This is a genomic window from Micromonospora sp. C41 (assembly GCF_018070485.1).
GTDB lineage: Bacteria > Actinomycetota > Actinomycetes > Mycobacteriales > Micromonosporaceae > Micromonospora > Micromonospora chalcea.
Genome location: NZ_JAGPXP010000013.1, coordinates 56,937 through 110,818 on the forward strand (window position 1 = coordinate 56,937; position 53,882 = coordinate 110,818).

Genomic DNA, 53,882 nt, shown 5'->3' on the forward strand with positions numbered 1-53,882 from the left:
CCGACCCGACCCTCGTCCGCCGCGCCCCCGGTCACCGCCGGTGGGGCGCTCCGCTGACCGTCCCGCCACACCGGCGGGGCGGGGCGACCGCCCGCACAGGAGGCTCCCATGTCCGTCGTCGCCCTCACCACCCGTCCGGCCCGATCGGGCCGCCCCGACCGGGCAGTGCCGCCCCGGCCGCGTACCGCGCCGACCGTGACCATCACCCTCGACCTGGGCGCCGGCCCACTGACGCCGGGCCTGGCCCGCCTGGCCGAGCTGCTGGACGAGCTCGCCGCCTCCGGAGAGGCGCTGGTGAGCCCGGACGAGCACCGGGTCGCCCGTACCGTGCTCGACCTGCGCCGCGCCGCCGCCGCGCCACCGCCACCGGCCGGCGGCGGCGTGCGCATCCTCACCGGCACCCGCCGGGTCCGGCTCGGCGACACCGAGATCACGCTCACCCGCATCGAGTACGACCTGCTGCTCTTCCTCGCCGAGCACCCGCGCCGGGTGTTCACCCGGCTGCAACTGCTCGCCAACGTCTGGGGCTACGAGCACGCGGTGGCCCGCACCGTCGACGTCCACGTCCGCCGACTGCGGGCCAAGTTCGGGCCGGACACGCCGCTGGTCACCACCGTCTACGGCGTCGGCTACCGCCTCGCCGACGACGCCGCGATCACCGTGGACCGCGACGCCTGACCCGCCCTTCCCGCACGCGGCGCACCCGGAGAACCGGGTGCGCCGCGTTCACGTTCAGGACGCATCCGCCATTGTGAACCGCCGGGGAGACCCCCCGTACCAGCCCGAAACGGCGCTCTGCTGTAATCAACGGGCCTCGCACGCAGAGCGAGCGCACGGCTCCGATGTGTTCGTCAAATGTCACATTCATGCAACGCAGCCGCCTCTTGACCCTCGCAGAGACGCCGGGAAGCATCGATGAGGCGGCGTCCCGGGCCGTGGGGAGATACCCGGACCAGCCCAAGGAGGACCATGTCGGTCAGCCCCGCCTCGTCGCGCGCCGGATGGCATACGTCCCAACCCGCGGTCCCCGGTCGTCCCCCCGGCGGCCAGCGTCGTCCCGCCAACACCGCCGCGCCCATGCTCACCGTCACCCTGAACATCCCACTGGCCTGTGAGGAGTCGCTCACCCCGGCCGCGCGCCGGCTGCTCGACGCCGCCCGCGAGATGCTCGAACGCGGCGACGCGGTGGTCAGCGCCGCGGTTCCGGCCGAGCGCCGGCCCGACGCCGTCCCGGCCGGCCGCGCGCCGTCCCGGCCGCTCGCCCCGACCATCCCGACCCTGCACATCCTGGCCTCGTCCCGGTCGGTGCTGCGCGACGGCGAGCCGCTGCCGCTGACCCGGCTGGAGTTCGACCTGCTGCTGCACCTGGTCGCCCACCCCCGCCGGGTGTTCACCCGCCTGCAACTGCTCAACGCGGTCTGGGGGTACGAGCACGCCGGCGTCCGCACCGTCGACGTGCACGTCCGCCGGCTGCGCGGCAAGGTCGGCGTGGACGTCCCGCTGGTCACCACCGTCTACGGCGTCGGCTACCGGCTCGCCGACGACGCCCGCGTCACCATCGACCGCACCGGCTGACCGGGACACCCACGCGCCGATCGCCGCCGGACGGAGCCCCGACCGCCCGGAGGTATCAGGTGGTGACCCGCCCGCCCGCGCGGCACGATGGTCCGATGCGTGTGCGCCCGATCAGCCCCGACCGGCTCGTCACCGAGCTGGCCGGGCGTCTCGCCCGCACCGGGACGCCCGGCCGGCTGCGGGTCGCCGTGGACGGCCCGCCCGCCGCCGCACCGGACACGCTCGCCGAAGCCCTCGTCGACCCGCTGCGCGCCGCCGGCCGGCCGGTGCTGCACGTACGCGCCGACGACTTCCTCCGCCCCGCCTCGGTCCGCCTGGAGCACGGCCGCACCAACCCCGACGCGTACTACGAGGGCTGGCTCGACGAACCCGGACTGCGCCGCGAGGTGCTCGACCCGGCCGGCCCGGACGGCTCGGGCCGGCTGCTGCCGTCGCTCTGGGACGCCGCCGCCGATCGGGCCAGCCGGGCCGCGTACGTGGATCTGCCGCCCGGCGGGGTGGTAGTGGTCAGCGGCGCGCTGCTGCTCGGCGGCGCGTTGCCGTTCGACGTCACGGTCCACCTCGTGCTGTCCCCGGCGGCGCTGGACCGGCGTACCGACCCGGCGCTGCGCTGGACGCTGCCCGCCTTCGCCCGCTACGCCGACGAGGTCGACCCCGCGTCCTTCGCCGACGTGGTGGTCCGGGCCGACGACCCGCGCCGCCCCGCGCTGGTCGAGGCGGCCTGACCAGCGGCTACGGACTCACCGGAAACACTCAGGAAACAGCCGGTTTGGCCCGCCGTGGGCGGGGGTAATCGCCCGGCTCACAGAGCACGGGTGATCTCGTCGCCCGCGCATCCACAGTCGGACCGGGGTCCGGGGCGCTGGCCGCCCCGGTCCGGTATGAGGACGTAGGAAGGCAGGCAGCGATGCTCGTCCACGACACGACAGCCACCGGCCGCTCCCAGGCGGAGGTCGACCAGATCCGGCAGTCCCTGCGGTCGCGGTACGACGAGCTGACCGCCGAGTACGAGCAGACGCTGGCGCAGAGCCACGTGCTGCGGCTGGTCGAGGTCGGCGACACCGCCGGCGACGACCAGGCCGACAGCGGCACCAAGACCGCCGAGCGGGACACCGCGCAGTCGCTGCTGCGCACCATCCTGGACCGGCGGGCGCAGTTCGAGCACGCGCTGACCCGCCTGGACGAGGGCACCTACGGCTTCTGCGAGGGCTGCACCGCCCCGATCCCGGTGGAGCGGCTGGAGATCTTCCCGTCCGCCACCTCCTGCGTGGCCTGCAAGCAGACCCGGGAGCGGCGGGCGGCCTGACGCCGATGCGGTTGCCGGTCGGTCCGCCGACGCGATGAACTCCCACCATGGGTGAGATCAAGGTGGGCACCGCCTCGTGGACCGACCGGACCCTGCTCGACTCCGGCTGGTATCCGGACAGCGCCGACACGCCGGAGCGCCGGCTTTCCTACTACGCCCGGCAGTTCCCGCTGGTCGAGGTGGACGCCACCTACTACTCGCCGCCGGCCGAGCGCACCGCCCGGCTGTGGGCCGAACGCACCCCGGCCGGGTTCACGTTCAACGTCAAGGCGTTCAGCCTGCTGACCGGCCACCCCACCCGCGTCTCCGCGCTCTACAAGGACCTGCGCCCGGACACGGACAAGCGCAACGTCTACCCGGACGACCTGCCCGCGCAGGCGTACGAGGAGGTGTGGACGCGGTTCCTGTCCGCCCTGGACCCGCTCGTCGAGGCGGGCAAGCTGGGCGCGCTGCTGTTCCAGTTCCCGCCCTGGTTCACCATCAAGCGGGACAACAAGCAGTACCTGCTGGAGGTGGCCCGCCGGTGCGCGCCGTTGCGCCCGGTCTTCGAGTTCCGGCACGCCTCCTGGTTCGACGGCGACAACGCCGAGGAGACGCTCGGGTTCCTGCGTGAGCACGCGCTGCCGTTCGTCTGCGTGGACATGCCGCAGGGACACAAGTCGTCCGTCCCGCCGGTGCTGGCCGCCACCGCGGACCTCGCGATGGTCCGCTTCCACGGGCACAGCGACAAGTGGACCAGCAAGGACATCCACGAGAAGTTCGGCTACGACTACTCGAAGCGGGAGCTGCGCGACTGGGCGCCGAAACTGCGCGAGCTGGCCGGCGAGGCCGAACAGACACACGTCCTGATGAACAACTGCTACCGCGACTACGCGCAGCGCAACGCCACCACACTCGCCGGCCTGCTGGACGCCTGATCGGCTCACCCGGTACGGGTGAGGCCCGCTCACCCGCCCCCGCCGCAGCATGGACCGTGGGCGCCGGCTCGGGCGCCGCGACGAGGAGGTGGGTCATGACGGTACGGGTGGTGGCGGATCGGCGCCGCGGTGGCGTACTGCACGTGGTCGGCAGCTCCGAGGCGCCTCGGCGGGCCGAACGGGCCGGCCGGTTCCGTCCGACCCGGCTGTGGCGGGGGCCCAGCGGACCGCCGCGCCGCGCCGAAGACCGACGCTGGGAGACCGACGCACGGGGGTGATCCCGATGGCCGAACAGATGTTGTCCGCGTTCGAGTCCTCGCTGGACAAGACGAACGTGATCCTCAAGGAGATCGAGTCCGCGTACGGCTGGCCCAAGGAGCAGCGCAACCAGTCCTACGCCGCGTTGCGTACGGTGCTGCATCTGCTGCGGGACCGGATGCCGGTGCAGGAGAGCGTCGAGTTCGCCCAGCAGTTGCCGGTGCTGGTGCGGGGCGTCTACTTCGACGGCTGGCAGCCGGAGAACGTGCCGATCAAGCTGAACCGCGACGACTTCCTGTACGAGGTGCGCCAGGGTTTCCCGTACGACGTCGAGGGCGGCGCGCAGCGGGTGGTGCAGGTCGTGCTGGACACGTTGCGCCGGCACGTCACCCAGGGCGAGTGGCAGGACGTGAAGTCCACCATGCCGAAGGATCTGCGTCAGCTCATTCCCTGACCCGGCGCCGGCCCGGCCCGTCCCGCCCCCTCGGTGGGGCGGGCCGACGGCGTCCCGACCGTCGCCGCGCCCTACTGAAGGTTGATCTGGAACACCTCGAACGTGGCGCCGAACCGCGCGCCGAGCCGGCGTCCGGCCGGCCGGGCCATGCCCTCCAGGAACTCCTCGGCGTCGAAACCGCCGTCGCCGAGTCCGGTCAGGTACGCCCCGTGCGCCCGCAGCGACGCCACGCCCTTGTCGAACGTGTCGGTCACGTCCACCCCGTGCCGGGCGGCCGGCGACCCGGCCGCCCACACCTCGCGGACCCGCGACCACGGCTGGATGCCGTCGGTGAGCTGCTCCGGGAAGATCCACCGGTTGCCGGCGTCGCGGACCGCGTCCAGCGTGGCCCGGCCGCAGGCGATGTGGTCGGCCTGGTTCAGCGCGTACGCCCCGTCCCAGGTCTCCCGGAAGTTGTTCGTCAGCACCACGTCCGGCCGGTGCCGGCGCACCACGGCGGCGATGGCCCGGCGCAGCGGCACGCCGTACTCCAGCAGCCCGTCGGGCAGGCCGAGGAACTCGACCACTGACACCCCGACCACGGCGGCGGAGGCGCGCTGCTCCTCCTCGCGTACCACCCGGGCGCGCTCCGGCGTCATCCCGTCGATGCCCGCCTCGCCGCTGGTCAGCAGGCAGTAGACGACCTCCTTGCCCTGGGCGGTCCAGCGCGCCACCGCGGCGGCGGCGCCGAACTCCAGGTCGTCGGGGTGCGCCACCACTGCGAGCGCCCGCTGCCAGTCCTCGGCAAGTGGGGTGAGCGGCTCCGGCTGCGTCACGTGGACCTCCTCGCACGTCGTCCTCCCGTCATCCTGGCATCCGCCGGTCCCGGACGCTTGCCCCGCGAACCGTCCGTACGACGGTGTCCGGGCGTCTACGGTGTGGTTAGAGAAGATCGGGCGTGGGGTACCACCCGCTGCACACGGACCCCGGCACCACGCGGGGCGGCACACCGAGGGAGCACCCATGGCATTGAACGACGACGACATCCAGAGCAGCGGCGGCAGCGGCCTGGAGGGCCCCGCTGACGGCGGTGCCACCCCGGGGCAGCACGACGGTGGCGCGGACGGCGGCGCGGAGGGCCCGGCCGACGGCGGCGCGACTCCGGGTCAGCACGACGGTGGCGCGGACGGCGGCGCCGAGGGTCCCGCCGACGGTGGCGCGACTCCGGGTCAGCACGACGGTGGCGCGGACGGCAGCGCGGAGGGCCCGGCCGACGGTGGCGCGACTCCGGGTCAGCACGACGGCGGCGCCGACGGCAGCGCCTGACACATGAGCACGCACGTCGACCCGCCGGGTGGCCACGGCCGCCCGGCGGTTCCGCTTTCCGCCGCCGAGGCGCTTGCCCGGTGCGTCGCGGTGGAGCCGGCCAAGTTCGCCGCCGACCACTGGGGGCGAAGCCCGCTGCTGTCCCGCGCCGCGGAGCTGCCCAGCCCGGACGGCTTCACCGACCTGCTCAGCCCCGCCGACGCCGACGAACTGCTCAGCCGCCGCGGCCTGCGTACCCCGTTCCTGCGGGTCGCCAAGGACGGCCGGCTCGTGCCGGCGGCGCGGTACACCGGCGGCGGTGGCGCGGGCGCCGAGATCGGCGACCAGGTCCTCGACGAGAAGGTGCTGGCGCTCTACGCCGACGGCGCGACGCTGGTGTTGCAGGGCCTGCACCGCACCTGGCCGGCGATCGTCGACTTCGCCCGCGACCTGGGCATCGCGCTGGCCCAGCCGTTACAGGTGAACGCCTACCTGACCCCGGCCGGCAGCCAGGGCTTCGCCACCCACTACGACACCCACGACGTGTTCGTGCTCCAGGTCGACGGACGCAAGCACTGGCGCATCCACCCGCCGGTGCTGGCCGACCCGCTGGAGCGCCAGCCCTGGGGCGGCCGGGCCGACGAGGTCTCCGCGACCGCCGAAGGACGCCCCGAGCTGGACGTGGTGCTCTCTCCGGGCGACGCGCTCTACCTGCCGCGCGGCTGGCTGCACAGCGCCCAGGCGCAGGAGTCCAGCTCGCTGCACCTGACCGTGGGCATCCGGGCGCTGACCCGGTACGCGGTGGTCGAGGAACTGCTCGCGCTGGCCGCAGAGGACGCGCGGCTGCGCGCGAGCCTGCCGTTCGGGCTGGACCTGGCCGACCCGGACGCGATCGAGCCGGAGCTGACCGAGACCGTCGAGGCGCTGCGCGACTGGCTGCTGCGGGCCGACCCGGCGGCGGTCGCCGGCCGGCTGCGTGCCCGGGTCTGGCCGGCCGCCCGCCCGGCGCCGATCCGGCCGCTGGCCCAAGCCGAGGCGCTGGCCCGGCTGAACGCGGACAGCGAGGTCGCGGTGCGCGGCGGCCTACGCTGGCAGCTCACCCCGGCCGCCGACGGACGGGTCACGCTGCGCGTGCCCGACCGCACGCTCACCCTGCCCGGCACCTGCGAGGCGGCGCTGCGCGCGCTGCTCACCGGCGAGGTGACGAGGGTCGGCGACCTGCCCGGCCTCGACGACGACGCCGACCGCCTGGTGCTGGCCCGCCGGCTGCTAAAGGAGGCAGTCCTGGTTCCCGCCTGACCCGATGATCATGAGGTTGACCGGCGGCGCGACGGCGTGTCGCGCCGCCAACCTCATGATCGGCGGCGGGTGAGGGGCGGCGGTCAGCGGGTGTAGGTCACCGTCAGCAGGAGCAGGGTCGTCGCCAGGCCGGAGACGGCCACCAGGATCATCGGGCGTGGGGTCAGCACGGCGTGGCGGCGGTCGGCCAGCAGCCGTGCGGGCGCCAGCCCGATCACCGGGCCGAGCAGCGTCACCACCAGCGCCAGCACCGGCAGACCCACCGCCAGGTCACCGCTGGCGCCGGCCGCCAGCACTCGCGCCGCCACCCCCAGCGCGTACGCCACCAGCGCCCCGCCGATGCCGCAGGCGATCAGCAGCGGATTCACCGAGCCGGGCAGCTCACCCGGGGCGCCGGTGCGCTCCAGCAGGTCCCGGACCGCGCGCAGCAGCGGCACCGGGTCACCGGCGGCCCCGCGTACCGGGCCGGGCGGGTCACCCAGCCGCCGGGCGCCCACACCGAGCCGGGCCCGCAACTGCGTCCACAGGTGAGTGACCTCGCCGTCGACCCGCTCCACCATCCGGGACGCCTCGGCCACCTCCGTCTCGGCCTGCCGCATCTGCTCGGCGGCCTCGGCGACCGCCCGGTCCGCGGCGGCCACCTGCTGGTCGTACCAGGTGTGCGCCTCGGCCCGCTGGGCGGCCACCCGGGCGGTCAGCTCGGCGAGCCGGCGGATCTGCGCGCTGTACGTCTCACTGGTAACCGGTTCGTTCATCGGGACGGACCATAAGGGATGATCACCTGTCCGGTGCGGTGCACCGCCCGGTCGAAGTAGAGACCGCGCCACGGCCGGGGATACCAGTCCGGCCCTCCGCTGCCCGGATACAGCGAGGAGCCCAGCTCACCGCCCTGCACGTCGAGCGCCACCCAGGCGCCGATCTGATCCGTGCGCGCGCCCGCGCCGCCCAGGTCGGCCCGCATCCGGGCCACGCCCCGCCACCAGGCCAGCACGTGCGTACGCCGTTCCGGCCCGTCGTGCAGGATCCGGCGCAGCTGCTCCAGCCCGGTGCGCGTACCGGCCTTGCCGGCGAGCGCCGCCGCGGCCGCGTCCACCGCGTACAGCAGCAGGAAGTGCGGGGTACGCGACGCTCCCGGCGCGCCCAGCCCGTCACCTGCCTCGGCCATCAGCTCCGGCACCGTCTCCTCGTCGTACCAGGAGGCGTCCCCGGCCAGGTCCTCGTAGAGCGCGCGGGCGGCCGGGTCGGCGTCCGGGTCCAGGCAGGCGATGGAGAAGCGGGCCGCGCCGGGCGGGTACTGCCGGGCCAGCGAGCGGGCGGCGGCGTCGAGCACCGCGCACGCCTCGTCCACCCGGGTGCCCAGCACCGCCAGGTTGCGGCCCGGGGCGCGGGGCAGCCGCAGCGCCGCCGAGCGGGCCTGCACGTCGATGATCTCGCCGAGCAGCGCCACCGGGTTGCGCGGGACGCCCTGCTCCGGCGCGGTCAGCGCGCGGAAGTCCGGCGCGTCGGCCAGCTTCGGGATCGCGTCGCCGTCGAACAGCCGGGCCGGCGCGGCGTCCTGCGGGCGCATCCGCCACAGCCGGTGCTGAAGCTCGCTCCACGTCTCCCAGTCGCTGGCCGACGGGATGCGGGCCACCTCGTTCCCCTCGGCCAGGCCCGACTCGGCGTTGATGACCGCGTGGTGGCGGGGCAGCGACTGCGCCGCGTCGTTGCGCTCGGCCAGGATGCGCAGCGCCTTCGGCAGCGCGATCCGCAGCGTGAACTGGGCGACCAGCGCGGGCCGCCCCCACAGCGCCTCGATGCCGCGTACGTCCTGCGAGGCGAGCACCAGGTGGATGCCCTGCGACCGGCCCCGCCGGGCCAGGTCCTCCAGCAGGTCGGCGGCCTCCCGGGCGACCACGTCCCGGCCGGCGAGCAGCGCCTGGAACTCGTCCACCACGGCCACGATGCGCGGCCAGTGCCCGTCCGGGTCCACCGCGCGCAGCTCGGCGAGCTTGGTGACCTCGTGCTTCTTCGCCGCGTCGGCGCGGCGGCGCAGCTCCTCGGCGAGGAAGCGCAGCAGCGCCAGGCCGAACTCCCGGTCGGTGTTGACGTTGATGCCGACCAGCCGCATGTGCGGCAGCCAGCTGGGGTCGCGCCGGCCCTGCGCGAACCGGGCGAAGGACACGCCCTCCTTGAAGTCCAGCAGATAGAACTCCAGCTCGGCGGGGGAGTAGCGGGCGGCGAGCGCGCCGATCCAGGCGAAGATCAGATTGGTCTTGCCGGTGCCGGACGGGCCGCCGATCAGCGCGTGCGGCGGGTAGTCGCCGAGCGTGAGCAGCACCTGCCGCCCGTGCGGGCCCTCGCCGACCGGCGCGCTGAGCCCGTGCGACGAGTCCTCCCGCCAGTACTCGTCCGGCGGCGGGAGCAGGTCGGTGAACGGCGTCGGGGGAGGGCCGGCGGCGACCCGGGAGGCAACCGTGCGGCAGGTCTCGGTGACCAGCGCGGGTGGCGGCGGCGCGTCGAGCCGCACCGGCAGCCCGGCCACCCGGGCGTCGTCCGGCTCGACCACGATCCGGGTGACGGTCGGGTCGTCGGGCAGCTCGATGCCGCGGACCACCAGGTGCACGCCGCACGCGGCGCCGGTGCGTACCACCCGGTCGAGCTGGCCGCGCTCGTGCCGGGACAGCTCGTCACCGCCGAGCAGCACCGCCACCCGCCACGGCTCCGGGCGGCGTCCGGTGGCGGCGGCCAGGTCGCGCAGCGAGGCGTACTCACCGGCCAGCACCGTGGCGTTGATCCGGCGGATCTGCTCCACCAGGTCGTCCAGCAGCCGGCCCAGGCCACCCGGTCCGACGAACGTGAGCAGCCCGGCGGTGCCGAGCGGGGCGAACCCGGCCAGCCCGCCGCCCAGGTGCTCCGGGTCGTAGCCGTACAGCCGCACCGCGCCCGGGTCGGCGCGGCCGACCGAGCGCAGCAGCAGCGCCGGCACCACCGCCGCCAGGCCGTCCCGGTCGCCGCCGGCCAGGTGCGCGTGCCCGGCGTCGAGCAGCGGCACGAGCGCGGGCACCGGTTCGGCGCCGTCGAGGCGTACCGTGCCGACCCGCAACGCACCGGGCGGCTCGGACCGGCCGGCGGGGGTGGCCTGCCAGCGGTCCCAGGGCGCGGACGCCGCGCCCGGCGCCTCCCGCTGCGCCGCGGCGGCGGCCCGGCGGGCCAGCTCCGCGAGGCGGGCGGTGTGCCGGGCGTCGATCTCGGCCAGGCGCCGGTCGCGGGCCGCGCCCACCCGGGCGGGCACTGCGGCGGCGGCTTTGCGGGTACGCGCCAGCCGCTCCCGGCTCGCGGTCAGTTCCGCCTCGGCGGCGGCGAGCCGGGTACGGGTGGCGCCCAGGGCCTCGGAGAGCATCCCCCGGACCCGCGTCACCAGTTGCGTGCGGACGTCAGCCACGGGACGTCTCCCGTTCGTCGGTGTCCTTCGGCAGGTCCCGGCCGAGCCGGTCGAGCAGCACGCCGGTGAGCACGCCGGCGGTGACCGCCGGGTCGGCCGCGTGCGGCTGCTCCGCGTCGTCGTCGCGGCGCGGCGGGGGCATCCGGCACACCCGGGTCAGCAGCGTGTCCAGCACCGGCCGCGGCAGGCCGGGCAGCAGGTCACGGACCCGGGACTCCAGCGCGCCGCGCAGCCGGGGCAGGTCGTCCGCGCGGGGCGGGTGGCCGAGCAGCTCACCGGCCAGCTCGCGCAGCAGCGGCGGGGCGATCGCGGCCAGCCCCAGCCCCACGTCGGCGTGCGCGCCGCGCAGGTCGCGGTGCAGGCGGTCCCGGTCACCGGAGCGGACCCCGGCGACCACCCGGCGCAGCAGCTCCCGGGAGTCCCCGACGCGCTCGTCCGGCTCGTCCGGCGTACCCTCCCGGCCGCCGGTCAGCTCCGCCACCCGTACCGCCCACCAGCGCCGTACCGCGGGTTGCTCGCCCGGCTCGGGCGCGGCGCCCGGCGCGGGCGGCGCTTCGCCGCGCGGCGTGTCGTGCCTGGGCGGCCGCTCGCCCGGCGGGGCCGGCGGCGCGCCGTCGGGGGCCAGCCCGATCGCGGCCAGGTACGCGGTGAGCTGTTCCTGCGCCACACGCAGCGCGTAGCCGGCGGTTTCGGCGTGCTCGGTGGCCGAGGACAGCTCCGGCACCCCCATCGGGTCGGCCGACTCCTGGCGTACCCAGCGCAGCCGCTCCTGCGCCTGGCCGAGCTTCTCCAGCGCGGCGGCGAGCTGGGCGAGGGGCAGGTCCTCGGCGGCGGCGCGGACCTGGGCGCCGATGTCCTCGACGATGGACACGGCCCGGCCTCAGAGCGTCGCGACGTAGAGTTGCGCCTGCTCGACCGCGACGAGTGTCGCGGCGAGACACTCCTCCAGCTCCTGGCTGGCCTGTGTCAGCGAGGCCTGGGCCGCCTCGACCGTCTCGTGGCCGCTGCCCTCCAGCGCGCCGGCCAGGGTCTGCTGTGCCTCGGCCAGCTTCTCGCCCGCTGCCTGCACCGCTGTCTGGCCGTCACCGATCTGCTGGAGCGCGACATCGATGGCGGCCTTCAGCTCGGCGACGCTCGCCACGGAACCTCCTGGGGGCAAAAGAGATCTCCATTACAACCCATCGGAACGAGTGGGCGAGCATCCACCCTCAGGCGGTTGTCGCCCGCGTGTCCGGTTGTGGCCCTGACGTGCGCGAAGACCTCGCCGCCGGTCCCGTCGGCGAGCCCGCCGGTCCCGTTGACGGAACCGGATGATCTAGCGGCCGAGCCAGCGCGGGCCGCGTACCTCCGCGCCGAGCGCGGTCACCCGCTCGCGCAGCTCCCGGTCGGCGGTGACCACCACCCGCCGCCGCTGCGGCGCGGCGGCCACCAGCTCCACCACCGTGTCGTCGCCGGAGCCGGGCGCGGACACCACCTCGACGCCGGGCGCCGAGGTGACGTGCCGGGCCGCGCCCTCCACCACCAGCACCACCTGCACCGGCGGGGGTAGCTCCGGCGGCAGGCCCGCCTCCCCGACGGACGCCAGCGCGTCGCGCAGGCGGGCGGCCGCGCCGGCCCGGTCCCGCCACCAGCCGTCCGGGCGCGAGCCCACCACGTTCGCGCCGTCCACGACCAGCAGCGGTCTGCTCTCCATGCCCTCAGCCTGCCATCCGGTCGCGTTTGTCGCGCCGACCGCCGGGTAGCCACCGCCGACCGTGCCGCGCGTGCCGGGTACCGGTCGTGCCGACCGACTGCGGAGGACGATGATGATGGGACCGGGTGACTTCGGCAACGACCCCTGGGACGAGTTCCTGGCCCGATACTTCGGCCGGGGCGAGGGGGGACGCCGACCGGCGCACCGGGTCGACATCACCCGACTGATGACCGCCGACGCCCGGGAGATGCTGGCCGACGCGGCCCGCCGGGCCGCTCAGAAGCACAGCAACGACCTGGACACCGACCATCTGCTCTGGGCGGCGTTGCAGCGCGAGCCGCTGCGCGACCTGGTACGCCGGGCCGGCGCCGACCCGGACACGCTCGTCAACGCGCTCGGCGGGCGGGGTGAGGGCGCGCCCCGGGGCGAGGTGCCGCCGAACCTGTCGCTGACCCCGGCCGCGAAGCGGGCGCTGCTGGACGCGCACCAGCTCTCCCGCGCGATGGGCGCCAACTACATCGGTCCCGAGCACATCCTGATGGCGCTGCCGCTGAACCCCGAGTCGCCGGCCGGCCGGATGCTCGCCGCCGGCCGGATCCAGCCGGAGTCGTTGCAGGCGGCCAGCGCCGAGCGGGGCGCGGCCGGCACGCCGCGCCCGGACCGCGGCACCCCCACCCTCGACCAGTACGGGCAGGACCTCACCGAGCTGGCCCGGATGGACCAGATCGACCCGGTGATCGGCCGCGCCGACGAGATCGAGCAGGCGGTGGAGATCCTGTCCCGGCGGACCAAGAACAACCCGGTGCTGATCGGCGAGGCCGGCGTCGGCAAGACCGCGATCGTGGAAGGGCTGGCGGAACGGATCTGCGACGGTGACGTGCCGCAGACGCTTATCGGCAAGCGGGTGATCCAGCTCGACCTGTCCGGCCTGGTCGCCGGCACCCGCTACCGGGGCGACTTCGAGGAACGCCTGAAGAAGGTGATCGACGAGATCCGCGCCCACCGCGACGAGCTGATCATCTTCCTGGACGAGATCCACACGCTGGTCGGCGCGGGCGGCGCCGGCAGCGAGGGCGGGATGGACGCGTCGAACATGCTCAAGCCGGCCCTGGCCCGCGGCGAGCTGCGGGTCATCGGCGCGACCACGCTCGACGAGTACCGGCGCAGCATCGAGAAGGACGCCGCGCTGGCCCGCCGGTTCCAGCCGGTGCTGGTGCCCGAGCCGAGCGTGGAGGACACCGTGGCGATCCTGCGCGGGCTGCGCGACCGGTACGAGGCGCACCACCAGGTCCGGTTCACCGACGAGGCGCTGATCGCCGCCGGTGAGCTGTCCGACCGGTACGTCACCGACCGGTTCCTGCCGGACAAGGCGATCGACCTGATCGACCAGGCCGGCGCGCGGGTGCGGCTGCGGACGCGCACTCCCGCCGAGGACGTGCGCGAGCTGGAGCAGCAGCTCGAGGACACGCGCCGGGACAAGGAGCAGGCGGTCTCCGACGAGCAGTACGAGCGGGCCTCCGCGCTGCGCGACCGGGTCGCCGAGCTGGAGGACCAGGTGCGCCGCGCCCGCGGCGACGAGGGACCCAACCACGTGCCCGAGGTGGGGCCGACGGAGATCGCCGAGGTGGTCTCCCGGGCCACCGGCATCCCGGTCACCCAGCTCACCGAGGAGGAACGCGACCGGCTGCTGCGCCTGGAGGGGCACCTGCACGAGAAGATCATCGGCCAGGACGACGCGGTCAGCGCCGTCTCCGAGGCGGTGCGCCGCTCCCGTACCGGGCTGGCCGACCCGAACCGGCCGATGGGCAGCTTCCTGTTCCTCGGCCCGACCGGCGTCGGCAAGACCGAGCTGGCCCGCGCGCTGGCCGAGGCGCTGTTCGGCGAGGCGGACCGGATGGTCCGGGTGGACATGAGCGAGTTCCAGGAGCGGCACACGGTCAGCCGGCTGGTCGGCGCGCCGCCCGGGTACGTCGGCTACGAGGAGGCCGGCCAGCTCACCGAGGCGGTCCGCCGCCGCCCGTACGCGGTGGTGCTGCTGGACGAGATCGAGAAGGCACACCCGGACGTGTTCAACATCCTGCTCCAGGTGCTCGACGACGGCCGGCTCACCGACAGCCAGGGCCGGACGGTGAACTTCAAGAACACCGTGCTGATCATGACGAGCAACCTCGGCTCGGAGCTGATCACCGGCGCCCAGCGCACCGTCGGCTTCGCCAGCGGCGCGCCCGGCCAGCAGGAGAGCGACGAGCTGCGGGAACGGCTGATGCGCCGGCTCCAGGAGAACTTCCGCCCGGAGTTCCTCAACCGCATCGACGAGGTGATCATCTTCCAGCGGCTGGAGGCCGAGCAGCTGCGCCAGATCACCGGGCTGCTGCTGGAGGAGACCCGCCGCCGCATGCACGCCCAGGACATCCAGGTCGACTTCAGGACCGCCGGCGTGGACTGGCTCGCCGAGCACGGCTACCAGCCGGAGTTCGGCGCCCGCCCGCTGCGCCGGGTGATCCAGCGCGAGGTCGACAACCGGCTGTCCCGGATGCTGCTGGAGAACGAGATATCCCCGGGGCAGAAGGTCATTGTCGACGCCCGCGACGACCAGCTGGTATTCGACGTCACCGCCGGTGAACGCGGGCACGCGGCAGCCACCACGTCTCATCCCCGATGACTGGCGACGGTCCGTTCCCACGGGCCGGACCGCCTCGTCACCGACGGATCGAAAGGGCGGACATGACCGAACCCGAGGAGGTCCCCGACGGCGACATCGGGGCCGGTGAGCCGATCGAGGCGGCCCCGACGGCGAACCCGTCCCGGGTGCGGGTGCCGCCGGAGGGCCTGAAGCAGCACACACCGAACGAGGGCGAGCCGGCATCCGGGCCGCCGCCGGCAGAGGAGGCGTGATGGCACGCGAGGCGCGACTCGACCCCGAGGTCGAGGTGATCTGGGACGACTTCCACGCCGAGGTGAACGTGTCCTCCGAGACGCTGCGGCAGTGGCTGCTGACCCGCGGCTCGGGGGAGGAGGCGTTCGGCCCCGGCCCGGACCTCGACCTGCCCGAACCCGGCCGGCAGATCCTCGCCGTGCTGCGCAAGCGCAAGGTGGACCTCACGCCGGAGGACATCGAGGTGATGCGCGAGGCGATCACCCGGATCCGGGAGCTGACCGCGCAGCGGCCACGCCGGGGCAACGCCGACGACGAGTGGCGGCACGCCCTGCTCGACCTCGGCCACGACGTCCTGATCGAACGCTGAGCCGGTACGCCGGCGCCCGGGCGGGTCACCCACCCGGGCGCCGGCGTCTACTCCGACTCCAGGCTGGGCAGCCGCAGCCCGGCCGCGTCCGCGGCGGCCAGCAGGTCGTCCCGGGCCCGCTCCGCACGGCTGAGCAGGTTGGCGTACTCGGTGACGTCGGCCGGGTCCGGCACCTCCGGCAGCCGCCGCAGGAACGCCTCCACCTCGGCGGCGGCGGTGGTGTGCGCGGTGGCCGCCTGACGCAGCAGCTCCCGCTGGTCGGCGGCCGGATACAGATCAGTCATGTCGCCGGTGTTACCCGGGTTCAGGCGATTCGCACCCCGCCGGTGCCGTTGGGCTGCACGCCGAACTCCGGGTGCGCCAGCAACCAGCCCAGATAGTCGGGATGGTTGGCCAGCGCGTCCGTGTACGCCGCCACCGCCGCCGCCAGCACCGGGTCGGCCACCGCGGCCGCCGGCACGTCCGGGTGCCAGCCGAGCAGCAGCCGCCAGCGCAGCGGCGAACCGGCCAGCCGCCGCGTGACAAGCCCGGCGACCGGCCGGAACGTGGCCTGGCACAACGCCACCGCCTCGCCCGCGTCCACCAGCTCCAGGGCGGCCCGCACGTCCGCCTCGTACACCTTCTTGGGGGTGAAGCCGGCGCGGGCGCACGCGGCGGCGAAGCAGTCGCCGAAGCAGCCGTCGCCCGGCGCGGCCACCCACCGCTCGTGACTCAGGTCGACCAGGTCGATCTCGGCGCGACCGGCCAGCGGGTGGGTCTGCGGCAGCAGCACGCAGATCGGCTCCACCGCCACCTCCCGCCAGCTCAGCCCGAACCCCGCCGACGGCGTCGAGTCGCCGCACACCCCGGTGAGGGCGAAGTCGAGCCGGCCGCCGGCCACCATCTGCGCCAGCTCGTCCACCGACCACGAGGCGTACGTGGTGATCTGCGCGTCCGGCCGCTCGGCGGCGAGCCGGTGCACCAGCCGGCCCATGATCGGGCTGTTCACCCCGCCGAAGCGGTAGCGGCGCAGCGGGTCGCCCGCGCCGGCCATCCGGGCCGCCTCGTCCCGCAGGCCCTTCATCGCCGGCAGCAGCACCCGCGCCCGGTCCAGCACCAGTTCGCCCAGCGCGGTCGGGCGGGCGCCGCGGCGGTCCCGTTCGAACAGCGGCCCGCCCAGCGCCCGTTCGATCCGCTGAAGCTGGGCGGTCAACGCCGGCTGGGCCAGGCCGAGCGCCGAGGCGGCCTTGGTGACGCTCCCCGTCTCCGCGATCGCGCAGACCACACGCAGGTGTCGCAGCTCCAGATCCATACCGTGACGGTAGGACCACGAACCGATACGCGAAAGGGGCGATCGGCTCAGCTCTGGCGGCGGTGTTCCAGGTCACTCAGCCGGGTACGCCGTCCGGAGACCGCGTCGCGCACCTTGTCCAGCACCCCGACCGCCGGCTCGACGATCTTGTTCCAGGGCGGGGTGGCCGGCGTGCCGGGGTGCGGCCGGGTCGGCGCCGCCTCCTCCGCGATCTCCCACCGGTTGCCCAGCCGGATCAGCTCGGCGTCGCTCGCCACCTCCCGCAACGGCGTGACCAGCGCGGCGACGCGGCTGACGTGCCGGCGCACCCGCTCGGCCACGTCGGCGACCGCCGGGTCGTCCGCGCCGGACAGCTCCTTGAGCGCGGTCAGCAGCCCGGCGTCGGCCTCGATCTCCCGCTCCACCAGCTCGACGGCGTCCGGCATGGCGGCCCGCGCCGCCGGGAACAGATACTGCTCCTCGGCCGACAGGTGCCGGGACACCGCGGCGGTCAGCACGTCCAGCACGTCGCGCCGCTCGGCCGCCGTCAGCGCCGCGTCGGTGACCCGGTCGGCCAGCCCCAGCAGCGCCCGGTGCTCGGTGTCCACGAGGTCGGCCACGCTTCGCCCACCCGGCCGGTACGCGTCGTCGGCGGCGGGCGGCAGCGGCGGCAGCGGGACGGTCATGGGGCCCTCCTCGTGACGGCCGGGGTCGATGTCCCGGGCGCCTCCGCCGGTACCCGGCCGGGAGATCCACGAAACCGCGGCGCGCACCGACGGCCGCGACGACCCCGCCTGCTGATATAAGGAAGCGATGACGAGCGACGCCCTCCCCGCCCGGCCCGACGCCACCGACGAGGTCGTGGACCTCTGCCGCGACCTGCTGCGCATCGACACCACGAACACCGGCGACAACGACACCAGCGTGGGGGAGCGGCGCGCCGCCGAGTACGTGGCGGAGAAGCTCGCCGAGGCCGGCGTCGACGCCGAGATCCACGAATCCGCCCCCGGCCGGGCGAACGTGGTCGCCCGCATCCCCGGCACCGAGCCGGGCCGCGACGCGCTGCTCGTGCACGGTCACCTCGACGTCGTGCCCGCCGACCCGGACGAGTGGTCGGTGCACCCGTTCTCCGGCGAGATCCGCGACGGCTACCTGTGGGGCCGCGGCGCGATCGACATGAAGGACTTCGACGCCATGGTCCTCGCCGTGGTCCGCGGCTGGCAGCGCGCCGGCGTCCGCCCCCGGCGCGACATCGTGCTCGCGTTCACCGCAGACGAGGAAGCCGGCAGCGACTACGGCGCGCACTTCCTCACCCAGCGGCACCGCGACCTGTTCGACGGCTGCACCGAGGCGATCGGCGAGGTCGGCGGCTTCTCCTACTCCGTGGACGAGCAGCGCCGGCTCTACCTGATCGAGACCGCGGAGAAGGGCATCGACTGGCTGCGCCTGCACGCCAAGGGCCGGCCCGGCCACGGCTCGATGATGCACGACGACAACGCGGTCACCGCGCTGGCCGAGGCGGTCGCCCGGATCGGCCGGCACCGCTTCCCGGTGGTGATGACCGACACCGTACGCGCCTTCCTGGCCGAGGTGTCCGACGTGCTCGGCATCGAGATCGACCCGGACGACCCGGAGACCGCGATCGCCAAGCTCGGCCCGATCGCCAACATCATCGGCGCGACCATCCGCAACACCGCCAACCCGACCCGGCTGGCCGCCGGCTACAAGGACAACGTCATCCCCGGCCGGGCCACCGCCACCATCGACTGCCGCAGCCTGCCCGGGCAGAGCGAGGAGCTGGAACGGCAGCTGCGCGAGCTGGTCGGACCGGACATCGCCATCGAGTACGTCCAGCGCCAGCCGGCCCTGGAGACCACGTTCGACGGTGACCTGGTGGCGGGCATGTCGGCCGCGCTGCGCGCCGAGGACCCCGGCGCCCACCCGGTGCCGTACATGCTCTCCGGCGGCACCGACGCCAAGGCGTTCTCCCGGCTCGGCATCCGCTGCTTCGGTTTCGCGCCGCTGCGGCTGCCCGCCGACCTCAATTTCTCCGGCCTGTTCCACGGCATCGACGAGCGGGTTCCGCTGGACGGACTACAGTTCGGCGTGCGGGTTCTGGACCGCTTCCTGCGTACCTGCTGACCGCGCCCACAGCGGCGCCGTCGGCACGGAACCCTCCCCCCATCGCGAAGGGACTGCCACACATGACCGACCAGCACGGTGAGCTGGATGCCGCCCTCGAGCGGGTGATCGACGCCGCTCGCGCCCACCTGGCCGCCGTCCGGGCCGCTCAGGGCCGGATCGACGACGACGCCGTCTGGCAGGCGTACGTCGCGTTGAACAACGCCTCGTTCGCCTACGACGAGCAGCTGCTCGACGCGTTCGGCGAGGTGACGCCCTGGGACGTGGAGTCGATCGACCCGGACGAGGCCGACGAGCGCTTCGGCGCCGTGGAGGGCGGCGAGCCCACCGACCCGCACCCGCGGGTCATCTCGGTGCGGCAGCGGCGCGACTACCGGGTGCCGAGCGTCGCCGCGCTGCTGCGTGCCGCCGAGGCGGCCCGCCGCGACGGCACCCCGGAGGACGACGAGCCGGCCCCGGTGGAGGGCGTCGGCGAGGCGGTGCTGGAGCTGCTGCAGAGCGGCGACGGCTCGCTGTCCGCGCTGGACGTGCCGGAGCTGGAGCCGCTCGACGGCGTGGTCATGGTCAGCGAGGTCGGCACCCCGGTCGACCTGGAGTCGTTCGACGACGACGACCCGGTCGGGCCGTTCCAGCCCGCCGCCGACGACCGGCTGGTCGGCCGGCTCGACGAGCACCCGTTCATGGAGCTCGACGAGGAGCACGACCACGCGCACTAGGCCGTGCGCGTCCCCGGGGCGGCGCCGCGTCGCGCGGCCCCGGGGACGGGCCCGTCAGTACGACAGGCCCGGCTGCGGCTTGTTCACCAGGCGGCGCCGCAGCACCACCTGCCGCGTGCCGTCCCGGTAGAGCCGCACCCGGGCCAGCTCCCAGCCGGAGAACTCGGCCTGGATCGCCAGCTGCGCCGCGGCGGTCAGCCGATCGACGTTCGAAGGCAACCGCAGCGGCGCGTATTCGTAGTCCATGCCCCTATGCTGCCCAGGTCGCGGGCCCTCCGCCACCCCCTGACGGTGACCCGGACCGCCCCGCCGCGGCTCATCCGTCGCGCTCCGGGTAGCCCACCGGCACCGCCGACACGTCGTCCAGCGCCGTGACGATCTCCTCCGGCAGCGTCATCCGCTCCACCTGCAACGCGCCGAGCAGCTGCCCGACGGTCCGGGCGCCCAGGATCGGCGCGGTCACGCCGGGCCGGTCCCGCACCCAGGCCAGCGCCACCTCCAGCGGCGACACGCCGAGCCCGCCGGCCGCGATGGCGACCGCCTCCACGATGCTGGAGCAGCGCGGCTCCAGGTAGGTGGCGACGAACCGTTCGAAGTGCGGCGACACCGCCCGCGAGTCGGCCGGGCGGCCGTTGCGGTACTTGCCGGTCAGCACGCCCCGGCCCAGCGGCGACCAGGGCAGCACGCCCAGCCCCATCCCGGCGCAGGCGGGCAGCACCTCCCGCTCCACGCCGCGCTCCAGCAGCGAGTACTCCACCTGCGCGGCGACCACCGGGGCGCGCCCCGGCCAGGCGGCCTGCCAGGCGGCGGCGCGGGCGGTCTGCCAGCCGGAGAAGTTCGACACGCCGACGTAGCGGGCCTTCCCGCTCGACACGGCATGGTCCAGGGCCGAGAGCGTCTCCTCCAGCGGCGTGTCCGGGTCGTACCCGTGCACCTGCCAGAGGTCGACGTGGTCGGTGCCGAGCCGGCGCAGCGAGGCGTCGAGCGTGCGCAGCAGGTGCCCGCGCGAGCCGTCCCGGCGGCGGCTGCCCGGCCGCAGCCCCGCCTTGGTGGCGATCAGCAGCTCGTCGCGGTCCACCAGGCTGCCCAGCAGCGAGCCGATCACCGATTCGGCGTCGCCGTCGGCGTACACGTCCGCGGTGTCCACGAGGTTGCCGCCCGCGTCGAGGAAACTCTTCAGCTGGGCGGCCGCGTCGTCGGCGTCGGTGTCGCGTCCCCAGGTCATGGTGCCGAGCGCGAGCCGCGATACCGCCAGCCCGCTTCGGCCGAGCGGTCGCTGTTGCATGCGTGAACCTTATTTCGAACCCGGCGTCACGGATATCCTCGCCGCAGTCAAGTTCCCGCGCGACATCAGACCGGTGTGACATGTTCGGGTGAGCCGGACGTCGAGGGCGCCACGCTCATTGCGTAACCTGATGCGACCTGTGGTGCGGATGGCGGGAGGATCAGTGCGACTCGGGCTCAACCTCGGATACCAAACGGCGTGGAGCACGCCGTTCGACCACCTGGCATTGGCCCAGGAGGCGGACCGGCTCGGCTACTCGGTCGTGTGGGCCGCGGAGGCGTACGGCTCGGACTCGCCGAGCATCCTGTCCTGGATCGCCGGACAGACGGAGCGGATCGACGTCGGGTCGGCGGTCATGCAGATCCCGGCCCGCTCGCCCGCCATGACCGCGATGACCGCGGCGACCATCGACACGATCTCCGGCGGCCGGTTCCGGCTCGGCCTGGGCGTGTCCGGCCCGCAGGTCTCGGAGGGCTGGCACGGCGTGCGGTTCGCCAAGCCGCTGGCCCGCACCCGGGAGTACGTGGACATCGTCAAGCTGGCGGTGGCCCGCAAGGAGGTCGCGTACGACGGCGAGCACTACACGCTGCCGCTGCCGGACGGCCCGGGCAAGGCGCTGCGGCTGGGCTTCCACCCGCCGCGCGAGCACATCCCGATCTACCTGGCCGCCGTCGGCCCGAAGAACCTGGAGCTGGCCGGCGAGATCGCCGACGGCTGGCTGGCCGTCTTCTACTCCCCGGAGTTCGCCGAGGAGCACCTCGCCTCGGTCCGGGCCGGCCGCGCCGCCGCCGGCAAGGAACTGGCCGGCTTCGACGTGGTGCCGTCCGTGCCGGTGGTGGTCGGCGACGACGTCGCCACCTGCGCCGAGCTGGTCCGCTGGTACGCCGCGCTGTACGTCGGCGGCATGGGCAGCCGCAAGCAGAACTTCTACAACCAGCTCGCCACCCGGATGGGCTACGGCGACGCGGCCCGCGAGGTCCAGGACCTCTACCTGGCCAAGCGGCAGCGCGACGCGGCCGCCGCCGTACCGATGGAGTTCATCGACCGCACCTCGCTGCTCGGCCCGAAGGAGCGCATCGCCGAGCGCATGCGGGAGTACGCCGCCGCGGGCGTGACCACGCTGTCGGTGTCGCTGTTCGTGGCCGACCGGGAGAGCGGGGTGCAGACCCTGCGGACCGTCGCCGAGGCGCTGGAGCTGTCCGGAGTCGGGGAGTGACCTGGATCGAGGCCATCGTCCTGGGCCTGGTCCAGGGGCTGACCGAGTTCCTTCCGGTGTCCTCGTCCGGGCACCTGCGGATCACCTCGGAGCTGTTCTTCGGCCGGGACGCGGGCGCGTCGTTCACCGCGGTGACCCAGCTCGGCACCGAGGCCGCCGTCCTGATCTACTTCGCCAAGGACATCTGGCGGATCGTCCGCACCTGGTGCCTGGGCCTGTTCGACCGCTCGGTGCGCTCCAGCCTCGACTACCGCATGGGCTGGTACGTCATCGTCGGCACCATCCCGATCGGCATCTTCGGACTGATCTTCAAGGACCAGATCCGCACCGCCGGCCGCAACCTCTGGCTGATCTCCTGCACGCTGATCATCGGCGCGTTACTGCTCGCCTTCGCCGAGTACTGGGGCCGGCAGACCCGTACGCTGGAGAACTTCCGGATGCGCGACGGCGTGGTGATGGGCTTCGCCCAGGCCGCGGCGCTCGTACCAGGCGTGTCCCGCTCCGGCGGCACGCTGACCGCGGGCCTGCTGCTCAACCTGACCCGGGAGACCGCGGCCCGCTACTCGTTCCTGCTGGCCATCCCGGCCGTGGTGATCTCCGGCGTGTTCAGCCTGCCGGACGTCTTCGAGCCGTCCGCGCCCGGCACCGCCGCGCCGAGCGTGGCGCAGATGGTGGTGGCGACGCTGATCGCGTTCGCCGTCGGGTACGCGGCCATCGCCTGGCTGCTGCGCTACGTCGCACACCACACGCTGTACGTCTTCGTGCTCTACCGGGTCGCGCTGGGCAGCCTGGTGATCTGCCTGCTGGCCACCGGCACGATCAGCGCCACCTGACGCTGTCATGCGAAAGGCCGGCACCCGATGTTCGGGGTGCCGGCCTTTCGCTTGTCTCAGCTGTTCCAGTGCTCGGCGACCAGGTCGGCGGCCTGCTGCTCCCACTGGGCGTAGTGGTCGGGGTACGCGCTGACCTGGACGGTCTGGGCGGCGACGGTCAGGGGCATGTCGCGCCAGCCGTCGACCTGCTTGAGGCCCTTCAGGAACGCGGTGGTGGAGTATTCGGGGTCGGTGATCTGCTCGACCGTGCCCCAACCGCTGGAGGGGCGCTGCTGGAACAGGCCCTGCGAGTCGTGGTCGTTGCGGTCACCGAGGTGGCCGAGGTTCTCCAGCTTCGACTCCTGCAGGGCGGTGGCGATCGACACGACCGCGGCACGCTCGTCCATGCCGGCCTTCTTCGTGGCGGCGATGATCGCCTTGACGTTGGCGGTCTGCTCGTCGTCGAGGTCGATGCGGGACTGGGTGCCCTGCACGCCGTGCGGGATCAGCGCGGCGCTGTCCAGCTTCGCGGCCTGGGTGGTGGTGACCGCGGCGGCGTCGCGGGTGGTGGGGGTGCTGGTGTCGTGGTTGAGGGGGCCGGCGGCGAGGCCACCGGCGACGGTCAGACCGGCGATACCGAGGATGCTCTTACGCAGGATCGTGTTCATGAGGGGGCTCCATTCGGGGGTCGACGCACCCGGGGGCCAGTGCGTGGGCACCGTCAGGCGCTCAAGAAGTCTTCGGGGGGATCCGGCTCGCTGCCCGTGGCTGCGGGGGCCGGAGACATGTCCAACGACCGCCGCCCCGGGATCATTCCCCGACGCTGCCGCCCGCCTTCTCGGGCTGCGGGGGCGCTGCTGCGGTCGTTCACCAGATATAACGCCCCCGCCCCGCAGGCGATTCCGCCGTGCGGGTGTCCCCGACCACCCCGAAATCAGACACCCGACGCAAACGGACACGCCCTCCCCGACACGCCCCGCTCTCTCGTTCCGACGCATCCGGCCCACTCCGCCGACCGCTCCACCTGCGCACGCCCATCTCCGCCCCGCTCACGTAGCGCCCGCTTACGTCGCGCCCACGTCGCGTCCGCCAACGCCCGGGCTTCCCCTGCCGCGTCGATCATGAAGTTGGCGGCACCTCGTGTCCGTTTTGTCGCCGTCAACCTCATGATCGTGTGGGAGGTCGGGTCGCCGACGGCAGATCGCAAGCGCATATCGCCGTCTCGAAAGGGCTGGCCGGAGATCTTGGTACGGAGCGGCCCCTACAAGGGCGGGAACGTACCAAGATCTCCGGCGTGCGCCGCTACCTCAGGAGATCTTGGAAGGAAATGGCTCTCATAGGGGCCCAAATCTTCCAAGATCTCCGGCGGAGTGCCGCGCGAGACGAACGAGCCGCGCAATGCGGCGGGCGATCACGATCGGCGGGGACGGGGTGTGAGGGCGGGAAAGGTCGGCGTCGTGGCGGGACGATCAACGTCGGGGCGTACCGCCTAGGGTGGTCTGCGTGGCGACCCTTCTGCTTCTGCGACACGGCCGGACCACCGCGAACGCCGACGGCGGCCTGGCCGGGCGGCAACCGGTCGAGCTGGACGACACCGGCCGGGCGCAGGCGACGGCGGTGGGCGCACGCCTCGCCGGGCTGCCGCTCGCGGCGGTGGTGACCAGCCCGCTGATCCGCTGCCGGCAGACCCTCGAACTGGCCCTGCCGGACGCCGAGCCCGTGGTGGACGACGGGCTGATCGAGTGCGGGTACGGCGACTGGGAGGGGCAGTCGCTGAAGAAGCTGGCGAAGGAGCCGCTCTGGCCGGTGGTGCAGCAGCACCCGAGCGCCGCCGCGTTCCCGCAGGGGGAGTCGATGGCGGCGATGTCCGCGCGCGCGGTGGCGGCGGTACGGGCGTGGGACGCGCGGGTCACCGCCGAGCACGGACCGGAGGCGGTCTGGCTCGCGTGCAGCCACGGTGATGTGATCAAGGCGATCGTGGCGGACGCGCTCGGCGTACACCTTGATCTTTTTCAGCGGATCGTGGCCGACCCGGCGTCGGTGACCGCGATCCGCTACACGCCGCTGCGGCCGTTCCTGGTCCGGCTCAACGACACCGGCGGCGACCTGTCGGCGCTGGTCCCGCCGCCGCGCAAGCGGCGCCGGCGCGCGGCGCGGCCGGCCGAGTCGGACGCGGCGGTCGGCGGGGGCGCGGGCGCGGCCGGATAGCCGGCCCGGCGCGGCGCGTTCGCTCTGGGCGGATTCGGCGTCGGTGGGCTGCGCGGCACTTCCACGCGCCGGATAGGGTCGTGGGTATGACGCACCAGGTGCACGCCTTCGAGCCGCCGGAGCGGTTCGTCGCCGGTACGGTCGGCCCGCCGGGGGAGCGCACGTTCTTCCTCCAGGCGCGCGGCGGCGGCCGGCTGGTCAGCGTGTCGCTGGAGAAGGTCCAGGTGTCGTTGCTCGCCGAGAAGCTCGAGGAGCTGCTCGCCGAGGCGCAGCGCCGCTTCGGCGTGCAGCTGCCGGAGGCCGCGCCGCCGACGGGCGGCGACAACGAGCCGCTCGACACCCCGGTGGACGAGGAGTTCCGCGTCGGCACGCTGGGCCTGGCCTTCGACGTGGACACCGCGACAGTGGTGATCGAGGCGATCGCCGTGGGCGAGGCGGAGGTCGAGGTCGAGCTGGGCGACGCGGACGACGACGCCGACGAGGAACCGGACGAGCCGGACGACGACCTCGACCGGCTCCGGGTCCGGCTGACCCCGGAGGCGACCCGCGAGTTCATCGAGCGGGCCAAGCGCGTCGTCAACGCCGGCCGTCCCCCCTGCCCGCTGTGCGGGCAGCCGCTGGACCCGGCCGGTCACCTCTGCCCCCGGAACAACGGCTATCACCGGTGACGTCGTCGGAACTGCAGCCCCGACAGGACGGCGCCGAGGCGCTGCGGCTGCTCGCCGACGGTGAGCTGACCCTGGAAGGGCGGCTTGTCGACGCCTCCAACGCCACGCTGCGCGCCGTCGTCGCGCTCGGCGACGTCACCGCCCACTGTGTCTACAAGCCGGTACGCGGTGAGCGCCCGCTGTGGGACTTCCCGGACGGCACGCTCGCCGGCCGCGAGGTGGCCGCCTACCTGGTGTCCCGGGCCACCGGCTGGGACCTGGTGCCCCCCACGGTGCTGCGGGACGGCCCGTTCGGCCCCGGCTCCTGCCAGCTCTGGATCGACGAGCCGGACGACGCCGAGCCGCTGGTCGGGTTCGTGCCGGCGGGGGAGATCCCGCCGCGCTGGTTCCCGGTGGCCGCGGCCCGCGACGACGACGGCGCCGCGTACGCGCTGGCGCACGCCGACGACCCCCGCCTGGCCCGGCTCGCCGTGCTCGACGCGGTGATCAACAACGCCGACCGCAAGGGCGGTCACGTGCTCGTCGGCCCGGACGACCGGATCTACGGCGTCGACCACGGCGTGAGCTTCCACGTCGAGGAGAAGCTGCGTACGGTGCTGTGGGGCTGGGCCGGCCGCGAGCTGCCGCCGGACGCGGTGGAGATGCTCGACGGCCTGGCCGGTCAGCTTCGCGGCCCGCTCGGTGAGGAACTCGCCGAGCACCTGACGATCGGCGAGACGGCGGCGCTGGCGGCCCGCGTCGAGCGGCTGCGCGACACCGGCCGGTTCCCGCTGCCCCCCGAGGAGTGGCCGGCGATGCCCTGGCCGCCGATGTGAGCCGCTGTCGCGTTGATCACCCGTAGGGCGGCACCCGAGCGTCTGACGGATCGTTAGGCTGGCGGTCATGGAGTCTTGGGCGGGACACGAGGTGCCGCGGCTGCCCGGCGAGGGCGTGCCGCTGCGGTTGTACGACTCGGCGCGGCAGGGCGCCCATCCCAGCCGGCCCGAGGGCGCGGCCTCGATGTACGTCTGCGGCATCACCCCGTACGACGCCACGCACCTGGGGCACGCCGCCACCATGATCGCGTTCGATCTGGTGCAGCGGATGTGGCGCGACGCCGGCCTCGACGTGCGGTACGTGCAGAACGTCACCGACATCGACGACCCGCTGCTGGAACGCGCCGAGCGCGACGGCGAGGACTGGAAGGTCCTGGCCATGCGGGAGACCGCGCTGTTCCGCGAGGACATGGAGGCGCTGCGGATGATCCCGCCGGCGCACTACGTCGGCGCCGTCGAGTCGATCCCGGAGATTGCCGAGAAGGTGCTGGTGCTGCTCAAGGACGGCGCGGCGTACCGGCTCGACGACGGCACCGGCGACGTCTACTTCGACATCTCGGCCGCCCCGCGCTTCGGCTACGAGTCGAACCTGTCCCGCGAGGAGATGCTCGAACTGTTCGCCGAGCGCGGCGGCGACCCGGAGCGCGCCGGCAAGCGCGACCCGCTCGACCCGCTGCTGTGGCGCGGCGCCCGCGAGGGCGAGCCGTCCTGGCCCGGCGGCGAACTGGGCGCGGGCCGCCCCGGCTGGCACATCGAGTGCACGGTCATCGCGTTGAACCTGCTCGGCGACCGGATCGACGTGCAGGGCGGCGGCAACGACCTGATCTTCCCGCACCACGAGTGCTCCGCCGCGCACGCCGAGCGGCTCACCGGCGAGGCGCCGTTCGCCGACCACTACGTACACGCCGGCATGATCGGCCTGGACGGCGAGAAGATGTCGAAGTCCCAGGGCAACCTGGTCTTCGTGTCCCGGCTGCGGGCCGACAAGGTCGACCCGATGGCGGTGCGGCTGGCGCTGATGAGCGGCCACTACCGCACCGACCGCTCCTGGACCGAGGATCTGCTCACCGAGGCGCGGGAGCGGCTGGGCCGCTGGCGGCGGGCCGCCGCCGCGCCGGCCGGGCCGTCGGGGGCGGCGTTGCTGGCCGAGGTACGCGAGCGCCTGGCCGACGATCTGGACACGCCGGGCGCTCTGGCGGCGGCTGACCGTTGGGCCGACGGAGCGTTGAACGGCGTCACGGACGACCCGGAAGCCCCGGCGCTGTTCACCGACACGGTCGACGCGCTCCTGGGCATCGCCCTGTAGCCGTTCCACCCGGCCGCCCGCGCACCCGTCCCTCGCTCACCCGTCCCCGCCCCCGCGCCGCGCCTCGTCCTCGCGCCGCTCCCGCCTCGCCTCGCTCCCGCCTCGCCTCGCCTCGCCGATCTTGCACTTGCGGCCGGCCTTCTCGCCGTTTCGCCCCAGTTTGCGGGGTCCGAAACCGCAAGATCGCGTCGCTCGGCGGGCGGGTGGAACGTGACGGGTGTCTCGAGGGCGGTTTGACACCCACGGTGTTCCACCCGGCACGACCCGACCCGGGGGGCTCCGCCCGGGCGTGGCCGTTCCGGGAGCATGTGTGCGCCGGCCCCGCCGGCACGCCTCGGCGATCTTGCACTCGCGGCCCCTGGAGCGTCGGAAATGCGCCGTCTGCCGGGGCGGAAAGTGCAAGATCGCCGGGGCGGGGGCAAAGCGGTCAGCCCAGGACCAGGCCGGGGTCGGGGTCGGGGTCCTGGTCGGGAGCCGGGGCGGGGATCCTGTACTCCTCGGTGAGCGTGGTCATCGGGCCGGGCCAGGTCGCCTGCGCGACCTCGATCGGCTTGCGTCGCTCGTCGTACGCCACGTGCAGCAGGTGCAGCACCGGCGTGTCCGGGCGGATCTGGAGGATCTCCGCCTCCTCCCGGCTGGGCTGGCGTGCGCTGATCGTGTCGGTGGCGGTGAGGTACCGCCGGCCGGTGACCTCCTCGACCTCCTGGTAGAGCGGCCGGCCGAACGCCTCGGCCCGCTCCAGTGACGTGCCGGCGGTGTCGGCGGGCAGGAACCAGGACGCGCCGACCTCGACCGGGGAGTCGTCGGTGCGTACCAGGTGCCGGCGGCAGAGCAGTTCGGTGCCGTCGGCGACGCCGAACGCGTCGGCCACCTCGGCCGGGGCGGGGGAGCGGCCGACCGAGACGAGTTGCTGGCGGTACCGGGCGGCGAGGTCGGTGTGGTAGCCGCGGAAGCCGCCGTACCGGCCCCGGGACAGGCGGTTGAGGCGGCGCCGGGTGCCCCGGACGTACGTACCGGAGCCGGGTTTGGTGATCAGGATGCCCTCGACCCGCAGCTGGTCGACGGCGCGTTGCACGGTCTGCTTCGCCACGCCGAACATCTCGGCGATGGCCGGGATGGACGGCAGCCGCTCGCCGGGACCCCAGTCGCCGCGGCGCACCTGGGCCTTGAGCTGCGCGGCGATCTGCCGGTGCGGGAACTCGGCCGCGCCGGGGTTGATCTGCATCCGGGCCTCCTCAGAACAGCTAGGTTCCTAGGATGCCCTAGAGGGTGTGACCGCGCCACCCCGGACACGCAGAAGCCGGGCCCCGGCAAGGGGACCCGGCTTCGACGGAAAACGGCTACCAGGAACCCGCTGTCGGCCCAGCGGAACCGCCGCGGCGACGCAGGTACTTCTCGAACTCCTGGGCGATCTCGTCCCCGGTCAACGGGGTGATGCCGGCGTCGCCGACCCGTTCCTCCAGCTCACGCACGTACTCGCCGAGTTCCGCGTCCTGCTCGGCGGCGCTGCGCACCCGCTGCTCCCACTCGGCGGCCTCCTCGGCCAGGTCGGCCATCGGCACCGGCAGGTCGAGCACCTCCTCGACCCGGTGCAGCAGCGCCAGCGTGGCCTTCGGGCAGGGCGGGTTGTTGGCGTAGTGCGGCACGTGCACCCAGAACGACACCGCGTCGACCTCGGCGCGGGTGCAGGCGTCGTGCAGCACGCCGACGATGCCGGTCGGCCCGTCGTACCGGGTGGGGGTGAGCTGGTAGCGCTTGGCGGCGTCGGCGTCCGACGCGCTGCCGCTGATCGGCAGCGGCCGGGTGTACGGCACGTCGGCCAGCAGCGCGCCGAGCAGCACCACCCGCTCGACCTCCAGGCTGTGGCAGATCTCCAGCACCTGCTCGCAGAACGTCCGCCAGCGCATGCTCGGCTCGATGCCCCGGATCAGCACCACGTCCCGCTCGGTGCCCTCCGGGCTGGCCACCATGAACCGCGTGGTGGGCCACTCGACGCGCCGGGTCTCCCCGTCGGCCATGGTGATCGTCGGACGGCTGACCTGGAAGTCGTAGAAGTCCTCCGGGTCCAGCTCGGTCACCTGCCGGGCCTGCCAGACCTGCTCCAGGTGTTCCACGGCGGCGGTGGAGGCGTCGGCGGCGTCGTTCCAGCCCTCGAAGGCCGCGATGGCGACCGGCGAGCGCAGTACCGGCAGCCCGTCGAACTCGGTCACGCCGTCACCTCACCCTGCTCGTCGGGCGCGGCGTCGCTCCGTCGCACTGTCGCACCCCTGTTGTCCTTCACGTCCGCCAGCCTACGTGCCGCCGACGGGGCCGGCCCGTCGGCCGCGCCGGTCGCCGAGGGTGACCACCCGGGCGAACCGGCGCAAAGGCGTACGCCGGTCGGCCGGGCAGTATGTGGGAAGGCCCGGTTCGGGTGAGTCTGGCGTACTCGGGCGCACTAACCTGGGCCATGTGCCTATTTCGTTGCGTGACCTGCTGGCCGATCGGATCCTGATCGCGGACGGCGCGATGGGGACGATGCTCCAGGCCGCCGATCTCACCCTTGACGACTTCGACGGCCTCGAAGGCTGCAACGAGATCCTCAACGTGACCCGGCCGGACGTGGTCCGAGGCGTGCACGACGCCTATCTGGCCGCCGGCGCGGACTGCGTGGAGACCAACACGTTCGGCGCGAACCTGCCCAACCTCGCCGAGTACGGCATCCCCGGCCGCATCCGGGAGCTGTCCGAGGCGGGCGCGCGGATCGCGCGGGAGGCCGCCGACGAGTACGCGACGCCGGAGCACCCCCGGTTCGTGCTCGGCTCGATGGGCCCGGGCACCAAGCTGCCCACGCTCGGGCACGCGACCTACGCCTCGCTGCGCGACGCGTACCAGGAGAACGCCGCCGGCCTGATCGCCGGCGGGGCGGACGCGCTGATCATCGAGACCTGCCAGGACCTGCTCCAGGTCAAGGCGGCGGTGGTCGGGTCGAAGCGGGCCCGCGCCGACGCGGGCCGGGACGTGCCGATCATCTGTCAGGTGGCGGTGGAGACCACCGGCACGATGCTGCTGGGCAGCGAGATCGGCGCGGCGCTGACCGCGATCGAGCCGCTCGGCGTCGACCTGATCGGGCTCAACTGCTCGACCGGCCCGGCGGAGATGGGCGAGCACCTGCGCTACCTGGCGCAGCACTCGCGTATCCCGATCTCGGTGATGCCGAACGCGGGCCTGCCGGTGCTCACCGCCGACGGGGCGTACTTCCCGCTCAGCCCGGACGAGCTGGCCGACGCCCTGGAGCAGTTCGTCACCGACTACGGCGTGGGCCTGATCGGCGGCTGCTGCGGCACCACCCCGGAGCACATCCGGGTGCTGGTGGAGCGCCTCGGCGGGCGGGCGCCGGTGGCGCGGGAGCCGAAGCCGGAGGCCGGGGTCTCCTCGATCTACCACCACGTGCCGTTCGCCCAGGACGCCAGCATCCTGATGGTGGGGGAGCGGACCAACGCCAACGGCTCGAAGGCGTTCCGCGAGTCCATGCTCGCCGGGGACTGGCAGGCCTGCGTGGAGGTCGCCCGCAGCCAGGCCCGGGACGGCTCGCACCTGCTCGACCTCTGCGTCGACTACGTGGGCCGCGACGGCACGCAGGACATGCGGGAGCTGGCCGGCCGGTTCGCCACCGCGTCGACGCTGCCGATCGTGCTGGACTCCACCGAACCGGCGGTGATCGAGGCCGGCCTGGAGATGCTCGGCGGCCGGTGCGTGGTCAACTCGGTCAACTTCGAGGACGGCGACGGCCCCGACTCCCGCTACGCGCGGGTCATGCCGGTGGTCAAGGAGCACGGCGCCGCCGTCGTGGCGCTGCTCATCGACGAGGAGGGCCAGGCCCGCACCCGCGAATGGAAGGTACGGGTGGCCTCCCGGCTGATCGACGACCTGACCGGCCGGTGGGGGATGCGCCGGGAGGACATCCTCATCGACGCGCTGACGTTCCCGATCGCCACCGGGCAGGAGGAGACCCGCCGCGACGGCATCGAGACGATCGAGGCGATCCGGGAGATCGCGGCCCGCTACCCGGGCGTCAACTTCACCGCCGGCATCTCCAACGTGTCGTTCGGCCTCAACCCGGCGGCCCGGCAGGTGCTCAACTCGGTGTTCCTGCACGAGTGCGCGCAGGCCGGGCTGACCTCGGCGATCGTGCACGCCAGCAAGATCCTGCCGATGTCGCGGATCCCGGACGAGCAGCGCGAGGTGGCGCTCGACCTGGTGTACGACCGGCGCCGCGAGGGCTACGACCCGGTGCAGCGGTTCATCGAGGCGTTCGAGGGCGTGGACGCGGCGTCGGCGCGCGCCACCCGGGCCGAGGAACTGGCCGCGCTGCCGCTGGACGAGCGGCTCAAGCGGCGGATCATCGACGGTGAGCGCAACGGCCTGGAGGCCGACCTGGACACGGCGATGGCGCAGGGGCGTACGCCGCTGTCCATCATCAACGACCTGCTGCTGGACGGCATGAAGGTGGTCGGCGAGCTGTTCGGCTCCGGCCAGATGCAGTTGCCGTTCGTGCTCCAGTCCGCCGAGGTGATGAAGACCGCGGTGGCGTACCTGGAGCCGCACATGGAGAAGACCGATGACGACGGCAAGGGCCGGATCGTGCTCGCCACGGTGAAGGGCGACGTGCACGACATCGGCAAGAACCTGGTCGACATCATCCTGTCCAACAACGGCTACGACGTGGTCAACATCGGCATCAAGCAGCCGATCAACGCGATCCTCGACGCGGCCGAGGAACACCGCGCCGACGCGATCGGCATGTCCGGCCTGCTGGTCAAGAGCACAGTCATCATGAAGGAGAACCTGGCCGAGATGGCCTCCCGCGGCGTGGCCGAGCGCTGGCCGGTGCTGCTCGGCGGTGCGGCGCTGACCCGCGCGTACGTGGAGGACGACCTGCGGTCGATCTACCCGGGTCAGGTGCACTACGCCCGCGACGCGTTCGAAGGGCTGTCCCTGATGGACCGCGTGATGGCGGCCAAGCGCGGCGGCGCGCCGGTGATCGACCCGGAGCGCGAGGCGGCGCTGGCGGCCCGCCGGGAGCGCCGCGAGCGGCAGCGCGCGCAGGTGCGCGAGGCCCTGCCCGAACTGGACGACGCCTCGGTCCGCTCCGACGTGGCGGTGGACGTTGCGGTGCCGAAGCCGCCGTTCTTCGGCACCCGCGTCGTCAAGGGCGTGCCGCTGGCCGACTACGCGGCGCTGCTGGACGAGCGGGCCACGTTCCTGGGCCAGTGGGGCCTGCGCGGCGCCCGTGGCGGGAAGGGACCGTCGTACGAGGAACTGGTCGAGACCGAGGGCCGGCCCCGGCTGCGGTACTGGCTGGACCGCCTGATCTCCGACCAGGTGCTGGAGGCGGCCGTGGTGTACGGCTACTTCCCGGCGTACTCCGAGGGCAACGACCTGGTGGTGTTGGACGAGAACGGGCACAGCGAGCGGGCCCGGTTCTCCTTCCCCCGGCAGCGGCAGGAGCGGCGGCTGTGCCTGGCCGACTTCTTCCGGCCCAAGGGCGACCAGCTCGACGTGGTGGCGTTGCAGCTGGTCACCGTCGGGCAGCCGATCAGCGAGTACACGGCGAAGATGTTCGCCGGCAACGAGTACCGCGACTACCTGGAGGTGCACGGCCTGTCGGTGCAGCTCACCGAGGCACTGGCCGAGTACTGGCACCGGCGGATCCGCGCCGAGCTGGTGCTGCCCGGCGGCGGCACAGTCGCCGACGAGGATCCGGCCGACCTGGCGGGTCTGCTGCGCACCGACTACCGGGGCTGCCGGTACGCGTTCGGCTACCCGGCCTGCCCGGACCTGGAGGACCGGGCGAAGATCGTGGAGCTGCTGGGGGCGGAGCGGATCGGGGTGCAGTTGTCGGAGGAGTTCCAGTTGGTGCCGGAGCAGGCCACCGACGCGATCGTGGTGCACCACCCGGAGGCGAACTACTTCAACGCCAAGTGACGCCGTCACCCTTCCTGAGCTGCGCAAACACTCTTTCGGCACCCGGCTAGGCCGTCGCCAGGCCGTCGGGGTCGGTTGGGCCGTACCCGAAGGCGGCGTCGATCGCTCGGCGGGTACGGTCCTCGCTGGTCGGCAGCAGGTGGGTGTAGACCCGCAGCGTGAAGCCCGGGTCGGCGTGGCCGAGGTACAGGGACAGGGCCTTGATGTTCTCGCCCGCGTCCAGCAGGACCGAGGCGTACGTGTGGCGCAGGACGTGCATGCCGTTCTGCCGGGTGTCCTCGATGCCGGCTGCCCGGATAGCCGGCTTCCACACGTTGGCGTTGAAGGATGGCCGGCTGATCGGGTCGCCGTTGGCTGTGCTCAGGTAGACCGTGACGGTCCGGAGTTCGCCGTCAGGGGTGCCCCACGGCAGGGTCACCGGCACGGGGTCGACCTGCTCGGCGTGCTCACGAAGGCGTGTCGCGACGGCGTCGGGTAGCGGGACCTCGCGCAGTTTGCCGCCCTTGGGCGGGGCGAACACCAGCGTTCCGCGCACGATCTTGATCTGGCGGACGACGTGGAGCAGCCGGCGGGAGGTGTCGACGTCGTCCGGGCTGACGGCGAAGATCTCGCCCTGCCGGAGTCCGCAACCGGCACCCAGGTCGACGGCTACCCGATAGCGCTCCCGCATCACCGAACGGAACGAGGCGAGGCGTTCCGTCGACCAGGGGACGACCTTGGCCGGGACGTACCGGGGAGCACGGACGGTCTTGAGCGCGCAGGGGTTGCTGATGACCTTTCGGTCGTCAACGGCCGCGTTCAGGATCATCGACACATCGTTGAAGAGGTTGCGGCGGTAGCTGGCCGCCATGCCCGAGTCTTGGAGCTGCTTGGCCCAGGCCCTGATCGTGTTCGGTTGGACGGCCGAGAGGGGCCGGTCGCCGAAGACCGGGTAGACGTGCAGGCGGAACTGTCGCTCCAGCCGTTCACGAGTCGACTCGTCGCAGGAGGCGGCGCTCAGCCACTCGTCGGCGTACTTGCGGAACGTCACCCGACCGGCGTCCGGGTCGACATAAGTGCCCTTGAGGATGTCGGCCTGGACCTGGGCCAGGAACGCTGAGGCATCCCGCTTACGCTTGTCCGGGAAGGACTCCGAACGCTCCCGACCGTCCGGGCCGATGTAGCGCACCCGGTACCGCATTCCCTTACCGTGGGTCGCCTTCGGCGTCTGCACCTGCCGCCCGTCAACGATGACGGTCTTGTACCAACGATCCTCGATGTGAGCCATGGTCGGTTCCTCCGGTCAGGCAGCGGTCTGCTGGACGAACCAGGCCCGGACGGCGTCCGGGTCGTAGCGGAGGTGTCGGCCGACGCGGGCGGCCGGTGGTCCGGTGCGGCGCTTGCGCCAGGTGTAGAGGGTCTGGACGGGAACGCCGAGATACGCAGAGACGTCGTCGACGGTCCAGAGCTTCGGCGGGCGGGCGGTGGTCATGTCGTCTCCTACAGTCGAGGGGTCAGGCGGCAGCCGGCGCAGCGTCGGCCGGGGTGATGGCGCTGAGTTCGTGGGCGAGTTCTTCGCGGCCGGTGGTTCGTCGCTCGCGAGCCATGGCGGCGGCGGTGTTGGCGAGCAGCGCGTCACCCGAGGTGTGCCAGCCGACTCCGGCGAAGGTGAGAGTGCCGACGATGAGCGGGGTGTCCTCGTCGACCTGGTCGACGGGTGGGCCGCTGGCGGCGGGGTGTTCGTGGTCCTGGTGCTCGTGGCGCCGGAACTGCGCGCGGGTGTCGCGCAGGAGCCGGAAGGTGACGGAGTAGCGGCGGGCTTTGGTGAGGAAGTGGCCGCCGTAGCCGAGCATGTGCGCCCACCGCCGCAGCCGGCTGTACGGGTTGCCGCTGGGCAGTTTCGACGGTTCGGCGTCAAGGGCTCCTTGACGATCAGCAACGCAGACGGGGCAGGCGGCGTATCGAGTGTGGGTGCCGCAGTCGGGGCACTCCCAACGCGGGACGAAGCCGGTGCGTGGACGGGGGTCCCGGGGCCGCTCAGACAGCGGGACGGGGGTGCCGGTGGGTCGCCCGATACGCCAGCAGGCGTCGATGAGGCGGGCGGTGTGGTCGCCGTCGGGGTCGGCGTAGTCGCCGATCGAATCAGCGGTCAGGCGGGTGGAGGTGTGCCCGGTGGCCTCGGTGCTCTTGGTGGCGTACTTGGCAAGGTATCCGGCGACGAGGCTGTCCGTGAGCTCCCCGGTTCCGTCGGTGGCGATGGGTTCCAAGTCGAGCTGCTCGCCCCAGGCAATCCGCCAGCCCTCGGGCCGGTCCGGGTGGGCCGGGGTGTTGAAGGTGACCTGCCGGGCGGCGTGCTGGAGCGCGTCGACGAGGTCGCCGACGGTGAACCCGGCCGGCGGCGGGACGATGGCGTCGGGGTCCTGGCCGTCCACGCCGTCGAGGCGGGCGATGGCGTGGAAGTGCACTGCTCCGCGTGCTTGAAGTTCGGCGACCTTGCCGGGCGAGAGCCGGATCGGGGCGACCGTGCGGGTGTTGCCGGAGGCGGTGCGGATCTCGACGCGGGGGATGCCGCGGCGGTGAGCGAGTTGCGCGAGGTGGCGTTCCGCGGCTTGTTTGGTGCGGTGCCACAGTTTGCCGGAGAAGATGTTCCAGACGACCTGGTGGCCGTGGTCGTAGCAGTCCAGGCACAGCGGCCGGCCGATGACGGTGTCGCCCTGCTCGTGGCGGGCCCAGCAGACCGCCGGGCGGCCGTGGACGCAGAGGCCAGTGTCGCGGCGGGCGTGGCAGGGCTCGGCACGGCAGTCGCAGCGGCGGCGGTTGCCGCAGGTGTGCCGCTTGACCACCCGAGCGTGGACCGTGCCGAACGACGGCGCGGTGAAGGTCGCGAACACCGCCGGATGCCCAGCGACGCTGTCGGGGACGCCTTTGCCGCCGATGAGCCCAGCGCGCAGGAGTTGGAAGGCGTCGCGCTGGTAGGTCTGTGCGCAGGCGGGGCAGACTCTGGACCGGCGGTTGCCGCACGCCTTGTAGATGGCGGCGTCGGGCATGGCGTCGGTGTGCCGGGAGTCGAGGATTCGGCCGGTGGCGGGTTCGACGGTGTAGAGGCTGCCGGCGAGCCGGATGGGGCGGGTGCAGCCGGCGGCGGCGCGGACGTGTTCGATCCAGCCGAAGTAGTCGGGCTGCTGCGCGCGTTGGAAGGCGGAGCCGGCGGCGGTGTAGCCGTAGACGGTGGCGGTGGTGTCGGCGTTCGAGCCCACCCCCCGGGCCGAAGCACGGGGGGTGAGGTCCAGCGTCGAGGCCATCAGGCGGACACCTCGTCGAGGTGCCGAGTGGTGATGGTGTGTTGAGTGACGATGATCCGGCAGGCTCCGCACTGGCGGTCGGCCGGTTCGTGCCGGTAGCAGGGGATGACGGCGGTGGTGTCGCCGCAGCGGATGGTGATCGGGTTGCGGCAGGGTCCGCCGGGGATGACGTCGACGATGGTGCGTCGGGTGTCGTAGATGTGCGGCACGGTGTAGGCCGGGCAGGTGTGGGTGACGTACTCGATGTCGACGACGTAGATGGTCATCGGGCACCACCGGCTACGGGGGTGCCGTTCACGGCCGTGCTGTGGCCGTTGATCGAGTGCAGCAGTTCCCGGGCAATCGCCGGGGTGACGGTGAGCAGGGCGGCGAGTTCGTCGGCGGTGATGGGTCGGCCGTTGGTCTGCTCGTGCTGGCGGATGGCGAAGCGGGCGGTGGGCACCAGGTGCGCGGGGACCTCCGGCCGGGCGGCCGGGATCGGGGTGAGCGCGGGTGCCTCGATGGAAGCCGGCGCGGCGGCCGGCGGGGTGTCGACGACGGCGGTGGCGTCGGCGGCCGGCGCGGTGGTGTCCGGCGTGACAGCCGGCCGTTCGGTGATGTCCTTGTTGGTGGTCGCCAGGTTGCGGGCGGCGGTGAGCAGGGCGGCGGCTTCGGCTTCGATGGCGGCGAAGTCGGGTCGGATGCGTCCGGCGACGAGTTCGACGCCGATGACGAGGACGACGACCAGGGCGAAGACCAGGCGCAGGCCGAGGCTGCCGGGGGAGGCGAAGTTGATGGTTGCCGACAGCAGCGCGGCGCAGGCGAACACGACGAGTGCGCCGCGTTTGGCGTCTTTGGCGATGCCGGAGGTGCGGACGACGGTCAGCATCGACACCATCGCGGCGTCGAAGATGAGGGGGACGAGGTAGGCGAAGTAGCCGGCGTTCTGGGTCCACAGGTAGTGGGCTTGGTGGAGGTAGCTGGTCAGCAGCGCACCGAGCAGAACGAAGCGGTTGTACCTCTTGATGGAGCCGATCGCCTTGAGCATGGCGGGTACGGCGTTGCGGGCGTACTCGGCGGCAAATTCCTGGGTGAAGGTGCTCGGGTCAGTGCTCGACATGGGGAGTCACCTCCGGTGCCGGGATGCTGTCGAGGGGGATGAGGTCGACCACGCCGGAGCAGTGGGCGCACATGATCGGGGCCAGGCCCTGGGCGGCGAGCTGCTGCCGGAAGCAGGGCAGGCAGGTGAAGTCGGCGGGGAACAGTCCGTCGCCTTCGCAGAGGACGCAGGTCCCGAGGCAGACGGGGCAGGGCTTGTAGACCGGGCCGAGGATGTCGTGGATGCCGGCAGGGCTGCTGCCCTCGATGCACCACAGGCACGGGTCGGAAAGGTGAAAGGTCACGACGGGTTCCCTTCGTGGCAGGTGAGGCAGCAGCCGTAGCGGCGGGGGATGTAGTAGGGCTGCACGACGCCGCAGTGGCGGCAGGTGCGACGGGCACGAAGCGCCTTGGCGATGGCCTCGCGCTGGGCCGGGGTAGCGGTGCGCTTGGGCGCGGCCAGGTCCAGGCGGTAGAGGTAGGCGACCCGACGCTGTTTGCGGTGCCGCCAGTAGATCTGCGCGATCGGGTCCTGCCCGTTGGGGCGAAGGCCGGCGGCGCGGAGCTGCCGCACGGTGGCCAGCCCGTCCGGGGCGGCGTGGTAGGGGAAGGTGGGGAACCCGTAGCGGGTGCCGTCCGGGTCGTAGAACTCGACCCGGATGCCGGTGCGCTCGGTGAGCGTGTCCAGCTCAGGAGAGCGGAGGTCGGTCACTGCTTCTCACCGCCCCATCGCTGTTGGGCGGCTTGCTTGGAGATGCCGAGCCGGGTTCCGATCTCGGACCAGGAGTAGCCGAACGCGCGAAGGCCGACGACGGCCTCCCCGATGGCCTCGTCGATGTTGGTCGACAAGGCGACCAGGTCGCGGAGCGCTTCGACGTCGCCAGCGGCGACGCGGCGACCGTGAGCGCGGATGATGCGCCGGGCGAACGCGGCGAAGGCGTCGTTCTCGACGACCTCGCGGCGCTTCTGACGGGGGATGCGCGTCAAGGACGCCTTGACGGTGAACATCAGCGCTCGCCTCCCTGGTTGTAGAGGCGGTCCCAGCGGTCGGCGGCGGCGTTGAGGGCGTTGATGACGTCGGCGGCCGTGCGGCTGGGACGGTCGTTCCAGCCGAACAGATCAGTGGATGAGTCCAGGAACAGGAAGTCGACGAGCGTCCACACGGCGGCGCGGTAGTCGCCGCGTTCCGGGAGGTCTGCGAGGAACGGCAGGTCGATGGCCTTGCCGTAGGCGGCCATGCCGATAGCGCCGGAGACGCAAGCGCGGGGGGTGAGGGCGTCGAAGACGACGGTGTAATAGTCGCCCTGGGTCCAGCCGTGCCGGCGCAGGTAGAGGGCAGCCATCCGCAGCAGGTCGGCCGGGGTGACCTCAACGTCGGTGGGTGGTTTTTGGGTAGCCTTCATGGCAGCCACGTCCTTTCGGGGCTGTTGGTGGAGGTCGGCAGGACCAGCTCTGCTGCCAGGCGAAGTCCTGGTCCTGTCGGCCGTTTCAGGTGGTGCGCAGCCGCAGGTAGCGGCGGTGCCGGGTGTCGTCGCCGCCCATGCGGGTCGGCGCGGAGGCGTAGACGAGTCGGCCGCTGGCCGAGGCGACGCGGAGCATCGCGGCGATGTCCTCAGGACTGCCGACGATCCACAGTTCGGTGTACTGCGCGGCGCGCTGGTTGTTGGCACGCGCGTAGGTGCGCTCGCGGGTGGTCATGCCGCCATCTCCCATCCGGTCGGGTTGACCGCCGGGACGGACTTGCCGGCGGGGCGGCGGGTCCAGGCGGCGTAGTCGGCGATGTTGTAGATGTCGGTGTCGGTGAGGTAGGCGGCCTTGATGCGGCGGGGTACGCCGCCTTCGGCCAGGAGGTAGGCCGCGCCCTGGTTGGTGGGGGCGATGTCGGAGGCGGTGTAGCCCTGCTCGGCCCAGCCCTGGCCGAGGATGATGTTGGAGCTGTTCAGCGAGGTGCACCGGAACGCGGCCCGGTAGCCGAACAGGTCCCGCAGGCTGGCGGGGATGATGTCCCACGACGGTCGCTGGGTCGCGGCGACCACGGGCATGCCGCAGGCGCGGCCGAGGGAGACGAGGCCCCGCAGGAGGGTGGAGAACTCTTCCTGCTGGGCTTTGGTGCCCAGGACGGTGGAGAACATGGCGAGTTCGTCGATGACGGTGAGGATGACCGACATGCCGTCGCCGGGGGCGAGTTTGCGGCGCCGGTTGGCGAGCAGCCAGGTGTAGCGGTTGGTGGCCACGACCAGGAGGCGGCGCAGCACGTCGATGCCCTGGTCGATGTCGGGGCCGATGAACGCGTCGGCCAGGTCGCGCCAGGGGCCGAGTTCGACAAGTTTGGCGTCGAAGAGCACCAGGCGGGTGTTGTCGCACAGGACGCCGTGGCCGCAGATGTTGTTGACCAGGCCGGACTTGCCGCCTCCGGGCTCACCGGCGGCGAGCAGGTTGTGGTAGACGACGTCGAGGTAGACGGGCTGGCCGAACTCGTCGATCCCGATGAACACCGGGTCGAACATCGACAGGCCAGCACCCACCGGCACCGCAGCAGCGGGAGCGGGGGTCGTGGTGGTCATGAGATTGCCCTCCCGGGGCGTTGTGGACGCGGGAAGCCACACGAGCGAGCCGGTGAGGCTCCCCGCGTCGAGGTGGGTTGGGTGTCAGATCCAGTCGGAGGTGTCGTCGTCCGGCAGGGACGACGCGGAGGAAGCCGCGGGCTTGCTGCCGTTGGCGGTCGTGGCCGGCGGCTTCTTGCCGGCGGCCTTGCCCTGGGTCGGAAGGGTGATCGTCGGGGCGTCGACGTCCGGCAGGTCCAGGGCGGTGGGCACCGTCAGCGGCGACGCCGACACGGGCGCGTTGCGGTCGATGGCGTCGACCAGCGGGGAGCCCACTCGGGCGTTGAGCACCTCACGGCGCTTGATGTCGAACCGCAGGTACGCGGCGTTGCTCTCCCCGGCCCGCTCGATGAGCACGGTGGAGGCGTGGCAGGTCACGGCGATCTTGTCGAGCCGCGATTCCAGGTCCTTGGCCGACAGGCCCGGGCGCAGGTACACCCAGACCCGCTCACCGACCGGCGTGGGACGAGCCCACAGGATCAGCGGCAGCGAGCCGGACTGGTTGGCGATGATGAACTGCGCGAAGCACACACGAAGCCGGTGGCGCACCACGAGGCACCATCCCCACGCCTTGACCTGACGGCGGACCGGGCCGATGGCGGACGGAACGCCGACGACCAGGGCGACCACGATCAGGGTCACCACGGTCGGGGTGTGGTTGGCCAACTGCACCCAACCGGTCAGCAGCAGACCGGCGAGCAGGGTTTCCGGGGTCCACCACCACAGCAGCCGGATCACCGGCCAGATCCGCACGAGCAGCCACACGAGGCCGCCGGTCGGAACGCCGATCAGGGCACCGACGAACAGGGCCACGATCGGGTGCCAGTAGGCGGCGGCCACCACGGCCGACAGGACGCCGACGATGACGGCGGTGAGGATGAACGCCATGCGGGCGTTACGCGCGGAGGAACGGTGAACCTTGGCCTCGATGACCGTCACCGTTCCGGTTGACTTGCCGCCGAAGCGGCGGGGGCTAGACTTGGACACGACGAGTCCTCCCAATGCCAGTTGGGTCGGATGAGTGGCGGCACCGGGGTCGGCAGACGTAGGAGTCAGTACCGACCCCGGGCCATTTCCTTGGGGTTGTCACCACTGCCAGGTGGCGACCGGACCGGGAATGTAGGAGTCAGGAACACTCCCGGAACCGTCTTCGAGATGAGTTCAGCGGACCATCAGGCCGCTTGCGCGGTGGCCACGGACACCAGTGGCACACACAGCACGACGTGCGAAGTGACCTACTTGGCCGCAGAACCGTTCTTCGGCTTCAGGGACACCGCCCGGAACGCGACGCCGTTACGCCCGTTGGTCGCCCACGGAATGGCCTCCAACTGCTCGACCGCCAGGAAGTCGCCCACCTTCACGTTCGGCTTCTCACCCGCCGTGGTGATGGTGATGACCTCCCCGCCCGTCTCGTCGAGCACAAAGACCTGGGTGGACCACATCAGCCGGCCCGTGTTCTTCTCGGACTTCTGGTTGCCGTTCTGGTCGTTCTTCGGCTCCGGGTCCTTCGACGCCGTCACCTGCTTGCTCGTGGTGTCCACGTACAGCTTCACAACAGACCTCCTGTGTCTTCGGGCCAGAGAATGAGCGCGTCCCCGGTGGACATTTGCTCTTGGCCTCTGCCGACAACACTCGCGGAAAAGCCCGGACAGGCCACCCGACGACGTGGACGACTAGGGACGTCTTTGCTACCTTGAATGCGTCCTATCCGTCCCGCTTGGAGGGTCAGATGTCAAACAACCGTCTGCGTGACGCCATACTCCGCAACGGCATGACGCCCACAGTGATCGCCGAGAAGATCGGGGTTGATCCGAAGACGGTGGAGCGGTGGATCACGCAGGACCGGACGCCTTACCCACGTCATCGGCACGCAATCGCCGCTCTCGTCCGCGAGGATGAGTCGTACCTGTGGCCGAACGCGGTGACTTCGGAAGCCGCATCGCGGATCGGGCAGAGCGAGATGATCCAGCTCTACTCTCGGCGCTCATCCGTGCCGTACGACCTCTGGCGCCGGCTGATCGAGCGCGCACAGAAGCGGATCGACGTCTTGGCCTACGCCGGCTTGTTCCTGGTGGAGCAGGACCCCATGCTTGTCGACACCCTGCGTCAGAAGGCGGATGACGGCGTCGAGGTCACGATTCTGCTCGGTGACCCGACCAGCGGCGCTATCGAGCGCAAGAGCATCGAGGAAGGGACGCCCGGTGTCATGGCGGCAAAGATTCGCCAGGTGCAGCAGTACTACAACCGGCTGGCTGGCGTGCCCGGGGCCAAGGTGCTCTACCACGACACCACCCTGTACAACTCGATCTACCGATTCGACGACGAGATGTTGGTGAACATGCACGTGCTCGGGTTCCCGGCACCACACGCCCCCGTGATGCACCTGCGCAGGATCAACGGCGGGGATCTGTTCCGCACCTACTCCGACAGCTTCGACCGGGTCCTGTCAGCCTCCTGGTCCCTCAAGGCTGACGAGGTGGCAGCCTAGGGGCATGACGAGGACCGAGCACTACCACGACCAGAACGCGCCGAAGGCCAACGCCATCGTCGTGGCGGTGTCCGTCTTCGTGCGAGACGACCGTGACCGGCTGCTGCTCATCCAGCGCACCGACAACGGGCTTTGGTCACTACCGAGTGGCGGCCAGGAAATTGGCGAGTCGGTCGCGCAGACGGCCGTCCGGGAGACCCGCGAGGAAACCGGCATCCACGTCGAGGTGGTCGGCCTGGTCGGTGTCTACTCCGACCCCGGCCACGTGATCGAGTACTCGGACGGCGAGGTACGGCAGCAGTTCTCACTGTGCTTCCGTGCCGTACCAGTTGGCGGCGAGCTGACCCCGAGCGACGAGTCGAGCGACGTCCGATGGATCGAACGCAACGAGCTGGGGACGCTGGACATCCACCCGTCGACCCTGCTCCGCATCCAGCACGGGTACGAGGAGCGCGGCGAACCCTACATCGGCTGACGAACCCGGCCGGGCAGACGGCGCTCGGTGCGTTGGACGGCAGCAACCATCTCCGGTTCAGCACGAATGATGAACCGGGTCACCAGGTGATCCGGCCCGTACCGGGACCGAATCTCGGCCAGCCGCTCCAATACTTCGAAGTCCTGCCCGTCCGGTCCGGTGGTCATGTCGGAGAAGCACAGCGCGTCGGTGACCGCCGTTTCCTCCCGCGGGAACTCAGCCGCCAGGACTTCACCGAGTCCACGCTCCTCAGCCTCAAGCCAGGCGCACGAGTGGTGCGCCACCAGGGCGGCAATCCTCCCGTCGAAGTGTTCACGCCGCAGCCACCGGCCACCGTCAAGTGCGTGAAAGCCCGTGTCGACAAGCTCGGGGTTGTAGCCGATGTCGTGCAGCCACGCGGACGCTACGAGGACGTCACGGTCTTCGACCGGCACCGCTTCACTGACGGTTCGCGCTTTGGCGGCGACCGCCTGGACGTGGTTCCACCGACGTGGCAGCGGACTCTCCAGCTTGAGCCGAGCGATTTCCCGGGCGGCATCAACGAGGGCGGCCATGCGGTCAGGTTACGGAGCCCGTGAGATCCGCGCCATCCCGTGACGGCTTGGCGACCGGGCCGGCCGGCTGCCGGCGATGATGTGCAAAGTTTCTGTACGTCTTCAAGGCGGCCCGAGACGGGCCGCAAGCGCCGCCGATTGGGCGTCATGACCGCCCGGCCGGGGGATGGCCGGGCGGTCATGCCCATTGCCCATCGGCTGGCGCGGAACAGCGGAAAGCCCGGGGCCGCCGCAGACGGTGAGGGCAGAGGGTGGTTGGTGTTTGTGGGCCGGCAGCCGGCCGGGCCGCGCCCCGAGCGGCGCGGCGCAGGGAAGCGCACGCCGGGTCCGCGCGGCGGGTCGCGGCGGCGAGCTGGTCGCGGTTACCGCGCCTCCGGCGGGGGCGCAACGACTCCGAGATGGCCGGGGGCCCGTGGGCGGGTCGCGGTTCGTGGGTGGTTGCGCAGGGCCATCCCGCCAGCCGTCGACCCGGGCGAGCCGAGCAGACCACCGCCCGGCCCGCCAGCGTCCGTACGTGCGTCAAGGTCCGCTTGACGTGGCGGACCGGGCGGCGGCCCGCTCCCCAGAGGGCGGGTCGGCGGCAGACGGGATGGCGGGTTCGGACTCTCCGTGACTAAGATGTCACTCTCCTCTCGATTGGGCGAAGGCATGGAGTCTAAAGACTGGTTCCTGCTGCTTCTTTCAATTCCGCTATCCGTATTGGCGAACGTGGCGACGCCTCACATCCAAAAGCTCCTTGCAGCTTTCAGTGATGACCGCAAGAAAAAGCAGGCCGCTAAAACTGAAGCGCTAGAGCGAATGTGGGAATGGTTTGCCGAAAATACGCAGGTGTATGCTCTTTACCTTCTTCGCTCCGGTATAGCTATAATACGAAATGTGATCGCCTTGATGTTTCTTGGCGCGCTCTTCTTATTCCTGCAAGCCTGGCATCCGTCAGGAGTGCTGGCCGACTATCGATCCGGAATGGCGCTCGCATGCTATGTGTATCTCGTGCTTCATGGGTCGCATGTGTTTCGGCATACGTATCGACTTCAATATGCGTGGTTTAAGGTCCGAGAAATAAACAAGTGGCCGGCCGATTTTTACTTTAATCCTATTGTGGACAACTTTCCGGGATCGGATAAAGTTAACGGCGATTCAAACAAGCGAGTACCTGCTTCGAGGAGTCGAAAGCGCAACAAGTCGGATTCATCTTGAATCGCGTCCGACTCTGCTGAGAAAAATTCTTGCTGCTCGGATGTCAGGCAGCGAGCTGGGGCAAGTCGGTCCACTGGGGGCAGCTCAATCAGTCAGGTCCGGGTCTGCTATTGCCACTCTGAGTTCCCGGTGAAGGACTGTCATAGCGTCCTTGAGCTCCAGAATGGCAAGGTTGTCCTCGTGGAGGTAGGGATGATGCTCTGGACCAATCCCATCGGGACTCTCTCGCAGCACAAAACCCACCGCGTTCTCTGCTCGATCAAAGGCTAACCAGGCAGAAGACAGTGATTCAGGTGCTAAGAGCCGTGCTTGGGCGGCCAGCTGCTCCGGATGAGCCAGTCCTTCTCGACGCCGAGAGGGTGTAACGCCATATGGGTCGGTGATTACATCCAAGCTCGACTCGCAGCGCTGGAGGTGATCCGCCATATCCACGTAGAGTGTGACGCGGCGCTGTCGTAGCTGCTCCACTTTTTGCCGATCCCACCGTAGCGTGTCCATGTCTCGCTCACGCTCCCAGCGTTCATTCTCCCGGTCCCGCTCACGCTCCCAGCGCTCATCCTCGCGTGCCCGTTCACGTTGCCAACGCTCCACTTCACGACGCTTACTTGAGCTGAGCGTTAGCACTGTCGTCACGATCGAGCCGGCCACAACAAGGCCACTCAAGAGGAAGGACACCCATACGGGCGCACTCGATGCCATGCCAACATTGTGTCAACCGCAGGTCACAACGGCAGGGCAGGCTTGCGCACATTGGCACCCGGACTGCGTGGGCCAGGTGGAGGAAGTTCACCCCGTCGTTTGGCGAGCTCGTAGATGCTCTGGACGGTGCCTCCGACCAAACCCATGCGAATCATGACGTACCGATCGAGCTCATAGACGCAGTTGGCGCAGACCCATCCGTAGACCGGCTTGTCCGTACGGCAACCTTCGCCGCACCGCTCGCACGGCCGCTTCGTTCGTCTTGGCGGTGCGGTGACCGTAGCCGGCTCGATGGCTTGCTCGGGCCGCCCGAGGGCTCTCCGCTCCCGTTGGCGTTGCCGCCTGGTCGATGCCATGTCGTCCCTTCTGGTCGTTGGTCGCATCCATGCTTGCAGATGGGAGCGACATCGTTGATGCGGAGTATGACCGAGCAAGGCAGGCCGTCCCCAGGCCGTGGGACGTCGACCAACGGTGCCAAACGGTGATGGTCAATGCCTGACGTTCGCGCAGCTCAAACGGGGGATGGGTGCCTTTTGCCCGGTTGGCCTGGCACCCGGCGACAGTTCAACGCCAAGTGATCGCCGTAGGCGCTCTGACCCGCGGCGGAACAACGCCGCCCTTACTCATGTGGTCGGTGTGCCGTCACGTGTCGTAGAGGCCGTCCCACGGCTCGTGGAACCCTAGGCGATCCGGATACAGCTCGACCCAGTCGACGTGGCTGCCGTCGCCCGCCCGGTCGCCGGACTCGTCGACCAGACCGAAGACGACGCCGTCCTGACGGGTCTGGAACAGTTGTACGGCGATGTCGCCGTACGACTTGCCGGGCAGGCTCGCGAGCAGCCCGTCGAGCGCCTCGCTCAGCGCGCCTCGATGCGGAACCCGCGTAATGGTCGAGTTCCGGTACGTCCCGTCGTGGTCGAACAGGTGCACGTACGCGTGGTGGTCCCACGCCGAGGCGAGGAACAGCCCTTCGTCGTAGCGGCCGATCGTGTCCGTCCGGTGGCCGGGCTCGTGCGCGATGGGAATCAGCCGGGGTACGGGCACCCGATCAAAGTAGCGTACGAGCGCGGGGCGCCCGCCGCGACGGCGGACGCCCCGAAGCGTCGACGTGCCGGTCAGCCGATCAGCGTGACCGAGTAGTCGTACGTCGTCCCGGTCACCGAGTACGTGGCGGTCTGCCCGTTCTCGCAGTACGACACGAAGCTGCTCGGGGTCCGCGTCGCGCCGGCCACCGCGTCGACCACCGGCCGGACGTCGGCGCCGACCGGCAGCGCCGTGGTGGTGAGATCGATCGTCCGCGACTGGTTGATCGGGTAGGTGTCGGTGTTCGCCGTCTCCAGGCCGTTGCTCGCCTGAACACTGAAGGACATCACGAAGGCGGCGTTGTTCACCACGGCGATGCGCTGAACGCAGGGTTCTGCCTGCGCGCTGGCCGCGGAGGCCCCAGCCAGTGCCGATGCACCGGCGGCGAGCGTCCCGGCGAGTGCGGCTCCGACGAGCCTGGCGCGGAAGGTCATGGTGTCACCTCTCGGTCGAACGTGGCGCCGGGCGCCGCCAGTCGGCGCCCGGCGTTTGGTCCATATTGGAGTTCCCGGTCGTTTTCGATCGAACCCTGCGAATCGAGAGTGTTTTGTGGCCCAGCCCACTCACCGGGAGCGGAGTGTCAGTCGATCCTCGCGCGCAGGCATCGCGTCAGGGAGGGGATCATCACCGCCGCCGCGAGCAGGTGCAGAGCGACCAGCGTGACGCTCGTCGTGGCGGCGGCCCCGACGAGGAACGGCGGCGCCAGCGACAGCGCGGTCAGCGCCACCGCCGTCCACACGAACCGCGACGCGGGACGCGCGCTGAACCGCAGCAGTACGGCGGCGATGACGACCCCGACGAGGGAGAAGAATCCGGTCACCACGGTGAAGCCGCCGAGCGGGATGGCCTCGTCACCGCCGTCCGGGATCGCGAAGTCGACGCCGGCGGCCCGCGCGAGCGCCGCGCCGAGCGTGGTTGCAGTCATCGCGACGAGTGTGGCGACGACGCCGGTGACGGCGAGCCGCCGGAAGCTGTGCGAACGGCGAGAGCCCACGCCGGTGTCGGTGCTGCTGATCATGTCGCTCCTCCAGAAGTCGGGGGTCAGGATCCGCACCGTCGCGGTACGGCGGCCGGGGTTGCGCAGCGCGCGTACTCCGGTCTCGCGCAGCCAGAAACCGGCGTCGCGGCGCAGGACCGGCCCGGGCGCGCCGTCGCGCAGCTCCAGCTGCACCCGTCCGTGCGTGACCACGCCGTACGCGTGCTGCCACTGGGCTGCGACCACCGCGACGCGCGCGCCGCCGGGCAGCGCGAGCGTCCGCACCGGCACTACGGGGTACGGTCGGCCGGCAGGCGCTCGGGCAGCCCGAGGCGCGGGAACTGGTCGGCATGGAACGTGACGATCTCGGTGATCGCCCCGCCGGTGACGCGCAGGGCGTCGACGGTGAGCGGCAGGTACGCGCCGTCGCTCTCCTGCCACAGGTAGAACGCGACGGCGGGCTGCCGGTTCACGGCGGTGGGCACGGCCCGCATGCTGCCCAGGCTCTCGAAGCCGTCCGCGACCCAGTCGGCGACCACCGCGTCCCGGCCGATCTGCAGCCCCGGGGTGGGGGGCATCGAGCAGCGCACGTCGTCGCGCAGCATGGCGGCGAGAGCGGCGACGTCCTTGGCGACGGCGGCGTCGGTGAAGCGGCGTACCAGCTCGCGGGTGCGGGTGTCCGCCTCGTCGCCGGTCCAGTCCTGCCGCTGCGCGGGCAGGTGTTCCCGCATGCCGGCGCGGGCGCGCTGCAACGCGCTGTTCACCGAGTTGACCGAGTCGCCGAGCAGCTCCGCGACGTCCTTGGCCGGCCAGCCGAGCACGTCACGCAGGATCAGCACGGCACGCGGGCGTGGCGCGAGGTGCTGCACCGCGACCAGGTACGCCAGCTCGATCGTCTCCCGCGCCACCGCGACGGCTTCCGGCTCGTCCGCGCCGGCCGCGGGCAGCTCGTCGAGCAGCCGGTCCGGGTAGGGCTGCAGCCACCGCACCTCGCCGCCGGTCGCCGGCTCGGGACGGCACTTGGCCAGCAGGTCCAGGCAGGCGTTCGTGGCGATGCGGTACAGCCAGGCCCGGAACGTGGAGCGGCCGGCGAACGTCTCGCGCCGCCGCCAGGCGCGCAGGAACGTCTCCTGGACGGTGTCCTCGGCGTCCTCGAACGATCCGAGCATCCGGTAGCAGTGCACGTGCAGCTCCCGCCGGTGCCGCTGCGCCAGCCCGGCGAACGCCGGCTCGTCGACCTCACCCAGATCGCGTACGCCCAGCTCCGCCCGCCGTGGCTCCGCACCCATCACGTCATCCTCCCGCCTCGTCGTGGTCTGTCGCAGGTGTGACGGGTACGGGCGCGGAAACTCATCACCGCGCCGTCAGCTCGCGCGCGGCGCGTACATGATGATCGCGACGCCGACCAGGCAGATGGCCGCGCCGGCGAGGTCGTAGCGGTCGGGCCGGAACTTGTCGACGACCATGCCCCAGGCGAGCGACCCGGCGACGAACACGCCGCCGTAGGCGGCGAGGATGCGGCCGAAGTTCGGGTCCGGCTGGAACGTGGCGACGAATCCGTAGGCGCCGAGCGCGATCACCCCGGCGGCGACCCAGAGCAGGCCGCGGTTCTCCCGCCAGCCCTGCCACACCAGCCAGGCGCCGCCGATCTCGGCGAGCGCGGCGAGCAGGAACAGTAGGATGGACCGGACGACAGTCATGCGTCAGACCGTAGCCGGGCGCGAGGGTCGCGACGCCCGGCGCGGCGACACCTGCGGCCCGCCCGGTCCGCAGGCGTGATCACCAGCCGCCACCTGCGGCGACGTCGGGAATACGGCTGTGCTCGGCGGCCCGGCGGACTACCGTCACCGGAGTACGGGCCGACGCCGGACCAGGCGGCGCGTCCACGCCCCCGCCGTCGGCGTTGACGTGGCGGAAACGCCCGAGGGCGAGCATGGGTACGACGAAAGGGGCGGACATGACCGACGAGGTGACGTCGCAGGTCCCGCCGGACCCGGCTCCCGTGCTGAGCGCGCCCGCCGGCACCGGGCCGGTCGGACCGCCGAGCAGCCTGGACCTGTGGGCGCGTGCCCAGGTGCTGCACCGCTGCTTCGGCGACGACGACGGCGAACCGCACATCATGCGCGGCCTGGACTGACCACGCCGCTCAGCGCACCGTCACGCCGGCCCGCGCCAGCGTCTCCCACCAGGACGCGAGGTCCGGCACCGGCTCGGCGCGGGCGCTGAGCTCGTCCAGCCGCCGCAGTTGTTCCCTGCTCGGTGACGGTGAGACGGTGGCGCCCACGCCGACCAGGGCGTACCGGTGGCCGCCGACGGTGAGCAGCATCGTGCCGAAGATCGTTCCCCGGGCCTCGACCTGCCCGACGGGCGCGGCGAACACCTCCGCGCCGCGCCGGTCGCCGGCCCGCAGCCAGCCCTCGTCGAGGGTCATCAGCACCGGCACGCACCGCAGGCCGTTCCAGAGGCTACGTCGCCAGTAGACAATTCCGGCGTACGACGGGTGCGGCTCCATCCCGGCGACGGTACCCGGGCCGATCCAGCGCGACCGGCGCGGGCGCCCGGGACGCCGTCGCCCGGTGAACGTTTCCCGGCGGCCGTGCGTGTGAGCCGGTGAGCATCACCGGCGTCCGCCGGGGGTACTGCTGCGGGACACGGGTACGAAAACCGGGAGGTCATGGTGGGGGACAGGGCGGGACGTCAGGGGCGCGGGCCGATCGCCGGGCTGGTGGTGGCCGCGCTGGTCGCGGCCGGCTGCATGGCCGGCGGCGTCGACCAGGGCGAGCCGCAGCAGCCCGCACCCCGCAGCAGCGGGCAGCCCGAGTCGCAGACCACCCGGGCGGACGGCACCACCAGCGTCGCCGAGTTCAAGCAGGACATCGAGGACGCGGTCCGGCTGGCCGAACGCTACTGGGCGCAGCAGTTCCGCGCCTCCGGTCAGCGTTTCACCCCGATCCGGCGGGTGGTGGCCTACAGCCGGGAGGGCGAGGTGGCCTGTGCCGGGCAGGGCCTGCCGCGCAACAACGCCGTGTACTGCTCGGCCGGCGACTTCATCGCCTACGACGTGAACTGGTCGGTGGCGGCGTTCCGGCAGATCGGCGACGCGTTCCTGTTCTACCTGCTCGGCCACGAGTACGCCCACGGCATGCAGGTGCGGCTCGGCATCCGCTACAACTTCACCATCCAGCAGGAGCTGCAGGCCGACTGCATGGCCGGGGCGTACCTCGGGGACAGCGTGCGCGCCGGGGTGCTGGAGCTGGAGGACGGCGACCTGGAGGAGTTCCGGGAAGGGCTGCTGGCGGTCGGCGACGACCCCGACCAGCCGTGGTTCGCCGAGGGCTCGCACGGCACCGCCGAGCAGCGCAGCGATTCGTTCTTCCGGGGATACGAGAAGTCGCTGGGCGCGTGCGGTCTCGGGTGATGCCGCGGGTCACCAGGGGCGGGGACGGTGACGGGCGGGCCCGGCGCGGCTGGCAGGATCGGCGGGGTACCCGTACCGAAGGAGGCCCCCGCTGAGCAGCAAGCACCCCGCCGCCGTGCTCTTCGACATGGACGGCACGCTGGTCGACAGCGAGAAGCTGTGGGACGTCGCGTTGCAGGAACTGGCCGCCGTGTACGGCGGTGTCCTGTCCGACGACGCCCGCCGTGCGATCGTCGGCACCGGGATGGCCGACGCGATGCGGATCGTGCACGACGACCTGGGCCAGCCGGAGCGGGACGTGCAGGAAAGCGCCGACTGGATCAGCGCCCGGATCCTGGAGCTGTTCCGCACCGGGCTGCGCTGGCGTCCGGGCGCGCTGGCGCTGCTGCGGGCGGTACGGGACGCCGGCATCCCCACCGCGCTGGTCACCTCCAGTGGCCGGTCCCTGGTCGAGGTGGCCCTGGACACGCTGGGCCGGGACAGCTTCGACGCGGTGGTCTGCGGCGACGAGGTGGACGCGGCCAAGCCGCACCCGGAGCCGTACCTGACCGCCGCGCGTCTGCTGGGCGTACCGGTCGAGCGGTGCGTGGCGATCGAGGACTCACCGACCGGAGTGGCGAGCGCGCTGGCCGCCGGTGCGGCGGTGCTGGCCGTACCGGCCGAGGTGCCGCTGGCGCCCGCCGACGGCGTACACCAGATGGAGAGCCTGCTCGGGGCGGACCTGGAGCTGCTCGCGGCGCTGCTCAACCGTTAGGAAGGGCCCCTTCTTATGCACGAGGCGTTAAGAAGGGGCCCTTCCTTTCACGTCAGTCGTGGGCGATGGCGCCCAGGACGTTGATCCGCGCGGCGCGGATCGCCGGCAGCACCGCCGCGACCACGCCGATGATCGCGGCCAGGATCAGGAACGTCACCATCTGACCCCACGGCAGGATCAGGTCGGTGATGCCCTCGTCCTTGAGCGCCTCCACCACCGCCGCGCCGAGACCGGTGCCGACCACCACGCCGAGCAGCGCGCCGAAGATCGAGATCACCACCGCCTCGACCGTGATCATGCGCATGGTCTGGGCGCGGCGCAGGCCGATCGCCCGCAGCAGACCCAGCTCCCGGGTGCGTTCCAGCACCGACAGCGCGAGCGTGTTGATGATGCCCAGCACGGCGATCACGATGGCCAGCGCCAGCAGGATCTGGATCATCTGGAGCAGGGAGTCCAGCTGACCGGTCTGCTGCTCGATGAACCCGGCCCGGTCGGCCACCGACACCTCGGGGCTGTCCGCCAGCAGCCGCTCGATCTGCGGCTGCACCGCGTCCACCGACGTGCCGGGGGCGAGCTGCAGGAAACCCTGGATCGGCTGCGGGATGGCGAAGTCCGCCGTTGCCTGCGGCGGCAGCGTCACCGGGTTGGTCAGCTGTGAACTCTCGTAGATGCCGCTGACCGTGTAGGTGCGGGCGTCGCCACGGGACAGCTGCACCGGCACCGTCGAACCGACGCTGAGGTTGCGTGCCTTCGCGGTGTCCGAGCTGACCAGCATCTGGTCCGGCGCCAGCTTGCTGATGTCACCGGCGGCGGCCTTCGCCCCGAAGATCTGCTGCAGCGCGGCCACGTTGCTCGACACGGCCACCCAGGTCCGCTCGCCGCCGACCACTGCCATATCGCCGTACTCGCCGTCGACCATCTGCACACCCGGGATCGCGGCGGCCTTCTCCAGGACCGCCGGGTCAAAGCTCGCCGGACGCGGCCCGGACGTGGACCCGGAGATCACCAGCTCCGCCTTGATGGTGTCCTCGGCCAGCGCGCCGATGCTGCCCTTGGCCGAGTCCAGGATCACCGTCACGCCGGTGACCAGGGCGATGCCCACCATCAGCGCGGCGGCCGTGATCGCGGTACGGCGCGGGTTGCGGCCCGAGTTGAGCCGGCCCAGCTTGCCCGGCACCGACCAGGAGAACATCGCGCCGAGCAGCGAGACCACCGGCCGGCTGATGATCGGGGTCAGCAGCGCCACCCCGATGAACGCGAACAGCACGCCGCCGAGGATGGTCGCCAGGGTGCTGTCGCCGGCGTGCCCGCCGAGACCGAGGAACAGCAGCACCGCGCCGATGCCGGTGACCACGGCACCGCCGATGGTGACCTTCGTCAGCGGCCGGTCCGGCGTGGCCACGTCCTGCATCGCGGC

Annotated in this window: 64 protein-coding genes (2 of these 64 cut by a window edge); 27 read left to right on the forward strand and 37 right to left on the reverse strand. The window is 72.0% G+C overall.

What is annotated here, in order from left to right; all coding sequences use genetic code 11:
- The 7 genes from KBX43_RS16055 to KBX43_RS16085 form a co-directional block, all read left to right on the forward strand.
- Positions 1 to 57, forward strand: the 3' portion of a protein-coding gene (locus KBX43_RS16055; protein ID WP_210885162.1) for a rhodanese-like domain-containing protein. 438 nt of this gene lie to the left of the window's left edge; the window shows 57 of its 495 coding nt (coding positions 439-495); its start codon lies beyond the left edge, outside the window; it ends in the stop codon at positions 55 to 57.
- A gap of 51 nt (positions 58 to 108) precedes the next feature.
- Positions 109 to 678, forward strand: a complete 570-nt coding sequence (locus KBX43_RS16060) for a winged helix-turn-helix domain-containing protein (protein ID WP_064446125.1) — start codon at positions 109 to 111, stop codon at positions 676 to 678.
- A gap of 291 nt (positions 679 to 969) precedes the next feature.
- Positions 970 to 1,575 carry a winged helix-turn-helix domain-containing protein gene (locus KBX43_RS16065; RefSeq protein ID WP_030504027.1) on the forward strand — a complete coding sequence of 202 codons (606 nt, stop codon included), beginning with the start codon at positions 970 to 972 and terminating at the stop codon, positions 1,573 to 1,575.
- 95 nt (positions 1,576 to 1,670) lie between these two features.
- The gene (locus KBX43_RS16070) at positions 1,671 to 2,300 is read left to right on the forward strand and encodes a uridine kinase (protein WP_210885164.1); all 630 of its coding nucleotides are present in this window, start codon (positions 1,671 to 1,673) and stop codon (positions 2,298 to 2,300) included.
- A gap of 182 nt (positions 2,301 to 2,482) precedes the next feature.
- Complete coding sequence (locus KBX43_RS16075; RefSeq protein WP_043324464.1) at positions 2,483 to 2,881, forward strand: TraR/DksA C4-type zinc finger protein; 399 nt, start codon at positions 2,483 to 2,485, stop codon at positions 2,879 to 2,881.
- Between the two features lie 47 nt (positions 2,882 to 2,928).
- Entirely contained in the window at positions 2,929 to 3,798 is an 870-nt protein-coding gene (locus KBX43_RS16080) for a DUF72 domain-containing protein (RefSeq protein ID WP_210885166.1), read from the forward strand.
- Between the two features lie 283 nt (positions 3,799 to 4,081).
- Entirely contained in the window at positions 4,082 to 4,510 is a 429-nt protein-coding gene (locus KBX43_RS16085; protein WP_064446508.1) for a DUF2267 domain-containing protein, read from the forward strand.
- A 71-nt stretch (positions 4,511 to 4,581) separates the two neighbouring features.
- On the opposite strand, the gene KBX43_RS16090 is transcribed toward KBX43_RS16085, so the two are convergent.
- Complete coding sequence (locus tag KBX43_RS16090; protein ID WP_210885168.1) at positions 4,582 to 5,325, reverse strand: PIG-L deacetylase family protein; 744 nt, start codon at positions 5,323 to 5,325, stop codon at positions 4,582 to 4,584.
- A gap of 187 nt (positions 5,326 to 5,512) precedes the next feature.
- On the opposite strand from KBX43_RS16090, the gene KBX43_RS16095 reads away from it, so the two are divergent.
- Positions 5,513 to 5,815, forward strand: coding sequence for a hypothetical protein (locus KBX43_RS16095; RefSeq protein WP_026268594.1), 303 nt, complete (start codon positions 5,513 to 5,515; stop codon positions 5,813 to 5,815).
- 3 nt (positions 5,816 to 5,818) lie between these two features.
- On the forward strand, positions 5,819 to 7,093 hold the full coding sequence (locus KBX43_RS16100; RefSeq protein ID WP_166456067.1) for a cupin domain-containing protein: 1,275 nt from the start codon (positions 5,819 to 5,821) through the stop codon (positions 7,091 to 7,093).
- Positions 7,094 to 7,176: 83 nt separating this feature from the next.
- Here KBX43_RS16100 and KBX43_RS16105 read toward each other — a convergent pair whose 3' ends face one another.
- The 5 genes from KBX43_RS16105 to KBX43_RS16125 form a co-directional block, all read right to left on the reverse strand.
- Positions 7,177 to 7,848, reverse strand: a complete 672-nt coding sequence (locus KBX43_RS16105) for a hypothetical protein (protein ID WP_210885170.1) — start codon at positions 7,846 to 7,848, stop codon at positions 7,177 to 7,179.
- Positions 7,845 to 10,517 (reverse strand): FtsK/SpoIIIE domain-containing protein, encoded by a 2,673-nt coding sequence (locus KBX43_RS16110; protein WP_140946524.1) that lies wholly within the window; start codon positions 10,515 to 10,517, stop codon positions 7,845 to 7,847. Before KBX43_RS16110 ends, KBX43_RS16105 begins: the two co-directional genes overlap by 4 nt.
- On the reverse strand, positions 10,510 to 11,388 hold the full coding sequence (locus KBX43_RS16115) for a hypothetical protein (protein WP_210885177.1): 879 nt from the start codon (positions 11,386 to 11,388) through the stop codon (positions 10,510 to 10,512). Before KBX43_RS16115 ends, KBX43_RS16110 begins: the two co-directional genes overlap by 8 nt.
- Before the next feature lie 9 nt (positions 11,389 to 11,397).
- Positions 11,398 to 11,658, reverse strand: a complete 261-nt coding sequence (locus tag KBX43_RS16120) for a hypothetical protein (RefSeq protein ID WP_030504016.1) — start codon at positions 11,656 to 11,658, stop codon at positions 11,398 to 11,400.
- Between the two features lie 174 nt (positions 11,659 to 11,832).
- Positions 11,833 to 12,210, reverse strand: coding sequence for a hypothetical protein (locus KBX43_RS16125; protein WP_043324447.1), 378 nt, complete (start codon positions 12,208 to 12,210; stop codon positions 11,833 to 11,835).
- Between the two features lie 112 nt (positions 12,211 to 12,322).
- On the opposite strand from KBX43_RS16125, the gene KBX43_RS16130 reads away from it, so the two are divergent.
- The 3 genes from KBX43_RS16130 (at position 12,323) to KBX43_RS16140 (ending at position 15,455) form a co-directional block, all read left to right on the forward strand.
- Positions 12,323 to 14,872, forward strand: coding sequence for an ATP-dependent Clp protease ATP-binding subunit (locus tag KBX43_RS16130; protein ID WP_064446117.1), 2,550 nt, complete (start codon positions 12,323 to 12,325; stop codon positions 14,870 to 14,872).
- A gap of 62 nt (positions 14,873 to 14,934) precedes the next feature.
- Positions 14,935 to 15,105 carry a hypothetical protein gene (locus KBX43_RS16135; RefSeq protein ID WP_166456064.1) on the forward strand — a complete coding sequence of 57 codons (171 nt, stop codon included), beginning with the start codon at positions 14,935 to 14,937 and terminating at the stop codon, positions 15,103 to 15,105.
- Positions 15,105 to 15,455: a DUF3140 domain-containing protein gene (locus KBX43_RS16140; RefSeq protein ID WP_043324444.1), complete on the forward strand. Its 351-nt coding sequence runs from the start codon at positions 15,105 to 15,107 to the stop codon at positions 15,453 to 15,455. The genes KBX43_RS16135 and KBX43_RS16140 overlap by 1 nt, the downstream gene beginning before the upstream one ends.
- Positions 15,456 to 15,502: 47 nt before the next feature.
- On the opposite strand, the gene KBX43_RS16145 is transcribed toward KBX43_RS16140, so the two are convergent.
- From KBX43_RS16145 to KBX43_RS16155, 3 genes are read right to left on the reverse strand one after another with little or no spacing between them, the layout of a single operon-like run.
- The gene (locus KBX43_RS16145) at positions 15,503 to 15,739 is read right to left on the reverse strand and encodes a hypothetical protein (RefSeq protein WP_043324442.1); all 237 of its coding nucleotides are present in this window, start codon (positions 15,737 to 15,739) and stop codon (positions 15,503 to 15,505) included.
- Positions 15,740 to 15,759: 20 nt separating this feature from the next.
- Positions 15,760 to 16,746: a LysR family transcriptional regulator gene (locus tag KBX43_RS16150; protein WP_043324440.1), complete on the reverse strand. Its 987-nt coding sequence runs from the start codon at positions 16,744 to 16,746 to the stop codon at positions 15,760 to 15,762.
- A 47-nt stretch (positions 16,747 to 16,793) separates the two neighbouring features.
- Positions 16,794 to 17,411 (reverse strand): hemerythrin domain-containing protein, encoded by a 618-nt coding sequence (locus tag KBX43_RS16155; protein ID WP_030504010.1) that lies wholly within the window; start codon positions 17,409 to 17,411, stop codon positions 16,794 to 16,796.
- Positions 17,412 to 17,538: 127 nt separating this feature from the next.
- On the opposite strand from KBX43_RS16155, the gene KBX43_RS16160 reads away from it, so the two are divergent.
- Positions 17,539 to 18,867 (forward strand): M20/M25/M40 family metallo-hydrolase, encoded by a 1,329-nt coding sequence (locus KBX43_RS16160; RefSeq protein WP_043324436.1) that lies wholly within the window; start codon positions 17,539 to 17,541, stop codon positions 18,865 to 18,867.
- 62 nt (positions 18,868 to 18,929) lie between these two features.
- Positions 18,930 to 19,583, forward strand: a complete 654-nt coding sequence (locus KBX43_RS16165; RefSeq protein ID WP_030504008.1) for a hypothetical protein — start codon at positions 18,930 to 18,932, stop codon at positions 19,581 to 19,583.
- A 54-nt stretch (positions 19,584 to 19,637) separates the two neighbouring features.
- On the opposite strand, the gene KBX43_RS16170 is transcribed toward KBX43_RS16165, so the two are convergent.
- Positions 19,638 to 19,829, reverse strand: coding sequence for a DUF5703 family protein (locus tag KBX43_RS16170; RefSeq protein WP_043324435.1), 192 nt, complete (start codon positions 19,827 to 19,829; stop codon positions 19,638 to 19,640).
- Positions 19,830 to 19,899: 70 nt separating this feature from the next.
- A complete protein-coding gene (locus KBX43_RS16175) occupies positions 19,900 to 20,868 on the reverse strand; it encodes an aldo/keto reductase (protein ID WP_030504007.1) in 969 nt (322 codons plus the stop codon).
- Positions 20,869 to 21,031: 163 nt separating this feature from the next.
- Here KBX43_RS16175 and KBX43_RS16180 point away from each other — a divergent pair, with 163 nt between their 5' ends.
- Entirely contained in the window at positions 21,032 to 22,084 is a 1,053-nt protein-coding gene (locus KBX43_RS16180) for an LLM class F420-dependent oxidoreductase (RefSeq protein WP_043324433.1), read from the forward strand.
- Entirely contained in the window at positions 22,081 to 22,917 is an 837-nt protein-coding gene (locus KBX43_RS16185) for an undecaprenyl-diphosphate phosphatase (protein ID WP_210885179.1), read from the forward strand. The genes KBX43_RS16180 and KBX43_RS16185 overlap by 4 nt, the downstream gene beginning before the upstream one ends.
- Positions 22,918 to 22,973: 56 nt before the next feature.
- Here KBX43_RS16185 and KBX43_RS16190 read toward each other — a convergent pair whose 3' ends face one another.
- Complete coding sequence (locus KBX43_RS16190; RefSeq protein WP_210885180.1) at positions 22,974 to 23,564, reverse strand: hypothetical protein; 591 nt, start codon at positions 23,562 to 23,564, stop codon at positions 22,974 to 22,976.
- 826 nt (positions 23,565 to 24,390) lie between these two features.
- Between KBX43_RS16190 and KBX43_RS16195 the strand changes: the two genes are divergently transcribed.
- From KBX43_RS16195 to mshC, 4 genes are all read left to right on the forward strand, one after another.
- Positions 24,391 to 25,104 carry a histidine phosphatase family protein gene (locus tag KBX43_RS16195; RefSeq protein ID WP_043324425.1) on the forward strand — a complete coding sequence of 238 codons (714 nt, stop codon included), beginning with the start codon at positions 24,391 to 24,393 and terminating at the stop codon, positions 25,102 to 25,104.
- Between the two features lie 86 nt (positions 25,105 to 25,190).
- Positions 25,191 to 25,772 (forward strand): DUF3090 domain-containing protein, encoded by a 582-nt coding sequence (locus KBX43_RS16200; protein ID WP_043324423.1) that lies wholly within the window; start codon positions 25,191 to 25,193, stop codon positions 25,770 to 25,772.
- Positions 25,769 to 26,587 carry an SCO1664 family protein gene (locus KBX43_RS16205; RefSeq protein ID WP_210885182.1) on the forward strand — a complete coding sequence of 273 codons (819 nt, stop codon included), beginning with the start codon at positions 25,769 to 25,771 and terminating at the stop codon, positions 26,585 to 26,587. Before KBX43_RS16200 ends, KBX43_RS16205 begins: the two co-directional genes overlap by 4 nt.
- 67 nt (positions 26,588 to 26,654) lie before the next feature.
- A complete protein-coding gene (gene mshC, locus KBX43_RS16210; RefSeq protein WP_166456059.1) occupies positions 26,655 to 27,893 on the forward strand; it encodes a cysteine--1-D-myo-inosityl 2-amino-2-deoxy-alpha-D-glucopyranoside ligase in 1,239 nt (412 codons plus the stop codon).
- Positions 27,894 to 28,320: 427 nt separating this feature from the next.
- On the opposite strand, the gene KBX43_RS16215 is transcribed toward mshC, so the two are convergent.
- Positions 28,321 to 29,118 (reverse strand): GntR family transcriptional regulator, encoded by a 798-nt coding sequence (locus tag KBX43_RS16215; protein ID WP_166456058.1) that lies wholly within the window; start codon positions 29,116 to 29,118, stop codon positions 28,321 to 28,323.
- Between the two features lie 115 nt (positions 29,119 to 29,233).
- Positions 29,234 to 30,103 carry a PAC2 family protein gene (locus KBX43_RS16220; RefSeq protein WP_030504102.1) on the reverse strand — a complete coding sequence of 290 codons (870 nt, stop codon included), beginning with the start codon at positions 30,101 to 30,103 and terminating at the stop codon, positions 29,234 to 29,236.
- A 241-nt stretch (positions 30,104 to 30,344) separates the two neighbouring features.
- On the opposite strand from KBX43_RS16220, the gene metH reads away from it, so the two are divergent.
- On the forward strand, positions 30,345 to 33,860 hold the full coding sequence (gene metH, locus KBX43_RS16225) for a methionine synthase (RefSeq protein ID WP_210885190.1): 3,516 nt from the start codon (positions 30,345 to 30,347) through the stop codon (positions 33,858 to 33,860).
- 46 nt (positions 33,861 to 33,906) lie between these two features.
- On the opposite strand, the gene KBX43_RS16230 is transcribed toward metH, so the two are convergent.
- The 13 genes from KBX43_RS16230 to KBX43_RS16290 all read right to left on the reverse strand — a co-directional run bounded on the left by KBX43_RS16230 (position 33,907) and on the right by KBX43_RS16290 (position 42,374).
- Entirely contained in the window at positions 33,907 to 35,127 is a 1,221-nt protein-coding gene (locus KBX43_RS16230) for a site-specific integrase (protein WP_210885192.1), read from the reverse strand.
- Positions 35,128 to 35,142: 15 nt separating this feature from the next.
- Positions 35,143 to 35,331: a helix-turn-helix domain-containing protein gene (locus KBX43_RS16235; RefSeq protein ID WP_210885194.1), complete on the reverse strand. Its 189-nt coding sequence runs from the start codon at positions 35,329 to 35,331 to the stop codon at positions 35,143 to 35,145.
- Between the two features lie 22 nt (positions 35,332 to 35,353).
- Entirely contained in the window at positions 35,354 to 37,141 is a 1,788-nt protein-coding gene (locus KBX43_RS16240) for a replication initiator (RefSeq protein ID WP_210885196.1), read from the reverse strand.
- Entirely contained in the window at positions 37,141 to 37,407 is a 267-nt protein-coding gene (locus KBX43_RS16245) for a hypothetical protein (RefSeq protein WP_210885198.1), read from the reverse strand. The genes KBX43_RS16240 and KBX43_RS16245 overlap by 1 nt, the downstream gene beginning before the upstream one ends.
- Positions 37,404 to 38,240: a DUF2637 domain-containing protein gene (locus tag KBX43_RS16250; RefSeq protein WP_210885206.1), complete on the reverse strand. Its 837-nt coding sequence runs from the start codon at positions 38,238 to 38,240 to the stop codon at positions 37,404 to 37,406. The genes KBX43_RS16245 and KBX43_RS16250 overlap by 4 nt, the downstream gene beginning before the upstream one ends.
- The gene (locus KBX43_RS16255) at positions 38,227 to 38,523 is read right to left on the reverse strand and encodes a hypothetical protein (protein ID WP_210885208.1); all 297 of its coding nucleotides are present in this window, start codon (positions 38,521 to 38,523) and stop codon (positions 38,227 to 38,229) included. The genes KBX43_RS16250 and KBX43_RS16255 overlap by 14 nt, the downstream gene beginning before the upstream one ends.
- Positions 38,520 to 38,930 carry an RRQRL motif-containing zinc-binding protein gene (locus KBX43_RS16260; protein ID WP_307851537.1) on the reverse strand — a complete coding sequence of 137 codons (411 nt, stop codon included), beginning with the start codon at positions 38,928 to 38,930 and terminating at the stop codon, positions 38,520 to 38,522. Before KBX43_RS16260 ends, KBX43_RS16255 begins: the two co-directional genes overlap by 4 nt.
- Positions 38,927 to 39,226 (reverse strand): hypothetical protein, encoded by a 300-nt coding sequence (locus KBX43_RS16265; protein WP_210885210.1) that lies wholly within the window; start codon positions 39,224 to 39,226, stop codon positions 38,927 to 38,929. Before KBX43_RS16265 ends, KBX43_RS16260 begins: the two co-directional genes overlap by 4 nt.
- On the reverse strand, positions 39,226 to 39,621 hold the full coding sequence (locus tag KBX43_RS16270; RefSeq protein WP_210885212.1) for a hypothetical protein: 396 nt from the start codon (positions 39,619 to 39,621) through the stop codon (positions 39,226 to 39,228). The genes KBX43_RS16265 and KBX43_RS16270 overlap by 1 nt, the downstream gene beginning before the upstream one ends.
- An 85-nt stretch (positions 39,622 to 39,706) precedes the next feature.
- Complete coding sequence (locus KBX43_RS16275) at positions 39,707 to 39,916, reverse strand: hypothetical protein (protein ID WP_210885214.1); 210 nt, start codon at positions 39,914 to 39,916, stop codon at positions 39,707 to 39,709.
- Positions 39,913 to 40,782, reverse strand: coding sequence for an FtsK/SpoIIIE domain-containing protein (locus KBX43_RS16280; protein ID WP_210885222.1), 870 nt, complete (start codon positions 40,780 to 40,782; stop codon positions 39,913 to 39,915). Before KBX43_RS16280 ends, KBX43_RS16275 begins: the two co-directional genes overlap by 4 nt.
- A gap of 84 nt (positions 40,783 to 40,866) precedes the next feature.
- Positions 40,867 to 41,760, reverse strand: coding sequence for a hypothetical protein (locus KBX43_RS16285; RefSeq protein WP_210885341.1), 894 nt, complete (start codon positions 41,758 to 41,760; stop codon positions 40,867 to 40,869).
- Between the two features lie 296 nt (positions 41,761 to 42,056).
- On the reverse strand, positions 42,057 to 42,374 hold the full coding sequence (locus KBX43_RS16290; RefSeq protein WP_151010791.1) for a hypothetical protein: 318 nt from the start codon (positions 42,372 to 42,374) through the stop codon (positions 42,057 to 42,059).
- Positions 42,375 to 42,550: 176 nt separating this feature from the next.
- Between KBX43_RS16290 and KBX43_RS16295 the strand changes: the two genes are divergently transcribed.
- Together KBX43_RS16295 and KBX43_RS16300 are read left to right on the forward strand one after the other, a co-directional pair.
- On the forward strand, positions 42,551 to 43,309 hold the full coding sequence (locus tag KBX43_RS16295) for an XRE family transcriptional regulator (protein ID WP_210885230.1): 759 nt from the start codon (positions 42,551 to 42,553) through the stop codon (positions 43,307 to 43,309).
- A 4-nt stretch (positions 43,310 to 43,313) separates the two neighbouring features.
- Complete coding sequence (locus KBX43_RS16300; protein WP_210885232.1) at positions 43,314 to 43,784, forward strand: NUDIX domain-containing protein; 471 nt, start codon at positions 43,314 to 43,316, stop codon at positions 43,782 to 43,784.
- On the opposite strand, the gene KBX43_RS16305 is transcribed toward KBX43_RS16300, so the two are convergent.
- Complete coding sequence (locus KBX43_RS16305; protein WP_210885234.1) at positions 43,772 to 44,338, reverse strand: HD domain-containing protein; 567 nt, start codon at positions 44,336 to 44,338, stop codon at positions 43,772 to 43,774. The genes KBX43_RS16300 and KBX43_RS16305 overlap by 13 nt on opposite strands.
- 609 nt (positions 44,339 to 44,947) lie before the next feature.
- Between KBX43_RS16305 and KBX43_RS16310 the strand changes: the two genes are divergently transcribed.
- Complete coding sequence (locus KBX43_RS16310) at positions 44,948 to 45,535, forward strand: hypothetical protein (protein ID WP_210885236.1); 588 nt, start codon at positions 44,948 to 44,950, stop codon at positions 45,533 to 45,535.
- Between the two features lie 84 nt (positions 45,536 to 45,619).
- Here the strand turns inward: KBX43_RS16310 and KBX43_RS16315 are convergent, their stop codons facing one another.
- The 7 genes from KBX43_RS16315 to KBX43_RS16345 all read right to left on the reverse strand — a co-directional run bounded on the left by KBX43_RS16315 (position 45,620) and on the right by KBX43_RS16345 (position 50,252).
- On the reverse strand, positions 45,620 to 46,234 hold the full coding sequence (locus KBX43_RS16315; RefSeq protein WP_210885238.1) for a hypothetical protein: 615 nt from the start codon (positions 46,232 to 46,234) through the stop codon (positions 45,620 to 45,622).
- A gap of 642 nt (positions 46,235 to 46,876) precedes the next feature.
- The gene (locus KBX43_RS16320) at positions 46,877 to 47,278 is read right to left on the reverse strand and encodes a hypothetical protein (protein WP_210885246.1); all 402 of its coding nucleotides are present in this window, start codon (positions 47,276 to 47,278) and stop codon (positions 46,877 to 46,879) included.
- A gap of 71 nt (positions 47,279 to 47,349) precedes the next feature.
- On the reverse strand, positions 47,350 to 47,751 hold the full coding sequence (locus tag KBX43_RS16325; protein ID WP_209961698.1) for a hypothetical protein: 402 nt from the start codon (positions 47,749 to 47,751) through the stop codon (positions 47,350 to 47,352).
- Positions 47,752 to 47,897: 146 nt separating this feature from the next.
- Positions 47,898 to 48,578: a DUF6069 family protein gene (locus KBX43_RS16330; protein WP_307851540.1), complete on the reverse strand. Its 681-nt coding sequence runs from the start codon at positions 48,576 to 48,578 to the stop codon at positions 47,898 to 47,900.
- Between the two features lie 5 nt (positions 48,579 to 48,583).
- Positions 48,584 to 49,585, reverse strand: coding sequence for an RNA polymerase subunit sigma-70 (locus KBX43_RS16335; RefSeq protein ID WP_374226007.1), 1,002 nt, complete (start codon positions 49,583 to 49,585; stop codon positions 48,584 to 48,586).
- A 72-nt stretch (positions 49,586 to 49,657) separates the two neighbouring features.
- Positions 49,658 to 49,993: a YnfA family protein gene (locus KBX43_RS16340; RefSeq protein WP_064446108.1), complete on the reverse strand. Its 336-nt coding sequence runs from the start codon at positions 49,991 to 49,993 to the stop codon at positions 49,658 to 49,660.
- Positions 49,994 to 50,072: 79 nt separating this feature from the next.
- On the reverse strand, positions 50,073 to 50,252 hold the full coding sequence (locus tag KBX43_RS16345) for a hypothetical protein (RefSeq protein ID WP_157560772.1): 180 nt from the start codon (positions 50,250 to 50,252) through the stop codon (positions 50,073 to 50,075).
- Here KBX43_RS16345 and KBX43_RS16350 point away from each other — a divergent pair.
- Positions 50,251 to 50,430, forward strand: a complete 180-nt coding sequence (locus KBX43_RS16350; protein WP_043324402.1) for a hypothetical protein — start codon at positions 50,251 to 50,253, stop codon at positions 50,428 to 50,430. The genes KBX43_RS16345 and KBX43_RS16350 overlap by 2 nt on opposite strands.
- Positions 50,431 to 50,439: 9 nt before the next feature.
- On the opposite strand, the gene KBX43_RS16355 is transcribed toward KBX43_RS16350, so the two are convergent.
- Complete coding sequence (locus KBX43_RS16355) at positions 50,440 to 50,805, reverse strand: hypothetical protein (protein ID WP_064446107.1); 366 nt, start codon at positions 50,803 to 50,805, stop codon at positions 50,440 to 50,442.
- Positions 50,806 to 50,970: 165 nt separating this feature from the next.
- Between KBX43_RS16355 and KBX43_RS16360 the strand changes: the two genes are divergently transcribed.
- Together KBX43_RS16360 and KBX43_RS16365 are read left to right on the forward strand one after the other, a co-directional pair.
- On the forward strand, positions 50,971 to 51,711 hold the full coding sequence (locus tag KBX43_RS16360; protein WP_210885252.1) for a neutral zinc metallopeptidase: 741 nt from the start codon (positions 50,971 to 50,973) through the stop codon (positions 51,709 to 51,711).
- A gap of 115 nt (positions 51,712 to 51,826) precedes the next feature.
- A complete protein-coding gene (locus tag KBX43_RS16365; RefSeq protein WP_104112479.1) occupies positions 51,827 to 52,465 on the forward strand; it encodes an HAD family phosphatase in 639 nt (212 codons plus the stop codon).
- Between the two features lie 52 nt (positions 52,466 to 52,517).
- Here the strand turns inward: KBX43_RS16365 and KBX43_RS16370 are convergent, their stop codons facing one another.
- Positions 52,518 to 53,882, reverse strand: partial view of an ABC transporter permease gene (locus KBX43_RS16370; RefSeq protein WP_064446105.1) — the 3' portion only. The gene runs 1,185 nt beyond the window's last position; only the last 1,365 of its 2,550 coding nucleotides appear in the window; its start codon lies beyond the right edge, outside the window — the gene reads right to left on this strand; it ends in the stop codon at positions 52,518 to 52,520.

Bases quoted from the DNA above. Each gene is read 5' to 3' on its own strand.
- KBX43_RS16280 (WP_210885222.1), bottom strand. From the start codon at position 40,782: ATGACCACCACGACCCCCGCTCCCGCTGCTGCGGTGCCGGTGGGTGCT.
- KBX43_RS16325 (WP_209961698.1), bottom strand. From the start codon at position 47,751: ATGACCTTCCGCGCCAGGCTCGTCGGAGCCGCACTCGCCGGGACGCTC.
- KBX43_RS16150 (WP_043324440.1), bottom strand. From the start codon at position 16,746: ATGGATCTGGAGCTGCGACACCTGCGTGTGGTCTGCGCGATCGCGGAG.
- KBX43_RS16340 (WP_064446108.1), bottom strand. From the start codon at position 49,993: ATGACTGTCGTCCGGTCCATCCTACTGTTCCTGCTCGCCGCGCTCGCC.
- KBX43_RS16100 (WP_166456067.1), top strand. From the start codon at position 5,819: ATGAGCACGCACGTCGACCCGCCGGGTGGCCACGGCCGCCCGGCGGTT.
- KBX43_RS16075 (WP_043324464.1), top strand. From the start codon at position 2,483: ATGCTCGTCCACGACACGACAGCCACCGGCCGCTCCCAGGCGGAGGTC.
- KBX43_RS16270 (WP_210885212.1), bottom strand. From the start codon at position 39,621: ATGAAGGCTACCCAAAAACCACCCACCGACGTTGAGGTCACCCCGGCC.
- KBX43_RS16235 (WP_210885194.1), bottom strand. From the start codon at position 35,331: ATGACCACCGCCCGCCCGCCGAAGCTCTGGACCGTCGACGACGTCTCT.
- KBX43_RS16145 (WP_043324442.1), bottom strand. From the start codon at position 15,739: ATGACTGATCTGTATCCGGCCGCCGACCAGCGGGAGCTGCTGCGTCAG.
- KBX43_RS16175 (WP_030504007.1), bottom strand. From the start codon at position 20,868: ATGCAACAGCGACCGCTCGGCCGAAGCGGGCTGGCGGTATCGCGGCTC.
- KBX43_RS16200 (WP_043324423.1), top strand. From the start codon at position 25,191: ATGACGCACCAGGTGCACGCCTTCGAGCCGCCGGAGCGGTTCGTCGCC.
- KBX43_RS16230 (WP_210885192.1), bottom strand. From the start codon at position 35,127: ATGGCTCACATCGAGGATCGTTGGTACAAGACCGTCATCGTTGACGGG.
- KBX43_RS16155 (WP_030504010.1), bottom strand. From the start codon at position 17,411: ATGACCGTCCCGCTGCCGCCGCTGCCGCCCGCCGCCGACGACGCGTAC.
- KBX43_RS16190 (WP_210885180.1), bottom strand. From the start codon at position 23,564: ATGAACACGATCCTGCGTAAGAGCATCCTCGGTATCGCCGGTCTGACC.
- KBX43_RS16125 (WP_043324447.1), bottom strand. From the start codon at position 12,210: ATGGAGAGCAGACCGCTGCTGGTCGTGGACGGCGCGAACGTGGTGGGC.
- KBX43_RS16160 (WP_043324436.1), top strand. From the start codon at position 17,539: ATGACGAGCGACGCCCTCCCCGCCCGGCCCGACGCCACCGACGAGGTC.
- KBX43_RS16355 (WP_064446107.1), bottom strand. From the start codon at position 50,805: ATGGAGCCGCACCCGTCGTACGCCGGAATTGTCTACTGGCGACGTAGC.
- KBX43_RS16085 (WP_064446508.1), top strand. From the start codon at position 4,082: ATGGCCGAACAGATGTTGTCCGCGTTCGAGTCCTCGCTGGACAAGACG.
- KBX43_RS16300 (WP_210885232.1), top strand. From the start codon at position 43,314: ATGACGAGGACCGAGCACTACCACGACCAGAACGCGCCGAAGGCCAAC.
- KBX43_RS16165 (WP_030504008.1), top strand. From the start codon at position 18,930: ATGACCGACCAGCACGGTGAGCTGGATGCCGCCCTCGAGCGGGTGATC.
- KBX43_RS16305 (WP_210885234.1), bottom strand. From the start codon at position 44,338: ATGGCCGCCCTCGTTGATGCCGCCCGGGAAATCGCTCGGCTCAAGCTG.
- KBX43_RS16130 (WP_064446117.1), top strand. From the start codon at position 12,323: ATGATGGGACCGGGTGACTTCGGCAACGACCCCTGGGACGAGTTCCTG.
- KBX43_RS16170 (WP_043324435.1), bottom strand. From the start codon at position 19,829: ATGGACTACGAATACGCGCCGCTGCGGTTGCCTTCGAACGTCGATCGG.
- KBX43_RS16060 (WP_064446125.1), top strand. From the start codon at position 109: ATGTCCGTCGTCGCCCTCACCACCCGTCCGGCCCGATCGGGCCGCCCC.
- KBX43_RS16295 (WP_210885230.1), top strand. From the start codon at position 42,551: ATGTCAAACAACCGTCTGCGTGACGCCATACTCCGCAACGGCATGACG.
- mshC (WP_166456059.1), top strand. From the start codon at position 26,655: ATGGAGTCTTGGGCGGGACACGAGGTGCCGCGGCTGCCCGGCGAGGGC.
- KBX43_RS16105 (WP_210885170.1), bottom strand. From the start codon at position 7,848: ATGAACGAACCGGTTACCAGTGAGACGTACAGCGCGCAGATCCGCCGG.
- KBX43_RS16345 (WP_157560772.1), bottom strand. From the start codon at position 50,252: ATGTCCGCCCCTTTCGTCGTACCCATGCTCGCCCTCGGGCGTTTCCGC.
- KBX43_RS16065 (WP_030504027.1), top strand. From the start codon at position 970: ATGTCGGTCAGCCCCGCCTCGTCGCGCGCCGGATGGCATACGTCCCAA.
- KBX43_RS16070 (WP_210885164.1), top strand. From the start codon at position 1,671: ATGCGTGTGCGCCCGATCAGCCCCGACCGGCTCGTCACCGAGCTGGCC.
- KBX43_RS16140 (WP_043324444.1), top strand. From the start codon at position 15,105: ATGGCACGCGAGGCGCGACTCGACCCCGAGGTCGAGGTGATCTGGGAC.
- KBX43_RS16245 (WP_210885198.1), bottom strand. From the start codon at position 37,407: ATGACCATCTACGTCGTCGACATCGAGTACGTCACCCACACCTGCCCG.
- KBX43_RS16250 (WP_210885206.1), bottom strand. From the start codon at position 38,240: ATGTCGAGCACTGACCCGAGCACCTTCACCCAGGAATTTGCCGCCGAG.
- KBX43_RS16315 (WP_210885238.1), bottom strand. From the start codon at position 46,234: ATGGCATCGAGTGCGCCCGTATGGGTGTCCTTCCTCTTGAGTGGCCTT.
- KBX43_RS16080 (WP_210885166.1), top strand. From the start codon at position 2,929: ATGGGTGAGATCAAGGTGGGCACCGCCTCGTGGACCGACCGGACCCTG.
- KBX43_RS16095 (WP_026268594.1), top strand. From the start codon at position 5,513: ATGGCATTGAACGACGACGACATCCAGAGCAGCGGCGGCAGCGGCCTG.
- KBX43_RS16240 (WP_210885196.1), bottom strand. From the start codon at position 37,141: ATGGCCTCGACGCTGGACCTCACCCCCCGTGCTTCGGCCCGGGGGGTG.
- KBX43_RS16215 (WP_166456058.1), bottom strand. From the start codon at position 29,118: ATGCAGATCAACCCCGGCGCGGCCGAGTTCCCGCACCGGCAGATCGCC.
- KBX43_RS16135 (WP_166456064.1), top strand. From the start codon at position 14,935: ATGACCGAACCCGAGGAGGTCCCCGACGGCGACATCGGGGCCGGTGAG.
- KBX43_RS16275 (WP_210885214.1), bottom strand. From the start codon at position 39,916: ATGACCACCCGCGAGCGCACCTACGCGCGTGCCAACAACCAGCGCGCC.
- KBX43_RS16265 (WP_210885210.1), bottom strand. From the start codon at position 39,226: ATGTTCACCGTCAAGGCGTCCTTGACGCGCATCCCCCGTCAGAAGCGC.
- KBX43_RS16350 (WP_043324402.1), top strand. From the start codon at position 50,251: ATGACCGACGAGGTGACGTCGCAGGTCCCGCCGGACCCGGCTCCCGTG.